The organism is Megasphaera jansseni (assembly GCF_047974155.1).
In the GTDB taxonomy this organism is placed as follows: domain Bacteria; phylum Bacillota; class Negativicutes; order Veillonellales; family Megasphaeraceae; genus Megasphaera.
The window spans coordinates 1-55,102 of the sequence record NZ_JBHYRR010000021.1 but is presented as its reverse complement, the minus strand read 5'-3'; the positions used below and the strand labels follow the sequence as shown (position 1 = coordinate 55,102).

The following is a 55,102-nucleotide window of genomic DNA, read 5'->3' as shown; positions in this document are numbered from 1 at the left end:
AGAACGACCATAAAGCTATGATATTTTTGCATACATAAAAAGAGCCTGTGCACGATTACGTGCGACAGGCCCTTTTTGTATCAAATATTAAGCCTCGAATGTATTTCCTGGTCCAAATTCTGCAGCAATACAATATATTCTTCTTTGATATGGCGGTAGATGTCTTGAGCCGTTTCTTCGTTATAGGTATGGGAAGAGAGGTTGCGTTTGACCTGCATGTCCAGCCATTTTTCCGCATCGCCGATAAGATGTTGTTTCCAAGCCTCGCGGATGCTGCTACGTGGACTGGTGGCTTCGATGCCTTCGTATTCCAGAACGGCTTTCATCAGTTTCCAGGCCAATTCAAAGGTAAATTCAAAACGCTGGATGGTCGCATCGAGATAAAGGTCGTCTTCATCCAAGGTCTTCGTCAAGGCGATTTCCAAGCGGTGCAGCGCTTGGTGATAGTCTTCCCATTTCAGCAGCAATCGTTCTTTCGTCATCATCCATTCTCCTTTGTCATCGACAGCCCAGAGCAGTTTCCCTTCCCTGTCTATGGCCTCTTTCAATTTCTGGTTTGGCTGACGCCGGTAATCGATGAGGTCAAAGGTAAAAGGCAGCTGGCTCTGTTCGAAATCGAGCTGCAACGGCGTCACCAGATTTTCGGCACTGGCAATGGCCAGGTCCACATCGGAAACGGGCTTATAATCACCGCGGGCCCGCGAACCGAATAATTTCACCCAATCGATCTGGCTGCCATAGCGGGACAAAATAGCCAAGATCTGCCGCCACTGCCTGACACTCAACCCATGCATAATACTCCTCCTTTAGACGGCTTCTGCCATTTAACCTCTCCGGCCCTGCGGGCCACCTCCCCTATGAGGGGAGGCTTGGGCGCCCCTACGATTGGCAGGCGGTCTGCGAACAGCGGCCTGCGGTCTGCGGTCTGCGGTAGGGGCCGCCCTCTGGGCGGCCCCTACCGCTGGCACTTCGGGCAGTAGTGCGTGCCGCGGCCATTGAGTTTGGTGTATTCGATGGTCGTGCCGCAGACGGTGCAGGGCGTACCTTCGCGGCCATAGACGCGGAGGTTTTCCTGGTTCTGGCCTTCTTTGCCGTTGCCGCTGATGAAGTTGCGGATCGTCGTGCCGCCGTGTTCCAGGCCCTCCTGGAGGACGGCAACGATGGCTTCATGGAGGTGGGCCGCTTCTTTTTTCGTCACCTTGTCGCTGTGGCGCATGGGCCGGATACCGGCCCGGAACAGGGCTTCGTCGACGTAGATGTTGCCCAGGCCGGCGACCTTCGTCTGGTCCAGGAGCAGGGTCTTCACCGGCCGGTGGCAGCCTTTCAGGAGCGCATAGAGCCGGTCTGTCGTGAAGTCCGGGCTGATGGCATCCGGTCCCAGGCTGTCATAGCCTTTGACCCCCGTCGGCCCGTCTGACGGCACGAGCCACAGGCAGCCCAGGGTACGGATGTCTCGGTAGAGAAGCCGCCCTTCGCTAAGGGTAAAGGCAATATGGATGGCCCGGCCGGCATACTGGCCGGGTCTTTCTTCGTAAAGCAGGCTTCCTGTCAGGCGCATGTGAGCCAGGAACGACCAGGAACCGCTGCAATGGACAAAAAGGTATTTGCCGCGGCGGCTCACGCCTTCCAGGGTCTGGCCGGTCAGGGCGGCTTCAAAACGCGCTGCCGTCGTATTCTTGATGAGCCGCGGCAGGTCCAGGTCGATGGCCGTAATGGTCTTGCCCCGGACATGCTGGTCGAGGAAGGCCCGTATCGTTTCTACTTCCGGTAATTCCGGCATAGTCTCACCTACTTCGCTTCTTCCCAGTTGGCACCGCTGTGGATGTCGACGACGAGGGGCACGGACAAGTCGACGATGTGTTCCATCGTATCCTTGAGGAGGGTTTCGATTTCTTCCTTTTCCCCGGCCGGTACTTCCAGGACCAGTTCGTCATGGACCTGGACCAGGAGCCGGCTCTTCAAATGGCGTTTTTCCAGTTCATCCTGGACGGCGTTCATGGCCAGCTTGATGATATCGGCGGCACTGCCCTGGATGGGCGTGTTCATGGCCGTCCGTTCAGCAAAGGACCGGCGCGTGAAGTTCTTGCTGTTGATTTCCGGCAGAGCCCGGCGGCGGCCAAACATGGTGACGGCCATGCCCGATTCCTTGGCCGAGGCGATGAGGCCGTTCATATAGTCGTGGACCGTGCTGTAGCGGGCGAAATAGGAATCGATGTATTCCTTGGCTTTCTGTCGCGAAATGGAAATATTCCGGGCCAGGCCGAAGTCGCTGATGCCATAGATGATGCCGAAGTTGACGGCTTTGGCATGGGACCGTTCTTCCGGCGTGACTTCGTCCAGGGGGATGCCGAAGACTTCCGACGCCGTCCGGCGGTGGATATCCTGGCCCTTCTTGAAGCCGTCGATCATGGTCGGGTCCTGGGATAGATGGGCCAGGAGGCGCAATTCAATCTGCGAATAGTCGCCGGAGACGATATAGTCATAACCTTCACCGGGGATGAAGAGGGAGCGTATCTTGCGGCCCTGTTCCGTCCGGATAGGGATGTTCTGCAAATTCGGGTCGGAACTGCTCAGGCGGCCCGTCGACGTGACCATCTGGTTGAAATGGGTATAGATGCGGCCCGTTTCCGGCACGATGAGCGGTTCCAGGCCGTCGAGATAGGTCGAAATGAGCTTTTTCAGTGCCCGGAAGCGCAGGATCTTGTCAATCATGGGATGTTTGTCTCGCAGGGCATCGAGAACGGCACTGTCCGTCGAATAGCCGGTCTTGGTCTTCTTGATGACCGGCAGCTGCAATTTCTCGAAAAGGATGACGCCGAGCTGTTTCGGCGAATTGATGTTGAACGTTTCGCCGGCGTCCTCGTAAATGGCTTCTTCCAGGGCATCGGCCTGGCGGGATAATTCGCTCTTCATAGCCATGAGGCGGTCCGTATCGACAGCGAAGCCATTCATTTCCATGACGGCCAGGGTATGGATGAGCGGTTCTTCGATGGTGTCGTAAAGCTTCATGAGCGCGGCCTTGTCCAGTTCAGCAGCCGCTTTCGGCCAGACCTGTAAGGCAAAGGCCGCATCACAGGCCAGTTTCTGCCCGTCGTCTTCCGTGCTTTCATCCAGGCTGACATCGAAGGTTTCCGAAATATACGTCAGGCCATAGGACGTCCGCGTCGGGTCGAGGAGATAAGCCGCCAGGATGATGTCCTTCAGGGGCAGGCGGCCGGCTGCGACGCGGGACACTACTTTGGTCAGGTCCTTGCCGTCATCGGTGACGACGGCCGCCGCTTCGGGCAGGACGGCCAGATAAGCGTCGTAATCGCTTTCGGCGACGACAAAGGCACCGTCTTCGACAGCCATGGCCAGGGCCGTCACAGCCGGGATGGGCTGGCTGCCGTCATAATGGGCGGCGACGGCGACGGTCTTCCCCTTCAGACTTTCCGCTCCCGGCGCGTCCATGACCTGGATGGCGGCTGCCGGTGCCGCAGCGTCTGCCAGGTGGGAGAAACGGTCGAAAGCCGCGAAGCGTTCCAGTAGATTGCGGAAGCCCAGGCTGCGGAAGAGCTGGGCCACGTCTTCCTGACGCGGCTGGGGCTGGAACATGTCCATGGTGTAATCAAGGGGCACGTCACAGCGGATGGTGGCCAGGTCTTTGGACAAGACGGCCTTGTCCTTGTTGTCGGCCAGTTTTTCCTGCAACTTCTTGCCCTTCACTTCATCCAGGTGTTCATAGACGCCGTGGACGCTGCCGAACTGGGTGATGAGCTTGAGCGCCGTCTTTTCACCGACGCCGGGGACACCGGGGATGTTGTCGGCCGTATCGCCCATGAGGGCTTTCATGTCGATGACCTGGGCCGGCGTGTAGCCGTATTCGGCTTCCATGACGGCCGGCGTGACGGCCAGCATGTTGGTGATGCCCTTCTTGGTCAGGTAGACCGTGACGTCGTCCGTGACCAGCTGCAGGGCGTCGCGGTCGCCGGTGACGACGGCGACGGCATAGCCATCTGCTGCCGTGCGGCGGGCCAGGGTGCCGATGATGTCATCCCCTTCGTAGCCTTCCTGTTCGAGGACGCAGATGCCCAGGCAGGCCAGGACTTCGCGGATCAGGGCGAACTGCGGCCGCAGGTCATCCGGCGCCGGCTTGCGCGTGGCCTTGTAGCCGTCGAACAAATCGTTGCGGAAAGTGTGCTTGCTCTTGTCGAAGGCGACGGCGACGTACTGCGGGTCCAGTTCCCCGTATAATTTCAATAACATATTCAAAAAACCATAGACGGCATTCGTCGGATGCCCCTGGGCATCGGTCAGATGCGGGATGGCATAAAATGCCCGGTAGAGCAGACTGCTGCCGTCGATGATGACGATATTCTCTTTCATGGGATACCCTTTCTGGTGATGATTGATGTCCGAAGCCGGCTGCAACAATTCTCAGCGATGCAGCAGGGAGCTGACGATGCTGTAGATGCAGTAAATGACGAAGATGCCCAAGAGGTAGGGCATGGCCATGATGATGAAACCCAGGGCGCCGATGATGACGGCGACGATGCAGAAGACGATGAAGCCCAGGGCCAGTTTGACCCGCCATGAGAGGCCGGACGTGACGATATGGATGCCGTGGTGCGCTTCCTGCTGCTGGCGCAGCCGTTCTTCATAGAGGGACTTCTGGTCGTGGACCGTCCCATCTTCATCGATGGTCTGGCCGCGGAAGCTGTCCCGTTCGTGATTGGAAAGGATTTTTGGATCTTCTGTATTCATAGACGATGCTCCTTCTATTAATAGTTACGGCTCTTCATGCGGCGTTCGATATCGCGCTTGGCTTCTTTTTCGGCCAGGGCCTGCCGCTTGTCGTAGAGCTTCTTCCCTGTTACCAGGGCAACGGTCACTTTGACCTTCCCCTTCTTGAAATAGAGATTGAGGGGGATGAGGGTATAGCCTTTTTCCTGGATCTTGCCCAAGAGCTTGATGATCTCATATTTATGGAGCAGGAGCTTGCGCGTCCGCAGGGGATCGTGGTTGAAGCGGTTGCCCTGGTCATAAGGGCTGATGTGCATGCCCAGGAGGAAGACTTCGCCGTTCTCGATGCGGCAGAAGCTGTCCTTCAGATTGACCTTGCCCTGGCGCAGGGACTTGACTTCCGTCCCCGTCAGGGCAATGCCTGCTTCATACGTTTCATGGATAAAATAATCGTGACGGGCCTTGCGGTTGTCCGAAATATATTTCACACCTTTTGTCGGTGACGTTGCCAAAGCAAATTCCTCCTATTTCTTCTTCTTTTTGCCGCGGCGGCTCTTGCTGCCCTTGCCCTTGCGCGCGGCTTTGCGGCCGGATTTCTTGTCCTTGCGGCCCTTCTTGTCCTTTTTGTCTTTCTTGCCCTTCTTGCCGATGGCGCCGGCGAACCAGTTGCGCTTGGTATCGGTATCCTTCTTGTCACTGTGCTTCCGTTTATGGCGCCGTTCGGCACTGGCTGCCATGAGCTGCTGGACGTCTGCCAGCGATTCGTAGCGGCCCGGGACGAAGTCGATTTCGCATTTTTCCACATTGACCTGTGCCAGGGTGACTTCCATGGCATCGCCTAAGCGGTAGACCTTGCCGCCGTGCTGGCCGCGCAGGGTATACGAGGCTTCATCGAATTCATAATCGTCGTCGGTGAGCAGGGAAATATGGACCAGACCTTCGATACCGTTTTCCAGGCCTACGAAGAGGCCGAAAGACGTGATGCCCGTAATGTGCGCTTCAAAAGGCTGGCCGATGAAGGGCAGCATGTACTGACACTTCTTGAGGTCGTCCGTTTCCCGTTCCGCTTCGACGGCGATGCGTTCGCGCGAGCTGGCCTGGTCGGCGGCGATGGTATGGTACGACAGGGACTGCTGGGATTCTTCTTCCGTCAGTTTCCCCCGGCGCTGGTACTGGCGGATCAGGCGGTGGACCATGAGGTCCGGGTACCGGCGGATAGGCGACGTGAAATGAGTATAACACTGCGAAGCCAGCCCGAAATGACCGGCATTGGTCGTCGAATAGCGGGCCTGCTGCATGGAGCGCAGGGCGATGGTCTGGACGACGGCAGCTTCATCGGTGCCCTTGGTCATTTCCAGGAGCTTCTGGAAATCAGCCGGCTTGACCGATTCCGTATCGGGCATGGGCAGGTTGAAACTCGACAAAACGGTGCGCATCATTTCCAGCCGTTCCGGTTCGGGCAGCTCATGGATACGGTAGACCGACGGGTTTTCGCTGTCGCGGAGATAGCAGGCCACCGTTTCGTTGGCGATGAGCATGCTTTCTTCGACGATCTGTTCGGCAATGGTCCGTTCCCGTTTTTCCAGGCGCAGCGGTACGCCGTCCGGGTCAAGGATGACCTTATATTCGGGGAAATCGAAGTCGATGGCCCCGCGGCGGAGGCGCATGTTCTTGAGGATCGTCGACAAAGCCCGCAGTTCATTGAGCATGGGCATGAAGGGCTGCAGGTCATCCGGCACGATGCCTTCCAGGAGGGCCTTGCGGATTTCGACGTAGTTGCAGCGCCGTTTCACCCGGATGACGGCCGGCCCGATGTCGGCCTTGAGGACTTTGCCTTCTTCGTCGATTTCCATGACGCAGGTCATGGAATACCGGTCTTCATTGGCGTTCAGGCTGCAGATGCCGTTAGAGAGGACCGTCGGCAGCATGGGGATGACCCGGTCGACGAGGTAGACGCTGGTACCGCGGTTATACGCTTCCTGGTCGATGGCCGAGCCCGGGCGGACGTAGTAACTGACGTCGGCGATGTAGACGCCCAGGCGGAAATGGCCGTTCGGCAGGCGGACGACGTCGATGGCGTCGTCCAGGTCCTTGGCATCTTCGCTGTCGATGGTGATGAGCTGGCGGTCGCGGTAATCGCGGCGCCCTTCTTCCATGGTGACCGTCATGTCGATCTTGGCGGCTTCCTTCTTGACGTCGTCCGGGAAATCGAAAGGCAGGCCGTGGCGGGCCATGATGACCTTGATATCCAGGTCCTTATCGCCGTCATAGCCGAGGACTTCCGTCACTTCCCCTTCGGCTTTGCGCCCTTCTTCAGGCCACTTGGTGATCTTGACCAGGACGCGGGCACTGCTGCGGGCGCCGCCGGTCTTGTCGAGGGGCACGTAGACGTCTTCACGGATCCGTTCGTCATCGGGCGTGACGAAGGCGCTGTGCTTTTCCAGCTGGAACGTGCCGACCAGGGTCTTGTTGGCCCGTTCGACGATGGATACGATTTCCCCTTCCTGTTTGTGTCGGCCATCGCCGCTGTGCAGGATGCGGACCGTAACCTTATCGTTGTTCATGGCCGTGTGGCGGTTCTGTTCGGCAATGTATACGTCTTCCGTCAGGTCTTCACTGAGGACGAACCCGAAAGTCGGCGTATAGCCTTTATAAATACCGGTGATTTCCTGGGGTTGTTTCGCCGAGATATACCGGTCTCCTGCGATTCTCATGAGCTTCTCACTCCTCACTAATTCTTCAAATGTGTCAAATACGTCAGCCAGCCGGGCGCCCGTGATGCCAAGCCGTTCGGCACAGTCTTCGACCGTCGCGCCGCCGCTGTCTTCATTACATATACTTATTATATCATGAGCCAGCTGTAAATCCATAGTCCCCTCCTCCAATCGCAGTAGTTAGAAAAAAGGAGCCGCCGCATATGCGACAGCCCCTAAGAATTCATTAAAAAGTATGCATCAGTCTGCCTAACAGCAATGTACAAATGGCAAATGCTATCGACAAGACGATAGTCAGTTTGGAAAGCAGGGCATCCATACCGCGGGCCCGGCTCCCGAACAAGTCTTCCGCACCGCCGCCAAAGCCGGCGCCCATGCCTTGGGTCTTGCTCTTCTGGGCCACGACGACACCGATGATGAGCAGTGCCAAAATGACAACGATGATTTCTAATGCTGTGATCACGTTAATCCTCCTCACACAATGACGCTAACAGTACTATTGTACACTCATTTAGCTTTTCTATCAATAGGTTCTTTGGCTTTCTCATCGGGTTCCGTTTCTTTTTCGGCATTGCGCGTTTCCAGATAATGTTCCAGCTTGCGTTTGACCCGCTGCAGGGCATTGTCGATGGACTTGACGTGCCGGTGCAGCTGGCGGGACATCTCGTTATAGGATTTGCCGTCGAGATAGGCTGTCAGGACCTGCCATTCCAGATCGCTGAGGATCTCATTCATCTTCAGTTCGATATCATTGAATTCTTCGCGGCTGATGACCAGTTCTTCAGGATCGCTGACGCGGATGCCCGACAGGATGTCCTGCAGGGTCCGGTCCGATTCTTCTTCATAGACGGGCTTGTTGAGGGACACATACGAGTTGAGGGGTATGTGTTTCTGCCGCGTCGCCGTCTTGATGGCCGTGATGATCTGCCGGGTAATGCATAACTCGGCAAAGGCCCGGAACGAGGACAGCTTGTCGCCGCGGAAATCCCGTGTCGCCTTGTAAAGACCGATCATGCCTTCCTGAATGATGTCATCCCGGTCTGCGCCGACCAGGAAGTAGGCACGGGCTTTGGATTTGACGAAGTTGCGATACTTGTTGACGATATAATCGGCCGCTTTGCCATCGTTCTCTTCCTGGGCGATGCGTACGATTTCTTCATCTGTCATGCCTGCAAAGCGGTCATGTTTTTCTTCTGCATTGGACGCTGCCTGCATAATCGTTACCTCGCTTATCTAATTTATTCGCCTGCCTGCCGCTGCCGCACGACTTCATACATGAGCAGCGCCGCTGCGACGGAGGCGTTGAGGGAATTGACGTGGCCGAACATGGGAATCTGGACCAGGACGTCGCACGTCTCTTTGACCAGGTGCGAAATGCCCCGGCCTTCACTGCCGATGACCAGGACGACGGGATCCGTCAGGGAACTGTGGAAATAATCCGTCTCGCCGTCCATATCGGCGCCGATGACCCAGAAACCGCGCTTCTTGAGCTGCTTCAGGGTCTGGGCGATGTTGCCGATTTGTACGAGAGGCATGTATTCGACAGCACCGGCCGACGTCTTGCCGACGGTCTCGTTGATAGGCGCCGTCCGCCGCTTGGGCAGGAGGACGGCGTCGACACCGGCACATTCCGCCGTGCGGATGATGGCCCCCATGTTGTGGACGTCTTCGATGCCGTCGAGAAGGACCAGGAACGGGACCTTCCCCTTTTCATCGGCAGCGATGAGGACATCCGTCAGATCCGCGTATTCCACGGGCTTGGCAAAGGCGATGACGCCCTGGTGGCGGTTGCCCGGTGCCAGGTGGTTGAGGACCTTCAGGGGCACATCTTCGACGAGGATGTCCCGCTGCCCTGCCAAATCGCGGATGCGCTGCAGCGGCTGCGATTCGTTGCCGGCTGCGACGTACAGTTTGGTGATGGACCGGCCGGCCTTCAGGGCTTCGGTGACACTGTTGCGGCCGATGATGATATTTGCCTCACTCATTCCATTCCTCCATGTTTTTCATTACAATAGGCTTTCGTTTCTTCATAGACCCGGACCATGACGGCATCCAGCCGTTCTGCCCGGCCGGCCATGACCAGGTACCCCACCAGGGCTTCCAGGGCCGTACTATCGTGGTATTCGGCGACGGTAGCGCTCTTCGGCGCCAGGGTATAGGCATTGCGGGCCCGCTGGCAGATGGCCTTTTCTTCGTCCGTCAGTTCGTCGTGGATGCGGCGGTAGACATAGGCCTGGGCCTTGGCGGAGACGAATTCCGCTGCCAGCGTGTGCAGGACCTGGACATGAGGGATGCCTGTTTCCACCAGGCGCTTGCGCAGCGTCAGGGCGTAATAGGCATCGCCGACAAAGGCCAGGTTGATCGAGTCGAGATGGGCCGCATCCTGTTCGGGCACGTCGAGGCGCCTGCCATCGGCAAAGGCCTGATAGGCCCGTTTCTTCAGTGCTTGCAGTTGTTTGAATTTCACTTTTTCCAGCGCGCTCCCTGCGGCGAATCTTCGATGGTAATCCCCAGGGCAGCCAGTTTGTCGCGGATGGCATCGGCCAAGGCGTACTGCTTCTGGGCGCGGCATTCCTGACGGATGTCGAGGATGGCCTGCATGAGGTCGTCGTAATCCTTGCTGCTGGCATCTTCCTTCTTGCCGGTCCAGCGGTCTTCGAGGATGCCGAGGATGTCCGTAAAGGTCTTGAAGACACGTTTGACTTCCGACATGGCCGCCGAATCGACGGGGACGCCATTGTTGACGACGGCGTTCTTGAAGATGTTGACGTTCTTGGCCAGGTCGAACATCGCTGCGCTGGCCAGAGCCGTATTGAAGTCGTCGCACATAGCGTTTTCAAAGTCTTCTTCGTCTTTGTGGGCCGTTTCCAGGAGCTGCTGGGCTTCCGGCGATTTAGCACCGGCCGGCATGGCCAGAAGTTCCAGGACATTGTCGATTGCCGTGCCCAAGCGTTCGAGGCTGCGCGTCATTTCTTCCAGCCGTTCGTCGCTGAAGTCCAAGGGGCTGCGGTAATGGTTGGAAATGAGGAAGAAGCGCAGGGCATCCGGGCTGTAGTGTTCCAGGACGTCCTTGACTAAGAAGAAGTTGTTCAGGGACTTGCTCATCTTTTCGGAGTTGATGGTGATGAACCCGTTGTGGAGCCAATACTTGACCATCGGTTTCTTGCCCGTAAAGGCTTCGGACTGGGCGATTTCGTTTTCATGGTGCGGGAAGATGAGGTCGCTGCCGCCGCCATGGAAGTCAAAGGTATCGCCGAGGTATTTGTTGCTCATGGCCGAGCATTCGATGTGCCAGCCCGGACGGCCTTTGCCCCAGGGGCTGTCCCACGACGGTTCGCCCGGTTTCGCGCCTTTCCAGAGGGCGAAGTCCATGGGATTATGCTTGCGGTCGTCGACTTCGATGCGGGCGCCGGCCATCATGTCGTCGAGGCTGCGGCCGCTCAATTTACCATAGTCGGCAAATTTTTCGACGCTGTAATAGACATCGTGGTCGATGACGTAGGCATAGCCTTTGTCGATGAGGGTCTGGACCATGTGGATGATTTCATCCATGTGTTCCGAGACGCGGGGATACTTGTCGGCCCGGCGGATGTGGAGCTTGTCCATGACGTCGAAGTACGACGCGATATAGCGGTTGGAAATGGTATCCCACGTGACGCCTTCCCCGTTGGCAGCATTGATGATCTTGTCGTCGACATCGGTGAAGTTCTGGATGTGCGTGACTTCATAGCCCAAGTGTTCCAGATAGCGTTTGATGACGTCCCATGTGACGAAAGGACGGGCATTGCCCATGTGGGAATGGTTGTACGGCGTGATGCCGCAGACATACATCTTGACCTGGCCCGGCGTGACGGGTACGAAGGTTTCTTTCTTGCGGGTCAATGTATTATATACTTTCAGTTCTCTCATACGGTAACCTCCCTGAAATTTGAACAAAAAGGCCACCATCCCCGATGACAGAGACGGTGGCCCGTGGTTCCACTCTGTTTTTACGGCAGTGCCGTAATCTTTACTGCGCAGTAACGGGCGCACCCGGACCGGATTACTCCTTTCACCCGGCCTGCTCACAAAGGCAGCATTGCAGTTTTATGACCTGGAAAGGCTCTCAGCCGTGACCCTTCCTCTCTGTCGGATGCCACTGCAACTCATTTTGATCATCGCAGATTCTTATTTGATACATATTATTAGTTAATATGTATGTATATAGTACCCAATAATCGGGCTCATGTCAAGCCCTTTAGGCCAACGTTTCGTCCAGGCGGGCCAGGACTTTGTCGCGGCCCATGAGGGCGACGATGACATTCAGGTCCGGGCCGTGCATGACACCGGTGATGGCGACGCGGATCGGCATGTAGACGAACTTGCCCTTGACCTTGAGGCCCTTCTGGATTTTCTTGAACAAAGGCTGTACTGTGTCGGGCGTGACGTCGTCGAGGGCAGCCAGTTCATCGCGGAACATCTGGAGGACGGACGGAGCCGTTTCTTCTTTGAGGACGGCAGCCGTTTCTTCATTTTCCGGCGCATGGTCATCGGTGAAGAAGACCTTGGCGGCATCGACGATCTGGGCACCGTACTGGACGTGTTCGCGCATGGCGGCGCAGATAGCCTTGAGCCAAGCGGCTTCCTTTTCGTCCGGGTTTTCGCTGGCATAGCCGGCCTTCTGGAGGTGCGGCAGGCAGACGGCATAGAGCTGGTCTTCATCGAGCTGTTTCATATAATGGAAGTTGATCCAGTTGAGTTTTTCGATGTCGAAGACGGCCGGATTCTTGGCGACGCGGTCGAGGGTGAACTGTTCGATGAGTTCATCGCGGCTGAAGATTTCCTGATCGCCTTCCGGCGTCCAGCCGAGGAGGGCCAGGAAGTTGACCAGGGCATCGGGGAGATAGCCCATATCGCGGTACTGCTGGACCGACGTAGCCCCATGGCGCTTGCTCATCTTCTTCTTGTCAGCGCCGAGGATGAGCGATACGTGGGCAAATTTCGGAGCTTCAAAACCCAGGGCCTTGTAGATGACCAGCTGGCGCGGCGTGTTGGACAGATGTTCTTCGGCGCGGATGACGTGGGTGATGTGCATCAGGGCATCGTCGAGGACGACGCAGTAGTTGTAAACCGGGATGCCATCGGATTTGACGATGACGAAGTCGCCGACATTGTTGGAGTCGAAGGAAACGTGGCCGCGGACGAGGTCGTCCAGTTCAATCGTTTCGTTCTTCGGCGTCTTGATGCGGATGACATGGGGACGGCCTTCCTTGAGGTACTGTTCGACCGTTTCCTTGGGCAGGTCGGCGCATTTGCCGGAGTAGACCGGCGTTTCGCCTTTAGCCAGCTGGGCCTGCTTTTCGGCTTCCAGTTCTTCCGGTGTGCAGAAGCAGTAGTAAGCCTTGCCTTCGGCTAAGAGCTTTTCCGTATATTTCTGATAAATGCCCAGGCGTTCGGTCTGGCGGTACGGGCCATCAGGACCGCCGACGTCGATGCCTTCATCCCAGGTGATGCCCAGCCATTTCAAGGCTTCCTTGATGTTTTCTTCCGATTCCGACGTCGAACGCTTGCGGTCCGTATCTTCGATGCGGACGACGAACTTACCGTGGTTGTGCTTGGCAACGAGGTAGTTGAACAGTGCCGAACGGGCACCGCCGATGTGGAACGGGCCTGTTGGGCTCGGAGCAAAACGAACGCGTACTTCCTGTGACATAAAAAATTCCTCCTAAAAACTATATATGTATTATTGATAGCTAAGGACCATGGCTGCCGCCTGGGCTGCCATGCCTTCTTCCCGGCCGACGAATCCCAGTTTCTCTGTCGTCGTCGCCTTGACGGAGACGGCGGCCTTGGGGATACGCAGGGCCTCGGCAATATTGGCAATCATCTGTGGCACATAGGGCTTGATCTTAGGCCGTTGTGCCAATAAGGTCACGTCTAGGTTGACGATGCGGCAGCATTTCTCCCGCAGCAGGTGGCGGACCTTTTCCAGGAGGACCAGGCTGGAAATATCCTTGAAGGCCTGGTCCGTATCGGGAAAATACGTCCCGATGTCGCGGAGCCCGGCGGCTCCCAGCAGGGCGTCCATGATGGCATGGATGACGACGTCGGCGTCGGAGTGTCCATCGAGGCCCCGTTCAAAGGGAATCTCGACACCGCCCAGGACCAGGCGCCGCCCTGCTTTCAGGCGATGGACGTCATAGCCCGTACCGATGCGCTGGACTTCCCGGCCCTTCATGTACAGGGACAGGATAGGGATGTCGTCGCGCGTCGTCACCTTGCGGTTCTTCTCGCTCCCTTCGAGGATGACCACCGGTACGCCCAGGGCCTCGACGAGGGATGCATCATCCGTAGCCTGGATGCCTTCAGTCCGGGCGTGCTCATGGGCTTCCATGAGCAGGTCGCGGTGAAAGATCTGCGGCGTCTGGGCAGCGACCAGGCGGCTGCGGTTCAGCGTATGCAGGCGGCCGTCGTCGCCGCGGACCTTGACCGTATCCTTGAGGGGGATGCCGTAAATGGCAGCCCTGGCCGTTTCCATCATGGCCGCCCCCTGGTCATACCAGTCCGGGCCGGCAAAAGGCCGGGCCCCGTCGTGGACCATGACCACATCCATATCGCGGCCGACGGCCATGAGGCCGTTATAGACCGAGTCTTCCCGTTCGGCGCCGCCCAGGGCATAGCGCACAGGCTGGCAGGGATGGAGATCATCGACGAGGCGGCGGATTTCCTTCTCATCGACGCGGGAATGGACGATGACCACTTCACTGACCGACCGGGCGGCAAAGATGTGGCGCAGGGTATGGGTCAGGACGGGCTCGCCGCACAAGGGATAGAAGAGCTTGTTCCGCTCGTAGCCGAAGCGGCTCCCTGTGCCGGCCGCTACGACGATGACAGATACTTTCACACATTTCACCTACTCATTTGCAATCTTGACGAATATCATGCGCCCAGCCGACGTCTGCAGGACAGACGTTACCGTAACGGGCACGGTAGAACCGATGTACTTCTGGCCATCTTCGACGACGATCATCGTGCCGTCATCGAGATAAGCGACGCCCTGGTTCTCTTCCTTGCCGGCCTTGACGATGAGGACGTTCATGTGTTCCCCAGGGATGCGGGCCGGTTTCAGGGCATTGGCCAGGTCGTTGATGTTGAGGACGGCCACGCCCTGGAGGGCGGCGACTTTATTGAGGTTATAGTCGTTGGTGACGACTTTGGCATTGATCTTGCGGCCCAGGCGGACGAGCTTGGAATCGACACCCTGGACATCGTCGAAATCGTCGTTGATGATGCGGACTTCGACGTAATTATCTTCCTGCATCTGCTTCAGGATATCCAGGCCACGGCGGCCTTTATTGCGCTTCAACAGGTCCGACGAATCGGCGATGAGCTGCAATTCTTCCAAAACAAAGACCGGCACCAGCAGCGGCCCTTCGAGGAAGCCGGTACTGCAAATCTCGGCGATACGGCCGTCGATGATGGCGCTCGTATCGAGGAGCTTGCCGGAAAATTCCATGTCCTTATGCTTGCCGCCATGGTCCTTGCCGGACCGGCCCAGGCGCAGATTGCCTGCCAGGGCGATGATTTCGCTCTTCTTACGGATAGCGATGCTCATGCCGGCGTAGCCAAAGACGATGCTGAAGACGATAGGCCCATAGGCCCCGATAATCGGCAGGCGGGCAAACGCTAGGCCAATTAAATTCGCAATGATAAGTCCAAAAAGCAACCCCAGCGTCCCGACGATGATGTCCTGGCTCTCGAAATCATTCAGACCCGATTCGATGCGGTGAATGGCCGCCCAGATGAGGCGCAGCACGAACGGTGAAATCCCATAGCCCACCAGCGCACCGACGATGATGCCGATGATATAGGCTACGATAGTGATAATCGTCGTACCAAAAATACTGCCGTGGAAAAATTCCCCTTCGATTTCGGCACTGATGAAGGGCGTCGTAATGACCTGGTCGGCAATCATGACGAAAATGACAGCCATAATCAGGACGATGACACCTTTCATAATGTTATCAGCCACATTACGGCCATTGAATTTCTTCGATTTCGGCTCCTCATGGCCCGATTCATATTTATCTTCCATAGAGTAAAAAAACACCTCCCCTTTGTATATACTTCTATAACTATACTAGTTTACCACATTTCCCGTCAATGTACCACAGGTGGCGTGTAAAGTTTTTGCGGAGACAGACTACAGTCTGTGACGCATCATCTGGTCGAACGTGACGAGATGGATATGCTCATTTCCTTCTGCTTCACGGCGGCATCGTTCAGAAAAACCACGCTTGGCAAAGAGAATGTATTCCTTGTTCACGGCCTGGAAAAGTCCGCTCCGGTAGAGCAGTAATTCCAATACATCCTGGTCCACCAGCTCATTCCGCCATTTACATTCCCCTAAAAGCAATTCGCCTTCCGCATTGCCAGCGACGATATCCACTTCAGTCTGCTTATGGGTCCGCGGGTCGCCTCCCCACCAACGCCCGGCTTCATCAAATACAATAGGAAGACGGCCACCAGCATTTTCACGCCATAACCATTGCAAGCAGATTTCCTCGAATACCTGCCCCATGAAATCCGGCAAATGCGGCTTGATCCGCTGCCAGGCTACGGCAGCCATGCCGTTCTGGATTTGGGAATAATGCGCAGGGATGAAACGATACCAAAAGCGGAACATACTGTCCTTTAGCAGATAGATGCTTTTCCGAGAATGACTTTCCCCAAAAGGATATTCTTTCTTAATGATGCCCAGGCCGATGAGGTTCTTCAAATACGCGGCACAGGCACTGACTTCCAGCCCCGTTTTTGTCGCAATCTGACTGATTTTCGTACTTCCCGTCGCGACGGCCTGGATAATGGCATTATACGTAGCAGGCTCCCGCACTTCCTGTTTCAAGAAATTAGCCGGTTCCTCGAAGAGATAAGCCATGGGATCCAGGAAATTTTCTATAATATCCTCATCAATCGTCGCGTCGCGCCGCATCTGTCCCAGATAAAGCGGGACCCCTCCAGTCAGTCCATACAGGACAGCCAGTTTTTCTGGATCCATATCAGGGAAAAATTTCTGGGCCTCGAAAATCGTGAACGGCTGCAGCTTCAGCTGAGCCGTCCGCCGCCCAAACAGAGGGCTCTGATGACCTAAGACCTGTTTTTCCATAAAACTCATGGAAGAACCGCAAAGAATCAAATATATATCCTTATCCTTCCAGACATGGTCGATCTGGACCTGGAGCAAAGAAGAAATCCCAGGATACGATTTAGCCAGATACGGGAACTCGTCGATGACCAGGACCAGTTTTTTCGTTGCAGCCAGTCCCGTAATCGCATCGAAAGCAGCCTGGAAATCCGGATATACCGGGGCCGTCCCATCCCCGCCCTGGAAATCATAAATACACTGGCTGAAACTATCCAGGTTTTCCTGGGCCGTCGTTTCCATTCCAGTGAAAAAGATAGCCGCCTTGTCCCGGATGAACTCCCGTATCAGTGCCGTCTTCCCCACACGGCGGCGCCCGTAAAGGACGATACATTCATACCCATGCCGTTCATAACGGCGCTGCATCATAGCCAACTCAGACCTGCGACCGACGAACATAGCCATTCCCCTCTTTCCTCTATTTAGTAAATCGTAATTTAGTAAATCGTATCTTACTAAAGTATAACTTATCTATATTTTTGAGTCAACGACTCACTCACACAGATACCGATAGAGCTTATCTTCAACAGGCTTGTCCAAGAGGAACTGGAAATTGACGATAGGCAGCTGCTGCCCTTTGCCATCGGCAATCGTCGTTTCGACAGGATCGCCTAATACCGTCAAATCTCCCATGTAATAGAAGTCAGAGCCTTCGGCATCGCTCTTTTTCACGAACAGCAGTTTCCGCGTGTGTTCATTGCGAATAGCTGGAATCTGTGACGACGTCAGGCGAATCCGGGCCCGCGTCATCCAGCTGAACTGCTGCGGCGAGACGAACTGGTCTTCGTACTTCGTATTGGCCGAAATGTCGTCGCGCTTCTCATAGGTAACAAAAATAGGACACGTGGCGCCGACAATCTGATAGCCATTGAGCGTGCCTTCACGGTTCGTTTCATAATTAAGGATGCGTGACACGTCTTTGCGGGAATAGCGGCCATAACGGACAAAGCCCTGAATGATTTCCGGTTCATCGTGAACGTAGAGGCTTTCAAAACGATACGTTCCATAGTCGAGGATATCACGAACATAGCGCTGAAATTCTTCATTTTCTTTCAAATCGTTCCAATAGGGAGTCGCTGTATAAGCATGGTTTTCAAAGGAAATAAGCGGCTGGCTGCCGTATTTTTTTCTGGCCGTTTTAGTGAAAAATTGCAAATCCAGCAGGCGGGCCACGCTTTCCATCGTTTCCGCAGACGGCAGGAAATGGTATGTTTCACTCATTTCCTTAGCCAGGGCCGCCGTAGGCCAGGAATCTTCTGTCAGCAAATGGCGCAAGACCAGCAATTCTTCTATGCGCTTGCCATTGGCCAGTTCCAGGCTCATCATCTTCAGCACAGCCCGATGCGATGCATTCAGCGTCGAGTCATAGGGCTCCATGTATTGAACAAACTCAAAAAAGGACTCCTTCTTAGCAACGAACAGCGCCGGGTCCTTGTCGCCAAAGCGGACAAAATCCATCATCATCGGCTGGCGGCCCAAGCGGTAAGCCATATTACGGTACGATTCTTTCAAATCCCGCAGGTCTGCCAAAGCACTTTTGGCATCAATAGCCGCGTAAATCCGTTCTTTGGCGATGTCATCAAAATGAACCGACGTCGGCCCCGGCAGAAAATTGACCTGCATGAGGCGGCGGACGAAGTCTTTATCATACGTCCTATCGCCAAACAGGGCAATGGGAAGCAAAAAGTTATTTTCATAGTTGCCGATGAAATCGAGCACTTCCAAATAGCGCTTATGCGGATATTTGCGCAGCCCCCGGCCTAACTGCTGGACAAAGACGATAGCCGACGTCGTCGGCCGCAGCATGATGACCTGATTGACCTGGGGAATGTCGACGCCTTCATTGAAAATATCACAAGTGAAAATGTAATCGAGATACTGCGGGTCTTCGGCCGCTTTCGCCTCTAAATGACGAATCGCTTCACTCCGTTCGCTTTCGCGCGACGCACCCGTCAAGGCGACGGCCCGTTTCCCATGCTGGCGAAAGGCTTCAGCCAAGGCCTGCGCTTCGTCTACATTGCGGCAAAAGACGAGGCCTTTGATGCGGTCGGCATCACTGCCATATAAGTCAGCGTAATATAATATATGTTTTACACGTTCTTCACAAGTCAAAAGGGCAAAATCACTCATGTCATCTAACACTTTGCCATCGACGGTGATTTCACTGATGCCGTGGTAGTGAAACGGAACGAGCATGTTTTCTTCCAAGGCGTCGTGCAAGCGGATTTCATAGGCAATATGATGATGGAACAAGGCATAAATATCGAAGTCGTCGGAGCGTTCCGGCGTCGCCGTCATGCCTAACAGAAATTTTGGCCGAAAATAGCCAATGACCTTTTGGTACGTCGCAGCTCCGCCATGATGTACTTCGTCGATGACAATATAGTCAAAAGCATCGGGCGCAAAGGTATGGAGAATTTCATCCTGGGCCAAGGTCTGAATGGTCGCAAAAATATAGGGCTTGTCCATTTCTTTATCGTGCCCTGTCAGCAGCCCCGTATCAGCGGGATTAATGCCAATTCGGACATAGCTGTCCCGTGCACTTTTGACGATGAGCTCCCGATGGACGACAAAGAGAAACCGCCGGGGATGCGTTTTTAAGACGTCAAAGGCCGATAAATAGGTTTTCCCCGTCCCAGTCGCTGAAATGAGCAACCCCCGGTCCTGACCGTCGTCACGCAGCTTTTGAATCCCAGCTAAAGCCGCTTTTTGCATAGCGTTCGGCTGAATTTTATGAAAAGGTACATACACGGACTGCCGTTTCGGTTTATTGTGCGTGTACACAGACTCATAGGCCTGAATCCACGCTTCGTCCACGACTTCCGCCGTATCCCACAAGGCATCAAATTCTTCCTTCGTCTGCCGGATAAGAGAGCCGTTTTCTGCCGATGTAAAGAACACATTCCATTCCTGATTGTGCGTCAAGGCATTGGCTGTCATGTTACTGCTGCCAATGACCATGGTATAATTTTCCGGCCCCGCCTGAGAGCGATGAAAGAGATAGCCTTTGGCGTGAAAAGCCCGTTCTTCCGTCACCATGCGCAATTCGACATTGGGAAACTTCAGCAATTCCCGCAATGCACCGGGTTCCGTAAAGTTCAAATACTGCGACGCTAAAATCTTCCCCGTCGCCGTCCGGTTCTGAATGAGCGCATCTTTCAGGCAGGCAATCCCGCTTTTCGTCAAAAAGGCAACGGAAAACAAGAAGGAATCGCAAACGTACAGCTGCGACAAAATCGTATCGAGCACCTTGCGCTTCTTATCTTTGTTATTGGTCAGAATTTTAGGAACATATCGTTGGTCCGCTTCCACCGTATAATCAATGAAACCTTCGCGCAAACACTGCTCCAAAGCCCCATATTCCCCCATGGCTGTCGCCTACTTTCCAGAAAGCTTTTTCATGATAGGCACATCTGCCGGTGCCCAATCCAGCGTCGGCATGTCTTCGGGAGCCATCCATTTCGCATCGACGTGTTCCTTGCGGACAAAGTCCGGCTTGTCTAAATGGCAATAGAAGGCATACATAGTGATGGAAAAATCAGGATAGTCATGATGGACGGTCATGTACAAATCCGATTCCTTGACAGCCACGTGGACATCCATTTCTTCCCGCAGTTCTCGTTCAATGGCCGTGTGCTTGGCTTCGCCCGGTTCAATCTTGCCACCGGGAAACTCGTATTTGAAACTGACATAGTCAAATTTTCCCTGGCCCCGTTCCATACAAAGAATTTTTCCATTATATTCCAAAATCGCAGCTACCACTTCTAAGTGTTTCATCCAAATTCCTCTTTTCTGCATTATTTTCTCTATTGTATCACAACGGGACTATCGCATGAAAGCTTCCGTCATCATGCGCATTCCCTCTCTCTTTAATGTTTGAAGTTTGATGTATGATGTTTAAGGCGATAGCTTTAAATTCAAAATCATCATATCAAACTTTCAAATCCAAGCTCAAAAAAGAGGCTGTCGCATTATGCGTTATTTGCTTAATGCAACAAGCCCCAACACATACGGCCACAGGCTGTATATTTTTGCGAACTGCGAACTGCAACCTGCGCCCTCTTATTTTTTTACAAACTTTAGCCTTTCCAGGCAGTATCCCAACGAAGATAAAAGAGCAAAAAAGGATCTAAAATGTAGAGTGTCTTATCTTTCCACTCAATCGTATCGAGTTGTGGCAGGGACTTTTGGAAAGACTTTTCGATATGGTTGACGATGTTGCTTATATACAGCGTAGACAGAGCAGCTCCTGGCGCATCAGCCAATAGGTCTAAAATCCGCTGCTTAATGTCTTCTACAGGAAAGGATAATTCTGGTGGATCCTTCGATATGGATAATAGCAGTAATTTATATCCGTCTACGTGCTGCCCTTTCTTCAATGCGTATTTTTTTCGCTGCTTGCGCCCTTGAGCCGGCCCTTTCAAAGCGGTCTGCAAAGGCTGCCGATAGTATTCGTAATTCATAGCAGTCATAGAAAAGGCCCTTTGTAAAAGCCCTGTTGTGACACCAGAAATGTTCTCTTCCCCAGCCTCTTCAGCCAGGCTAAGGCAATTTTCCTGCATCAGTTGAGGAGAAGCGATACTTTCTCTGGCTAAGGTTTCTATAGCCTCTGGCGTAATGGGGAAAGACAACAAGGCAAATCCTTTTTCTGCGATTTTTTTCAATTCATCTAAAGACCAGGGCGCAATATCAATGACCGTCGTCCGTCCAATCAAATCGGGGTTCAGGCGGATAGCATCGTCCGACCGGTGCGGCAAGGTCAGGATAACGGCTTTAAGACCATGAAAGAGTTCCGTTTTCAGGGTCCGGGCAATATATTGCTGGACTTCTGGCTCAATATAGTGAAAATCGTCAATGACCAGTACCTTGCCTTCCTGGATCAGACTGCGCATCATCTGCGTATTATTCCGGACGCTTTTTTGGGCAATACTATTCCCCGTCGTATGCGCTTTTTCAGCCTGCCGGCTAAGGCTGCCGGAAATACCCAAGGATACTTTTCCCTCTCCTTTGGTACTTGTTCTGGCAGATTCCCCCTGGCTTTCAATAATTTGGATTTCCGTAGGAACTTCCAATTTTTCTGCTATTTGTTCCCAAAAATCATCGGCTTCCCGAATCTGGGAACCACTGAGATCGACAATTTCACGATCTGCTACGACGCGATGGCAAAGCACTGTCTTCCCCGATTTAGAAGCCCCTGAAACGACGACCAAATTACCTGGAGTACGGATGGCCCGCTTCATTCTTTTTTCATAGGTACTGCTCCCCAAAGACCGGTCAACATACGTATAAACAGGATATGACTTGGGTTGAAAAATCATTTCAGCACTATAATTGTCAGACATAACATCACCTCTATCACTATCAAGGAATTCCCGGGAAACTGTTGACGAACTGGATGCGGATGTCCGGGAAGGAATCGACGAATTGGACCGTGAAGTCTTCGCCGTAATCGACGAACTGCCATTGGCCGATGTCATCGGGGAAATAGTCGACAGTCTGGACGCGCAGGTCCGGAAAGGCGCTGACGACCTGGACACGGATGTCCGGGAAGGAATCGACGACGCGGACTTTGCCGGCCAGGCGGATGCCGTTGAAATAGCCGTCCGGTGTCACGGCTGAAGCGGCCAGGGCAATTCCGCTGAGACAGAAGAAACAGAGAGTCATGAAGGCTAAATGAATCCATTTTCGCATGATGATATGCTCCTTTCCGGTTATAGTTATCGTTAACGGCCAGCCATCAACCTCTCAGTCAGCTTCGCTGACAGCTCCCCTATCAGGGGAGCCGGAAAACAGCCACCCCACGTAGGCGCCCCTACAGGTCAGGCGGGTCGCCCATCCTCAGCTGTCCGTTCCAGCAACCGTCTTGCGCCTTCCGTCGGTCGGCACCTGACTGGCTGGAAAGGCTTCCCGGACAGACCTCTGGCGGGCCAGAAAGGCTTCCCGAACGGACCTCTGGCGGGCCGCCCTTTGGGACGGCCCCTACGAGCCACTAGCCACTAGCCACTAACCACTAACCACTAACCACTAACCACTAACCACTAACCACTAAATTTAGCGTAACAGGTTTACTCAAAAAAGGCAAGCGAAAAGGGCTTGTCACGGCGACAAGCCCTTTTTAGTGGTTAGCAGCTAGGGATTAGCAGTTAGCGGAAGGCCTTTTCGATGGCTTCGCGCAGGGTGGCGACGCCCAGGAAACGGCAGTCCGGGAATTTGTCTGTTTCGATGTCTTCCAGGTTGCCTTTAGGCAGGATGAAGGTGTTAAAGCCCATCTTGGCCGCTTCTTTGACGCGGCGCAGGGCCTGGGGGACGCGGCGGATATCGCCGGTCAGTCCGACTTCGCCCATGACGACGGTACGGCTGTCCATGGAGATGTCCCGCAGGCTGGAATAGACTGCCAGGGCGACGGGCAGGTCCGCTGCCGTTTCGGTCAGGCGCAGGCCGCCAACGACGTTGATGTAGACGTCCTGGCTGCCCAGGGGCACGCCCAGTCGCTTTTCCAGGACGGCCAGGAGGATGATCAGGCGGTTATAGTCCATGCCCGATGCCGTCCGCCGCGGAACGGCGAAGACCGAATGAGCCGTCAAAGCCTGGATTTCCCCCAGCATGGGCCGCATGCCATCGAGGACAGCGGCTACGGCTGAGCCGGCCTGGTCGGCTGCCCGTTCGGCCAGGAGCAGCTGGGACGGGTTCTCCAGTTCCGACAGGCCGCTGCTGGTCATGGTGAACAGTCCCGATTCATTGGTCGAGCCAAAGCGGTTCTTGATGCCCCGCAGGATGCGGAACTGGTAGTTCCGTTCTCCTTCAAAGTAGAGGACGACGTCTACCATGTGTTCCATCATGCGCGGCCCGGCAATGGCGCCGTCCTTGGTGACGTGGCCGATGACGACGATGGGAATGCCTTCGCTCTTGGCAAAGGTCATGAGGCGGCTCGTGTTCTCGCGTATCTGGGCCAGACTGCCCGGCGTGCCTTCGACGGACTGGCTGTACATGGTCTGGATGGAGTCGACGACCAGCAGGGCCGGCCGCCGTTTTTTGGCTTCGTCGAGGATGTGGTCCAGGGACGTATCGGCCTGGATGATCAGGTCCGGTGTGGCGATTCCCAGGCGCTGGGCGCGCATCTTGATCTGACCGGCCGATTCTTCACCGGATCCGTAAAGGACAGTACCGTTCTTTTCACAAACGGCCGCCGCCAGCTGCAGGACCAGCGTCGACTTGCCGATGCCCGGGTCGCCGCTGAGCAGGATCAGTGCCCCGGGGACGATGCCGCCGCCGAGGACGCGGTCCAGCTCGCCAATGCCCGTTTCCATGCGGGCCATATCTTCCATGGCGATATCCGCCAGGGACGCCGCCTGCGACGCCGGGCCGCTGCGGACCATGCTCTGGGCCGCCTTCGGGGCTTCCGGTGCGACCGTTTCTTCGGTCATGGTATTCCATTCGCCGCACTGCGGGCAGCGGCCGAGCCAGCGGCTGGACACACTGCCACAGTTACTGCAGACGTAACGGGTCTTTGTTTTTGCCATAATGTCACCTTACTCCGTCGTAAAGACGAGCTTCTTCTTATCCAGGCTGTCGACGTGGATCGTATTGCCTTCCTTGACGCTGCTGCTGAGGAGCATTTCCGAAATCGGGTCTTCGACGAGCTTCTGGATAGCCCGCTTCAACGGCCGGGCACCATAGGCGAAGTCCGTCCCTTCCTGGACCAGGACATCGTCGGCAGCCGTCGTCCAATCGAGAGCGACGCCTTTTTCGCCGAGGCGCTGGGTCAAATCTTTGAGCAGGATGTCGACGATCTGGCGCAGGTCCTTCTGTTCCAGCGGCTTGAAGACGATGATTTCGTCGATACGGTTGAGGAATTCCGGCCGGAAGAAGCGTTTCACATCGGCCATGATTTCCTTCTTGGCGACTTCGAAGGACGCGGCACGGTCTTTGGCACTGTCGCCGCCCGTCGAAAAGCCCATGACCGGCCCCGACGGTTTGAGGTGCGACGCGCCGAGATTGCTGGTCATGATGATGACCGTGTTGCGGAAGTCGACGGTGCGCCCTTTGGAATCGGTCAGGCGCCCTTCGTCGAGGACCTGCAGGAGGAGGTTGAAGAAGTCGCTGCTGGCCTTTTCCACTTCGTCGAAGAGGATGACGCTGTACGGTTTTTCCCGGACGGCATCGGTCAGTTCGCCGCCTTCTTCATAGCCGACATAGCCCGGAGGGGCCCCGACCAGGCGGGAGACGCTGTATTTTTCCATGAATTCGCTCATGTCGATGCGTATCATGTTGTCGGCACTGCCGAAGAGCTGGGCTGCCAGGGTCCGGGCCAGTTCGGTCTTGCCGACACCGGACGGGCCGAGGAAGAGGAAGGACCCGATGGGACGGTTGGCATCCTTGAGGCCGGCGCGGGCCCGGCGGACAGCTTTGGCGACGGCCGTGACGGCATCGTCCTGGCTGATGACCCGTTTGTGCAGTTCTTCTTCCAGATGGAGAAGGCGCTGCGATTCCGTTTCCGTAATCTGCTGAACCGGGACGCCGGTCCACATGGATACGACGTCGGCAATATCGTTTTCCGTGACGACGAGCTTTTCATCGTCATGTTGTTTCTTTTCTTTCTGGAGGGCCGAGATTTCCGACGATACCTTCTTACCGGCATCGCGGAGGGACGCGCATTTTTCAAAGTCTTCGCCAGCCAGGGCCGCTTCTTTTTCTTTATTGATGTCGGCCAGCTTCTGTTCCAGGTCCTGCAGTTCATTCGACGGGGCATAGACCTTCATGCGGACGCGGGCTGCGGCTTCATCCATAACGTCGATGGCCTTGTCCGGCAGATAGCGGTCGGAAATGTACCGTGCCGACAGTTTGACGGCTGCCTTGACGGCTTCGTCGGTGATGCGGGCCTTGTGGAAGGCTTCGTAGCGGTCGCGCAGGCCGAAGAGGATGGCCATGGCGTCGTCTTCTGTCGGTTCGCCGACCAGGACGGGCTGGAAACGACGGGCCAGGGCGGCATCTTTTTCAAAGTGTTTCTTATATTCGTCGATAGTCGTCGCGCCGATGCATTGCAGGTCGCCGCGGGCCAGGGCCGGTTTCAGGATATTCGCCGCATCCATGGCCCCTTCGACGGCCCCAGCGCCGATGAGCTGGTGGATTTCGTCGATGAAGAGGATGATGGAATCGTCCTGTTCGATCGTATCGAGGATGCGCTTGATCCGTTCTTCGAATTCGCCGCGGTATTTGGTGCCGGCGACGATGCTGGCCAAGTCGAGGGAGAAAATGCGCTTGTCCAGCAAACTATCCGGCACATTGCCGTTGATGATGCGCTGGGCCAGGCCTTCGGCGATGGCCGTCTTGCCGACGCCAGGCGCACCGATGAGGACCGGGTTGTTCTTGGTCCGGCGGCTGAGGATCTGGATGACACGGCTGATTTCTTTTTCCCGGCCGATGACCGGGTCGATTTTGCCCTTCTTGGCCCATTCATTGAGGTCCCGTCCGAACTGGGACAGGTCGCTGCCGTTCTTGGACGGTACGGCGTCACCGCCTTCGACGGCCGGGTCGTTCATGAGCTCGCTCAAGCGCTGGGATACGAGGTCCGGGTCGATGTCCATGTCTTCCAGGATCTGGACGGCCATGCCGCTCCCTTCTTCAAGGATGCCGGCCAGCATGTGTTCCGTGCCGACATAGTTCTGTTCCAGCCGGTTGGCTTCGCGGACAGCCAGTTCCATGGCCCGCTTCGTCCGCGGTGTCAGGCGCAGCTTTGTCGGCGAGTCTTGGCCCCAGCCGACGTGCTGTTCGATGGCGCGGGTGACATTTTCCGGCGTCAGGCCCAGCTGGTTGAGGAGCAGGCCGGCGATGCCGTCTGTATTGAGAACGAGACCGAGCAGGATATGTTCGGTCCCTACGTAATCATGGTGGAATTTTTGTGCCGCTTCCTGCGCATACTGCAGGACGGCCTTGGCGTCATTGGTGAGACGATTGTTCATCATGGGAAATCACTTCCTCCGGTAATCACTGAGTACCTGCTGCACGGCTTCAGCCCGCTGGTGTTCCAACTCTTCCCCGTTCAGTTCGGTTCCGGCCTTGAGCTGCAGGTAAGCCGGTTCGACGACGGTCATGATGGCTTCATAAGCCAGGGGGCCTTCAGGGATGACGCCCATGTCGATGCCGAAGCGCAGGTCGCTGGCCAAAGTCAGCGACTCCTGGTCGGCCAGGAGCCAGGCCCGGCTGAGGGTGCCGTAAGTACGCAGCCATTTATCTTTTAATGTGTTTTCATTGTGATCCCAGACGAGGCTGCGGCAATTCTGTTCTTCCTGTACAATCTGGGTGACAATCTTGCGCAGCTGGTCGAGGATATCTGTTTCGGTCACTCCCAGGGTAATCTGATTGGTAATCTGGAAGATGTTGCCGATACATTCATTGCGTTCGCCGTACATCCCGGATACGGTGAAGCCGAATTTGGTAATGCCCTGGACGATGCGGTTGAACCGTTTCATGAGGATCAGGGCCGGGACGTGGATGGTCACGCCGACGGTCAGGCCCGTACCGGTCAGGGACGGACTGGCTGTCAGGTAGCCGAAATCATCGCGGAAGGCGAAATCCAGGTGGCTTTCCAGGGCATCGTCGACCTGGGCCGCCTGGTCCCAGACGCGCTGGAGGTCGAAGCCCGGCGCTGCCGTCTGGATGCAGAAATGGTCTTCTTCATTGATCATGATCGACACGGCCCCGTCTTCGCGGAGCAGGAGGCCCCGGTGCTTGGGCTGTTCGATATGGCTGGCCGAGGAAAAATGTTTCACTGCCAGCATTTCCCGTTCCAGCGGCGATAATTCGTCGAGGCTGACGAAGGTATAGCGTCCATGGCCCAGGGTATCGAGGGTACCGATCTGGCGTTTGCCCTCTTCGAGGACGGCGGCCAGTTCCGTATCCGAGGCCTTGTCGGGAAAGACGTATTTCTTCAAGTTCCGGTCCAGGCGGACACGGCTGTCGATGACGATATCATTGAAGTTGCCCGTCCCGTCCTGCCAGGGGCAGAGCGGCTGCTTGAGCATATCGTGGACCATGGCTTATTCCCCCTTTCCGCCATCCGGCAGCTGACGCTGGAGGGCGCGGATTTCATCGCGGACTTTCGCCGCTTCTTCATAGCGTTCTTCCTGGACCAGCTTCTGCAAGTGCTGGCGCAGGCGTTTGACGTGCGTCGCCGTCCGGAAGACGCCGGTGCCGCGGTTGGGCACCTTGCCGGCGTGCTTGCTGTGGCCGTGGATGCGGCGCAGGAGCGGCGGAATCTCTTCCTTAAAGGCTTCATAACAGTCCGGACAACCGAATTTCCCCAGGCGGTTGAATTCACTATAGGTCATGCCGCAGCTGGCACAGCGCGGTTCATCGCCGCTGCGTCCCTGGTAGTCCGGGTAAGCCATCTTGCGGAAAAAGTCGTTATCAATAATATTTAAATCTCTGAAATTCGAAAAATTAGTCTGTTTCTTCGCACAGGCTGCACACAGGTGCAAATCCGTGCGCCGCCCGTTCTCGATCTTGACGATATGGACAACAGCCTCTCTTTTCTTACAGGCATCACATAACATAGCCCTCACGTCCTTTCTATCACTCAATGGATATTGAGGTTCTTCAAAATATCGCTGATAACCAGCAGGCGCGTCCCTTCATCGTCGACATGGCGGTAGAGGGACTCAAAGGTCAAATGGAGGATGACCGCTTCATTATTGGTCAGGCTGCGCCGCTTGAGGAGCTGGTACAGCAGGGCATCCAGGTCTTCCATGGAAATGCTGACGGCCGGCAGCCGTTCGTGCAGGAGGACCGGTGTGCGGTCCTGCTTCTTCGGCGTCAGCTTGATGATGCGGACGAATCCGCCAGACCCGCGCCGCGATTCGACCAGATAGCCCTTGTCGTTGGAAAAGCGCGTACTCAGGACGTAGCTGATCTGCGACGGAGCGCATTGCAGTTCATCGGCCAGCTCGTTGCGACGCAATACAATATCTGAATTGTCTTCTTCCAGTAATTTATGTAATATGAATTGTTCAATCTTATCTGCTAATACACTCATCGTAACTCACCCCGCAAAAAATACATTTTTCTTTTTGACTTTCATACAACTCTATTATATTCGTCTTTTTGACTTTACGCAAGGGGATGTTGCCGGTTCGTAGTCTGCCGCTCACAGTTGTACGAAGACGTATAATAGTGTATGATAGAAAAACCATAATATGTGAGGTGTTACAAGAAGTGAAACCATCTGGACCGGGTTCGGTCAGTTATTATTTTTATCAGGAAAAGAAACTGCTGCTCATCGTCACTCTGAGCGGCATTCTCTACAACGTCGGCATGATTGCCGGCCCCTGGTTCGACGGGCAGCTGGCCCAGTATCTCTATGATATCTTCGGCGGCTCCCGGACGGCCGCGGATATGTACGCCCTCTGCCTGTGCTACGCCCTGGTTATCCTCGGCGTCCAGGGGGCCCGCTATTTCAAGCGGCTCTATGTCCGTAAATTTGCCAACAACATCAGCCTGGCCATGAAGGACCGTCTCTACCAGCACCTGGTACAGACGCCGAAGCGGGACATGGAACAGGCCGACACCGGTACCCTGATGACCAAGGTCATTTCCGACATCGACACCTGTGTCGAAGGGATGCGCAAGTTCACGACGGAAATCTTCGATACCGGCGTCGTCATGGCGGCCTATGTCGTCATGCTCCTCTGGTATGACTGGCGCCTGACCCTGTGCGTCCTCGTCTTCCCGCCTATCGCCTATATCCTGGCCAACCGCCTGCGCAGCCTGGTCGCCGCGACGGCAGCCCGCAGCAAGGAAAGCAGCGGGGCTTTATCCGGCATGACCCTGGACCGCATCAGCAACGCCCTGACGTACCGCGTCTACGGCGAAGAACATGTGCAGGACCAGCGTTACGAAGGCTATCTGGCCGATTATGAAAAGAAGATGATCCTGGCCAACCTCTGGGAAAACACGCTCCAGCCGATTTACAAGATCATCGCCATGATCGGCGCCATGCTGGTCATCTGGTTCGGCGGGCGCAACGTCCTGGGCCTGGGCTGGGAAGCCTGGGACATCGCCGCTTTCTCGACGTACCTGGCTTGTTTCATCAAGCTGGCCACCAAGTCCTCCCACGCTGCCAAGCTGTTCAACGCCATCCAGAAGGCCCAGGTCTCATGGCAGCGCATCCAGCCTCATCTCCAGGCGGCCACTGGCATCCCCCGGCCGGTACCGCCGGCTGCGCCGGCTCCCCTGACGGTCCGCGCCTTGTCCTTCACCTATCCCGGCAGCACTGTCCCGATTTTCCGGGACCTGACGTTTTCGGCCAGGCCCGGCGATATCATCGGCATCACCGGTCCGGTAGCCTGCGGCAAATCGACGCTGGGCCAGACCTTCCTCTGTGAAAACCCGCACGGCGGCCAGATATTCTTCGGCGATGCGGAACTGGGCAACGGCCACACGCCGCCTGACGGCATCGTCGGCTATTGCGGGCACGACGCGGAACTCTTTGCGGCGACCCTCGAAGAGAATATCCGCTTCGGCCTGCCCGGCGACATCCGCCCCGTCCTGACAGCCGTCTGCATGGACCAGGACTGCACCACCTTCCCGGCCGGTATCCGGACGCCCATCGGCGAAGGCGGCCAGCGCTTATCCGGCGGCCAGCAGGCCCGCATCGCCCTGGCCCGGACTTTGTTCCATCCCCGGCCCCTCCTGATCCTCGACGACCCCTTCGCCGCCGTCGACATGGCGACGGAACGGAGCATCTTCGAAAGCCTGCGCCGGGATTACAAAGACCGCATCATCCTCCTCTTATCGCACCGCCTGTCCCTCTTCCCCAGCCTGGACCAGGTCATCTGGCTGAACGGGGACGGCACCAGCATCGTCGCCGACCACGCTGTGCTGTACGATACCTGCCAGGCTTACCGGAAACTCTATGACCTGCAGCATGCCCGGGGAGGTGCTTCCCATGCGTAACGTCTTTTGGCAGACTCTGAAAAAGAACGGCCTGCTCCTGCTGGTCCTGGTACTGGCCATCCTCGCCTCCATCGCCGTGAGCGTCACGCCGCCGCTCATCCTCCAGTACATCGTCGACAGCCTGGTCAGCGGTTCTTTTGCCGCCTATCCCCTGCTGACGGCCGGTATCCTCTATTTCGCCCTCACGGCCGGCAGCGGTCTCGTCGACGCCCTCAAGGAAACCCTGATCACCGTCTTCGGCCAGAAAATCACGCACGGCCTGCGTTCGGCCATGTGCCAGCGCCTCGGCGAACTGCCGGCAGCGTACTTCGTCGGTCATGAGGCCGGTGCCGTCACGTCGCTCTTTGTCAACGACGTCGATACCCTGGAAAACCTCTTCGACTCCGGCGTCGTCAGCATGATTGCCGACGCCTTCACCATTTTCAGTATCCTCGCCGTCGTCTTCCACCTGAGCCTGGGCCTGGGCGTGCTGCTCTGCATCTGCCTGCCCCTGCTCTTCCTCCTGACCCGCTATTTCCAGAAGCGCATGCTCCAGGCCCAGCGGGACAACCGTATCGCCGTCGGCCGGACGAATGAACTCATCCCGGAAACGGTCCACAATATCCGCACGATCCACACGTGCCAGCAGGAACGCTATCTGCGCCAGCGCTACGGCCGGACCATCCGCGCCAGCTTCGACGCCATGGAGCGGAGCAATTTCTGCGACTCCATCTATTCACCGATCATCATCACCAGCTGTACGGTCATCATCTGCCTGATGATGATCCTGTCCGTCAGCAGTCCGTCTCTGCAGGAAATCTTTGGCATGACCGTCGGCAGCGTCGTCGCCCTCATCGCCTATGTGCGCCGCATCTTCTCGCCGCTGGAAAGCATCGGCATGGAAATCCAGAACATCCAGTCTGCCATTGCCGGCATCGGCCGCCTGAAAGACTTCTTTGCCGAACCGGTCATGGAAAAGGACCGCTGCGATGAACCCAGCCGGACGGCAGTCCCGCTGGTCCTGGAAAACGTCTCCTTCGGCTACGGCCGGGAAAAGGACGTCTTCCACCGGTTGTCGCTCACGGTAGAAGCCGGGGAAATGGTGACCATCACCGGCCGCACCGGGGCTGGCAAGAGCACCCTCTTCAAACTCATCCTCGGCCTCTACCGGCCCCGGGAAGGCCAGGTCCGCGTCTTCGGCTGCGACCCGTCCCGGCTGTCGGCTCCGCTGCGCCGTCAGGTCTTCGGCTACGTCGAGCAGCAGTTCCACCCCATCAGCGGCACCCTGGCCGACCAGATCAGCCTCAAGGACCCGCGGGTGGATGGCACGGATATCGAAAAGGCCCTGCGCCTCGTCGGCTTATGGGATACGTGCCAGGCCCTGCCCCAGGGACTGGAGACGCCTTTCCGGCCGGAACTCTTCTCCCGCGGCCAGAGCCAGCTCCTGTCCATTGCCAGGGCCGTCGTCATGAACCCGCAGATGCTCTTATTCGATGAAATCACGGCCAACCTCGACTCCCTGACGGAACGGCAGGTCCTGTCCGCCCTGCAGGCTGCGGCCCGGAACCGGACGGTCCTGTCCATCTCACACCGCCTCTACGAAGCCAGCGGCGGCCGGATGATCGTCATGAACGGACGTGGATCGTAAGGTCGTTCGTCGTAAAAAAAAGAGGCTGTCGCCTTAAGACAGCCTCTTTTTTTGAGTATTAAATGGGTAGTCTGTAGTTTTAGTGAATGGTTTTAAATGGAAAGCCATCTTCTACAAAATTCATGCTGCAAACTATAAAGTAAAAGGGATCTCGCATGACAGCAGAAACCTTCGTGCGACAACCCCCAGGAACCACTATTTTGTGGGTGCTTCGATGGGGTCGTAATCGGCCGGCTTATCCGTGATGGCCGCTTCGTCGACAGCGGACGGGACCGGGTCGAATCCCTGGCGGAACAGGGCCCGGATGGCCGCGATGTACGGCGGGACGATGGTATCCATGAGGAGATAGCGCTTGCGGAAGAGGTTGCGCTTCTGCGACTTGATTTCCCCGTATTTACGCCGTTTTTCTTCGATAGGCAGGCGGAAATACCAGGTTTCCTTATCGTCCGGCACGGCGCCTTCGCCAATCCAGAAGTCATTGAAATTGGTCTTCTTCGAGCGATTGCCGCGCAGCATATGGCTGTTGGTATAGAAGCCTTCATCAGTGATGACGTACAGGTCGTGGATGCCCAGGGTCTGAACGAAAATGCGCATCAGGTAGAGGATGAAATTCTTCGGCCGGTAGCCAAAGAGTTTCTTGGTCAGGACCTTCGTCGTTTCCAGGCCATGCTTCGAGCCCTGGATGGTGCCGATATAGATGGACGGCGTCCCGTCGGCATTATAGTCGAAGCGGAAGTTGAAATGGTAAATCATCTGGCCTTCATGGTAGAGGTACAGCGACAGAAAGCCTTCCTTACGCTGGCCCGTATCGAAGATGAGCCGGGCTTCCAGGGGCAGCGATTCATCCGGCGAGGTCCACAGAGTATAGCCGTTCCCCCAGTAGAGCTCGTGGATGACGTCGTCCGAGAAGAAGGTCCTCAGGATGGTGAAATGATGCTTCAAGGCGTCGAGGCGCTGACGCATGGTCGAATTCTTGAACAAGAAGACGCGGGTCATGACTTCCTGGAAATCCGGGTCATGCTGTTCGAAGAAGCCCTTCATCGGTTCATAATGGTCAAAGAAATCGTAAAGTTCTTCAAATAAAGCCCGGTTGGACACGGCACGGGCAAAAAAAACGACAGCCCGCTTATTTTCCTGAAAATTCCGGGGACCGTATATGAGGCGCGACAAGTGCCAGAAATAGGAAATGCTATGCATGGAATTCCTCCTATCAAGTACAATTACAATAGTACTATTATACGGGCAAGATAAGCAGGCTGTCAATGCAGAGTAAGGAGCTCCACGCCGGGCGCCTCTAAGCTGCCGTTATAATTTCCGCACGATATGGGCCGGGACGTGGGCCAGGTCGCGGACGCCGGTAATCATCATGGCATCCATGAGCTGCCGTTTGAGCGTATCCAGGAGGAGCTTGACCCCTTCTGCCCCGCCGCCGACAGCGGCGACAGCCGCCGGCCTGCCGATGAGGACGGCATCGGCGCCGAGGGCCAGCATCTTGAGGATATCTTCACCGTGACGGATACCGCCATCGACGAAAATCGTAATCCGTCCCTTGACAGCCGCTGCGATACCGGGCAGGACATCAGCCGTACCGGCCATGCCATCGAGGACGCGGCCGCCGTGGTTGCTGACGACGATGCCCTGGGCACCGGCCTGGGCACAGGCCACGGCTTCTTCAGCCGACATGACGCCCTTGACGATGAAAGGCAGCTTGACGGCCTGGACGATTTCGGCGATATCGCTGGCGCTCTTCGGCCCGACGGGCTGGCCGAAAATCCGCATGTTAATCAGGGTCGCCGCATCGATGTCGCTGGCTACGGCAAAGGCGCCGGCCGCTTCCGCCTGATGGGCCTTTTCGATAATCTGGTCGTTGCTGCGGGGCTTGATCGTCGGAATGACAATGCCCGGCCGTTTCTGGCACGAAGCGATGCCGGACGAATACATATACGGAGCCCCGCTGTCTCCGGTAAAGCACAAGGTCCCGGCTTCGAGGGCGGCCTGGGTGACGGCTTCGTCATATTCCTGTTCCACTGTTGCCGGGTCACCGTCGACCTTGGCGTTGAGGACAATGCCGCCGACCGGAGCCAGGAGGACCGGCATGCTCAGCGTCTTGCCGAGGATCGTCACCGTCGTATCCGGGTCATCGACGCCGGACATGCTGCGCATGACCAGCCCGTATTCCTGCAGGGCTTCCAGATTCCGCATAAAAGACCGTCCCGTGCGCAGGCCGCCGAAGCCGGGAATCATGCCGACGCAGGCTTTGCCGTTGCACTGGGGACAGACATGACAGCCTTTCATCTTTTCACGCGCTTTGTTCCGTACTTCCTGTAAATCCATGGTACTCACTCCTTTAAAAAATATTCATATTCATGAAGCCCGTAACTTCACGGCTCCCGCGCAGGATATCAAAAACATACTGGCCCAGAACCCGCAGGTACTAATCTGGTCCTCCGGCCATACCCATACGCCACCGACCGATGCCAGCTTCGACAATCCCATCAACCACTATGCCGGCACGCAGGTACTGGATGTATACAACCCGTCCTGGGAAAGCAGTCAACTACCCCCACCTAACGCCCTTGGCATTTGAGGCGGGAGCTTGTAAGTCGGAAAAGCATAGGTGCTAACGATACATAAGCATCTCCCTAAATCCGCCTACATCATCGGGTGGCTGACGACACCCGTTTTACCAAGGAGTTTACTCCGAGGTAGTCGTTATTCGTTCATATCGAGGATTGTTATCCCCAGAAATCCACATAGTCCCGAGAAGTTGGATGTTCATGGCTCCGATACGATCATCGTTGGATTCATATCCGCACTGGCAACTGTACAGGTGCTTATGGTGGTCGCGGTTCGCCTTGCAGATCGTGCCACATTTCGGGCAACGCTGGGATGTGTACCTTGCAGATACTTTCAGGACCTCCGAACGGTTCTCGTGAGCCTTGTATGTCAGGAACTGTTCCAACTGGTAGAAAGCCCAGCTCCGCAAATCATAGTTCTGTTTCGCGGTTCTGGAAAGGTTGCTTTCCTCGAAGCTGACGCCAGCAAGGTCCTCGAGTACGAAAAGCGTATCCTTGCCATATTTCTGTACGAGTGTCTTAGAAATCTGATGGTTCACATCAGACATCCAACGGTTCTCTCGCCCAGAAAGGGCCTTGAGCTTGCGCTTTGCTGATTTCGTTCCTTTGGACTGGAGCTGTTTCCGTATTTCTTGGAATTTATGGCGCTTGGTGGCAATCTTCCTGCCAGAGACGAACTCCGTCTTTCCTTGCTCGTCATAGCTGACTGCAAGGAAACGAAGTCCACGGTCAATGCCGACGACATGGTGGACGTTCTCCTTCTGGAAATCCTCGACCGCCTTGATGACAGGGATATGCAGATACCACGACCCTTTCAGTTCGACCAGCTTGGCAGTACCGAGTTGATAGGAAGCGTCAAGGTATCCAGCAAAATGTTTGCCATCAAAACTGCACTTGGCTCTTCTGCCGAGCGTATTAATGGACAGGACCTGTCCACCATCGGTAAAGCTGTAGTCTCGGTTGCGGACCAAGTCAGCCTGCGGCCGGCGAAAGGATACGGGCTTCCAGAGCCATTCCAAAGTCTTAGAGATGTGTTGCCAGTTGCCATTCTCGTCCTTATACTTATAAGGCTTTCGGAACAACTGTTGCTTAACTGTCTTGTATCTGGCAATAGTCGTTTTGATAGAGGACTGTGCTAACTGCGATTTCAAGCCGAACAAGCTGCGGAGGTCGCCATACAGTTTCTTGTTGAGGCTTTGATACGTCAAATTGAATTGGTTGTCGAAGATGTACTGGGACACCCGATTGCAAGCCTGACGATACTGTTCGGTCATCTGACGGAATAAGATGTCCTGTTCGGGAGTAACATATAGGCGAAGTTTTATTGTTTTAGTTAGGTCGGACATTTTCTCACCTGCCTTTCTGAAATGTATATTACTTCATCAAAAATATTATAGCGTAGTTTTTTGCTGAAATTCCAGCTAATAAGAAAGTGAGGTGAGGCGGGCATTCCTCCCCGACCTAAGAGGTCGGAGTATCCTGCCCGCATTTTGATGAAATCTGGACCAATTCCTTCTACCTCTACCCGGATAGAATCGTCATCCGGACATACAGCCACAAGACCCATCAGTGGCTTCCGCAGTTCGACCGCACCATCCAGCTGCCGGCAGGGCTGATTGCCGCCAGACCGGCAGCCTGAAGGGCTCAAATAAAGACTTTATTCTCGGCACGGCCGGAATAGGTCGTCTCTAACATGGTAACGTGGGATAAAAAGGCCGGGTCGTCGAAATACTTGGCTCCTTGCGGACAGCGGCGCACGCAGCGCTGGCACTTGATGCAGATGCCGCTGACGACGGACGGCTGGTCCGGGACGATGGACCCCATCGGACACTGGCGGGCGCAGAGGCCGCAGGACGTACACTTGGTCAGGTCCGTCTTGGGCTTGGCCTTGAGGAACTTGGCCGGCTGGCCATCGACGCCTTTGGGGACATAATAGGGGGCACTGGCATCGCCATCGACGACGAGATGCGGTACCATGCCGTCAGTCTGGCGTATCTTGGACACGGCCATATCCGTCAGCCGGACGACGAGGTCCAGATCCTCTTCATCCGGGCGGTTCGGAGCCAGAGCATCGGAAAAAGCATGGGTCCCGACGAAAGCCCCGGCAGCGACGGTACGGAATCCGTTGCCGTCGAGGACGGCACAGAGCTCGGCCAGGGAATTATCGAAAGACCGGTTGCCGTAGGTCACGAATGCCATGGCCAGGGCGCCCTGGCCGACGAGTTTTTCCTGATAAGCCGGCAGGATTTTATTGGGCAGTTTCCCGGCATACGTCGGGCCGCCGGCGATGACCAGGTCCCCGGCCGTAAAAGTATGCACCGCTTCCCTTTCCTTGGGCAGATCCAGCGAAATGGCCCGGCACGGTACCTGGAACAGCCGTGCCGCTTCGGAAGCCGCCTGACAGACAATGCGTTTCGTATTTCCTGTCGGGCTGAAATACACAGCGTAAACTTGTTGAATATGCATAAAAAACACCTCGATTGCAAAAACTCCCGGCACCCTTGATTTCTTTTATTATATACCAAACAGGCGCGAAAGTCATAGTTCGCGCCTGTTTTCTTTTCCTCATTTGTGGTAAAATACAGTATGATTTTTTCCATAAAACGAGGTGTCTTATGCAAAAGAAAATATATGCCGTGCGGCGCGGCCGCACGACCGGTCTGTTCCTGTCCTGGGCAGACTGCCAGAAACAAGTGAACGGCTTCCCCGGTGCCCGCTTCAAGAGCTTCACCGATGCGACGGAAGCCTGGAAATGGCTCAACGGGGCAGAAACGGCGCCGGCTGCCAAAAAAGCAGCAACCCCGCGGAAATCCCGCCAGCCTGCCCAGGCAGTTCCGGACCGGCCCCTGCGGCCCGATGAGGAACAGGATTACGTCATCTATACTGATGGCTCCTGCCTGCGCAATCCGGACGGTCCCGGCGGCTGGGCGGCCGTCGCCTGCCAGGTCGCCACAGGCGAAGTGACGGAACTGTCCGACGGGTCCCCGTCGACGACGAATAACCGCATGGAACTCCTGGCGGCCATCATGGCCCTGCGCTTCGCTCCGGAAGGCACGAAAGTCGCCTTGTACACGGACAGCCAGTACCTCAAGAACGGCATCACGAAATGGGTCGCCGGCTGGAAACGCCGGGGCTGGAAAAAGGCCGATGGCCAGCCGGTCCTCAACCAGGCCTACTGGGTGGAACTGGACAAGCTCTATGCCACGCATGACGTCACTTTCCACTGGGTCAAGGGCCACGTCGGCGTCGAGCTCAACGAACGCTGCGACCAGCTGGCCAAGGCCCAGGCCATGAAATACAGATAAGAAGCGGTCACAGGATGGCCAGAACCTTCATACGACAATCCTTCTACAGGGCCAGGATATCGGCTACGAGCTGGTCGACTTCTTCGGCTTTCGTACTCCACGACGTGCAGACGCGGACGCAGACGTGGTCGTCATCGACAGGCCCCATCGCTTCAAAGACGTATTTGGCTTCCAGAGCCTGTGCCTGTGCTTTCGTGAGGATGATGAACTGCTGGTTCGTCGGGCTGACAACGAGTTCGGGGATTCCCTTCCGGCGGAAAGCTTCGCGGATACGGATAGCGTATTCATCGGCCCGCCGGGTAATCGCAAAATACGTCCCGTCGTGGAGCAACGTATAGAATTGGAGCCCCAAGATCCAGCCCTTGGCCAGGACGGCCCCGAACTGCTTCATATGGGCCTTGAAGCGGCGGCCTATATCGGCATGCGTCAGCACGACGGCTTCACCAAAGAAGGCGCCGCATTTGGTACCGCCAATATAAAAGATGTCGGTCAGGCGGCCAAAATCGGCCAGGGTCAGGTCATTCCCGTCTGCGCCCAGGCCATAGCCCATGCGGGCCCCGTCGACGAAGAGGTACATATGGTACTTGCGGCAGACGTCGGAAATAGCCGTCAGTTCTTCTTTCGTGTAGAGCGTCCCGTATTCCGTCGTAAACGAAATATAGACCAGCGACGGCCGCGTCAGGTATTCGGCTTCGCCCGAATTATAATAGGCCTGTACTTCCCCTTCAATCTGTCCGGCCGTAATCTTGCCATCGTGATGAGGCAGGGCGACGATCTTATGGCCGGCATTTTCGATGGACGCGCATTCATGGCAGTTAATGTGGCCCGTATCGGCACAGATGACGCTGTCGCAGGAGCCGAGCAGGGCCGAAATGGTGACGAAATTCGCCTGCGTCGCCCCGGGGAAAAAGAAGACCTTCCCCTGCGGGCAGTGGGACAATTCCAGAATCAGCTTTTCAGCCTTATCGCACCAGTCATCGACACCATAACCGCCGTACTGTGTATCGTTCGTCTGGCTCAGGGCTTGTAAGACGCTGGCATGAGCCCCATGATTATAGTCATTGTTAAAACGTATCATTTTATCCTGTCTCCTTATACTTACCTTATTTTTTTCAGTTTCTGCTACATCTATTCTAACAAAATCAGATACGTTGTACAACAAAAAGGCGCTATCGCATTGCGACAGCGCCTTTGCTTTACAGGTTCCGGAACACGTCCAGGTCGTCCGGGATGTACAGGTTCCCCGCGTAATACCGGCTGCCTTCGTCATGATAGCGTTCACGGCGATGGGCCAGGTCCTTGTCTTCGGTATGGTAGAGGATCAAGTTTTGTACGCCCAGACGGGCTGCGGTTTCACAGGCGTCTTTGACGGTAGAATGACTTTTTTCGTACGGATGGAAGATATCCGCTTCGGCACAGAGGCAGAAGGCTTCGTGAAGGAGCCATTTACTGTCCCGGACATAGGCTTCTTCCCAGGGCTGATACGGTTCGTCGCCGCAGCAGGTCAGCCGGCCATCGGCCAGCTGCAGGGAAAAGCCGAACTGCCTGGCTTTGGTCGAGCGGATATCGAAAAAGGTCACGTCATGGCCGATGAGCCGGCGCGTCTCCCCATCGGCCACCGTTACCAGATGCAGGCGGTCGTCGAGGAAAGCGCTGTCCTTGGCGGACAGCAGGGCCCGGCCCATGGTGCGCAGCAGGGAAATGACTTCCTCATGGCCGTAGATAACGGCTTCCCCGTCATAAGTCCCGCGCCGCCAGGACTGGCACATCATGCGCATGAGCCATAGGATACCCAGCAGATGGTCCATGTGTTTATGAGTGACGAAAACAGTCCGCATATCCTGCCAGCGCAGCCGGGCCTTTTCCAGCTGCTGCAGGAGGCCGTTCCCGCCGCCGCCATCGACGAGCAGGTACTGGCCGCCTTCCTCGAGGACAAAACAAGTATTATAGCAATGGGTTACAGTAGCATTCCCCGTCCCTAATATCGTCAGATTCATCGAAATCACATTCCTCTATCAGTATTTTTTCTCCTGCGCCCTTCTCAGCCCACGGCACGGATGAGGTTGAAGACCTGCTGGGCCGTATTGGTCATATTGCGCAGGGCTGTTTCTTTATTCATGGCATCCTGGAGCGGCATGGCCTTGTCGATAATGGAAAAGAAGGCATCGATACCCTGGCGGTTGCATTCGGCAGCATCTGCCGTCGTGCAGCCTGCCAGCGCGATGACTTTGGCACCGTACTGCTTGGCCAGTTTCGCTACGCCGATAGGAGCCTTGCCCATGGCCGTCTGGGCATCGAGACGGCCTTCGCCGGTGACGACATAATCGGCATCTTTGACAGCTTCCGCCAGGCGTATCGAATCGAGGACGATCTGGATGCCCGAACGCAGGCGGCCGTGCAGGTAAGCCAGGAAGGCAAAACCCATGCCGCCAGCGGCACCAGCACCGGCTGTCTGACTGCGGTCATGGCCGGTATACTGCTGGGTGACGGCTGCAAAAGACCGGCTGGCTTCATCGAGGACCTGGACATCCTGCGGCGATGCCCCTTTCTGGGGCCCGAAAATATAGGCAGCGCCCCAATTCCCGAACAGTGGATTGGTCACGTCGCAGGCGACGTCGAAAGTGCAGTCCTTCAGGGCCGGCAATACCTGAGAATCGTCGACCGACGCGATGCGCCCGACTTCCTGGCCGCCTGTGCCCACCGGCTGTCCCTGGGCATCGCGGAAAATATAGCCGAGCGCCTGGAGCATGCCGACGCCGCAGTCACTGGTCGCACTGCCGCCGAGGCCGATGATGAAATGGCGGATGCCCGTTTCCATGGCATGAGCGATGACCTGGCCGACGCCATACGTCGTCGTATGCAGGGGATTGCGCTGTCCGTCCGGCACCAGCCCCAGGCCGGCGGCACCGGCCATCTCGATGACGGCGGCCCCCATATCCGGCAGATAACCATAAGGGCAGGAAACGGCTTCTCCTAAAGGCCCCTGGACGCCGACATAGCGAAGCTGTCCGCCCAGCCCGTCGACGAGGGCTTCGACCGTCCCTTCCCCGCCATCAGCCAAGGGTTTGACAACGACCTGGACCGGCTGGCTGCCATAGGCCCGGCGGACACCGGCTTCGATGGCCCGGCCCGCTTCTACGGAAGTCAGACTATTTTTCAACGAATCAATGGCTACCACGACTTTCATGATGATCTCTCCTCTATCTGCGAACTCGAAAGGTTGTGTTTCTCTATGCCTACAGTGTAGCAAAAAGAGGAGTCCCTTTCCATGTTACCTATAACAAGAAACGAGCTGTATTTTTGTTTTCAGAACCATGGCAGGGTCGCAATGTAGAGCGTCACGGCATCGCGGAATACCCTCGGGTCCAGGCCCGTCGCCTCGCCGATCCGTTTCAGCCGGTATTGCAGGGTATTCTTGTGGATGCAGAGAATCCGCGCCGTTTCCTGGATGGACAGGTTCTGCTGGTAATAGACCTGGAGCAGGTGGATCTCGCTGTCCGTCAAATGCTGGCAGATATCCCGGCGATAGCGGTGGCGCACCGGTCCATCCAGGCTCTGCAGCAAGAAAGCCAATTTCATCTCATCGGCATGGACGCAGAAGACCTGCCGGTCCACCGCGGCCTGCAAGGCCATTTTGGCAAAGCGGTACGATTCGTGGATGCGGTGAAACGGTTCTTCCGTCCCGATTCCCGCAGAGATGCCCGGATAGAACCATTCTTTCCAGCGGGGCAGCTTCCGGGCCCAGTCCGGATAGACCCGGCTTGGGACGAGGACGACGACTGTATTAGGGTAGATATACGTATATAAGGTCATCCCCAGTTCCTGACAGGCCCTAGCCATCTGCTGGCGGAAATCCCCGGCCCGGCGCTCGCCTCCGTGCCAGCGGAAAACGGCGGCGAAGTACGTACCGCCTGCCAGTTCCGGCTGGTCCTCTGCCAGCTGCTGTATGGTATCCTCGTCGTGATAAATCAGGGCCATGACCTGACGGCTGCGATGCGAGGCGTCGCTGAAGGCTTCCTGGCTCAGGCGGTATTCCTGGAGGAAGACTTCGCAGATTTTCGTCAGCAGGAACCCGTACTGGCCGACGACAGTCGGGTCCCCTGTAATGCCGATGACCCCCAGGACCTGATGGGCCATGACGATGGGATAATTGACGCCCCTGCTGACGCCTTCTTCAGGCCGGTCTGCCTGTACCGTCTGAACCTGCCCCGTCCGGGCCGCGACATGGCCGGCCTTGTGGTAAGTGCCGATGCGGCGGCTGTCCGTACTGGCCATGATGCGTCCATGGCGGTCGATGAAATTGACATTCCAGCCGACGACGGCTTTGGCCGAATCGACGATCTGCTGGGCCAGTTCATCGGTAATGCGTACTTTCACCCAAATCACCTCATTCCTAAAAAATCAAAGGCCTGGTAATCCCCCAGCCATCGTTCATGCCTAAAAAGTATTAACTCTCAAAAATAAGGCATTTCACAAATATATGCGGAGAGACTATCCTTAAAACAGAGATTACGAAAGGAGCCTATGCGATGATAGAAAAAGAAATCCTCACCGGGGCCATCGACATGCATGTCCATGCCGCCCCCGATGTACAGGCACGAAAATATAATGACTGGCAGTTACAGCACTGCTACGGCCAGGCCGGCATGGCCGGCTATGTCAGCAAGTGTCATGCCGGCGATACGGCCGGACGGGCAGCCCTGATAATGGCCCAGGACCCGGCCGTCACGGTCTACGGGGGCATCGTTCTCAACCGTCCCGTCGGCGGCCTCAACCCGGCGGCCGTAGAAGCTAGTGCCCGTATGGGCGGCCGCATCGTCTGGTTTCCGACGGTCGACCGGATACCCATTCGCAACGAAGCGGGGAAACTGCTCCCTACCGTCTACGATATCCTCGACTGCATCAAGGAGTACCGGCTCATATTGGCTACAGGCCATCTCCCGCCGGATCAGGCCTGCCAGCTGTTGCAGGCCGGTGCCGCCCGCGGTCTGGACCGGATGATAGCGACGCACGTCTCCCTGACCCTGACAGCGGCCGATTTGGATATGCAGAAAAAGTACCTGGCCTGCGGCGCTGTCCTGGAACATTGTTACTATACACCGTACCATCATCTCTGTTCCATCGAAGCCATTGCCGCCAGTATCCGTCAGGCCGAGCCGGAACGGGTCCTGTTGTCCTCGGATATGGGGCAGCTGGACGGGCCGCCGCCGACGACAGCCCTGCTGGATTTCGCCAGCCAGCTCCAGGATGCCGGCCTTTCGCCCTCAGATTTGCGTACCATGCTGGTCCAGACCCCGAAGGAGCTGTTATCATGACGCACCAAAAAACGGGACGGGCTCTCGTCTATATGCTCATTGCCGCCTTTTTCTTCTGCTTCACTGAAATCTGCCTGAAAGAGCTGAACCATGCCCTGCACCCGGTAGAGCTCAATTTCAGCCGCTACCTCCTGGCCGGCCTCCTGTTATGGCCCGCCAGCCGCCATGAAATCCGCCGGCGCCAGGGCTATATCAACCGGCACCAGTGGCTCTGCTTCCAGCTCCTGGGCTTCGTCGGCATCACCATCGTCGGCCCACTGTATCAGCTGGCCGCCGTCCGCCTGAACGCCGGCCTGACCAGCGTCCTCTTCTCGACGACACCGGTCTTCATCGCCGTCTTATCCGCCGTCATCCTCCATGACCGGCTGAATCGGTGGCAGCTGGGGTCCCTGCTGGTAGAACTGGCAGCCATCGTCATCCTCGTCCACCCGTCGTCGCTGACACTGGATACACTGGGACTGCTGTTTCTGGCCGTGACCGTGTTCTGTTACAGCCTCTATGCCGTCTGGGGTAAAGAAGATATGAACCAGCTGGGAAGCGTAACCGTGACGGCCTGCAGCTTCCTCTGTGGCGGCCTGCAGCTGTTCCTGCTGGCCCTCGCCTCCCATCTGCCCTTCATCCGGGACAGCCTCATAGCCGGTGGCTGGGAAGCCTATGCCGCCATCCCGCTCTTCAGCGGTTACACTCCGGCTAACGCCGGCTGGGTCCTGCTGCTCTATTTAGGCGTCACGCTGGGAGCCTACCTGTGCTGGTTCAAGGCGATGGAATACGGCTCGACGTCCCTGGGAAGCCTGACGTATTTCATTAAACCCGCTGTCAGCCCGGTGTTCGCCTGGCTCATCCTGGGAGAAATCATCGACCTGCCGATGGCTGCCGGCATGATGGTCATGCTCCTGGGGGCCGCCCTGGGAATCATCGGCACGACCCGTCACAATGACAGGAAATTAGTCGCTATTGTCAAATCAGAAAGGATGTAATATCATGAAAGTATATTTGAGTGAATACATTGCCCCGGCCGCCCGTCAGCGCCTGGCCAGCCATTGCGATATCGTCGACAACTTCGATCATCCCGAAGAACTGGACGCCATCATCGTCCGCCGGGTCCAGGTCAGCAAGGATATCATCGACAAGGCGACGAAACTGAAATGTATTTCCATGCACGGCGTCGGCCTGGACACCATCGACGTCGCCGAAGCCAGAGCCAAGGGAATCCCCGTCGTCAATGTCCCCGGTGCCAGCGCAGAATCGGTAGCAGAGCTGACCGTGACGTTACTGCTGGCCGTGAGCCGGAAAATAAAATACCTGGATTCGGGCTTACAGCACGGCATCTTCCACCAGTTCGGCCAGCAGGACACGGTCGGCCACGAAGTCTTCGGCAAAACCCTGGGGCTCGTCGGCAGCGGCCACATCGCCTGCAAAGTCGCCGCCATCATGAAAGCCGCCTTCCAGTCACAGATTCGCTGCTATAATCCGTTCGAAACGCCGGAATCCCTGAAAGCCAAGGGCTTTACCCCGGTTTCCTCATTGAAAGACCTCTTCGCCGCCTGCCACTTCGTCAGCATCCACGTCCCCCTGACGACAGAGACAAAAGGGATGATTGACGCCGGCGTCCTCCAGGCCTCCCGGCCGGGCCTCGTCCTGGTCAATACGGCCCGCGGCGGCATCGTCGACGAAAAAGCGCTGTATGAGGCATTGAAGGCACACCGCCTGGGAGGCGCCGGTTTTGACGTCTTTGCCGACGAAATCCCATCCCCCCAGCATCCCCTGCTCCACTTAGACAACTTCATCGGCACCCTGCACGTCGGCGGCAGCACGACGGAAGCCCTGGAACGAGTCAGCCAGGCGGCTGTCGACCACGTCCTGACAGCGCTCGGTGCCTGAAAGGACCTGTTATGGAATTAAAGACACTATGGTATTTCTTATCGATTGCCGAACACGAAAATATCTGCCAGGCCGCCCATGACCTGCATATCACCCAGCCCCATCTGACGCGCCAGCTCCAGGCTCTCGAAGCCGAGCTGGGCGTCCCTTTGTTTATACGGGAAAAGAAGCGCCTCTATATCACCGAAGAAGGGCGTTACTTCAAACAACAAGTCCGCCAGCTGTTCGCCCTCCTCGATAAGACCAAAGAACAGGTACGGACCCTCCATGCCGGGCTCATGGGAAAACTCTGTATCGGGGCCATCGAAACCTTGAGTCCCCTCTATGTCCCCAACTGGATCCGCCATTTCCAGCAGGCCTATCCCCAGGTAACCTACCAGATCTGGACGGCCAATTCCCAGGACGTCCTGGAGCGGCTGGACAATGGCCTGCTGGATGTCGCCCTAGTCCGCGGCGCCTTCCATGATGACAGCCGTTATGGCGTCCTGCCCCTGCTCAGGGAAGGCTGGATCTGCCTCTTTCCCAGCCAGGGACCGATACCGTCTGCCCTTCCGGACCAGACCCTGCCGTTATCAGCCCTGGAAAATCAGGACCTCATCGTACCGATCCAGCGGTCCCGGCAAATCCGGCGCCTCTTTCATAAGGCCCGGATAGAAGCGCACATCCTCTGCGAATTTTCGCCACTCATCAACGGCATCGCCCTGGCAGAACAGGGATTGGGCGTCGCCATCCTGCCGACATCTGCCGAAGCCTCCCTGCAGGGTCACCGCGTCTGCGTCCGCCATCTGGCTATCGGCGAACCCTCACAGGGATGCCTGGTCTGGCGCAGCGACATCAGACAGACAAAAATAGCCCGGAAATTCATCGAAATGGTACAGGCCATGCAGGACGCCAACGGCTAAAGCTCATTTTTCGTCGGACGGCAGGATATGGTCGGCCAGGTGGGTTTCGCCCCATTCGCACATGGCCTTCATGATGGGCGCCAGGGTCTGGCCGTATTCGGTCAGGCTGTACTCCGTCTTGGGCGGTACGACGGGATAGACCTTCCGGTGGATGATGCCGGCAGCTTCCAGTTCGCGCAGCTGCTGGGTCAGCATCTTCGGCGTCGCCTGCGGGATGAGGCGGCGCAATTCGGAAAAGCGCAGGGTGCCATCGGCCAGATGGTAGAGGATGATACATTTATATTTGCCACCGATGAGGCTCAACGTCGCTTCTACGGGACAGTGGAACATTTTTACTTTTTCGTCATTCATGGATAAAACCTCCTGATACTATCTTTTAGGAACTAGTTTACTTAAAAGTACATACTTATCTTTTTCTCCCAATTATTTTATAATACTTCTCAGAAAAAACAAAGGGAGGAAATAAAAATGAAAATGAAAAAACTCGTACTCGCCATGCTTTGTATGTTCACCCTGGGCGGAGCCGCTTCGGCCCAATCGCCGGAAACCGCTGCGGCTTCGACGGCCCCGAAAGGGACGATTCTCGTCGTCGCTTCCAGTCAGGCCAAAATGGAAATGAAAGACAAATCGCAGCGCGATGTCGGTTTTTACCTCAACGAACTGGCCGTACCGTCGGAATATCTGGCAGACCATAACTACCGCATCGTCCTGGCCACGCCGAGCGGGAAGAAACCGCTCATGGATGCCAGCTCGAATGACAAGAAATTCTTCAATAACGACGATGCCGCCCGTGCCAAGGCCGTCCAGTTCGTCGACAACCTGCCGGTCATTTCCCTGAAAGAAGCCGTAAAACATCTGGACAACTACCAGGCCCTCTTCGTTCCCGGCGGCCACGCCCCCATGACGGACCTCATGCAGGACCCGCAGCTCGGCACAGCCCTGCGCGATTTCCACGCCAAGAACAAGCCGACGGCCTTCATCTGCCACGGCCCGGTTGCCGCACTGGCCGCCCTGCCGGACGCTGCTGCGTACCGCAAAGCCTTAGTCGGCGACGATTTCCCGGCAGCCCAGAAAGCCGCTTCCGACTGGATCTATAAGGGCTATCGCATGACGGCCTTCTCCGATGCCGAAGAATGGCCCGGTGAAGTCCACGGAGGAGCTATGCCGTTCCATGTCGAACAGGCCCTGCAAATCGCCGGTGCCCACATGGATGAAGGAAACCTCTTCCAGAGCAACGTCGTCCGCGACCGCGAAGTCGTCACCGGCCAGAACCCGGCCAGCGACATCGCGTTAGCCCAGACCCTCATTACGATGCTGGAAAAATAAGGACAAATCAGCCCGTCCTGACGGGCAGCGATAAAAAAGGGACTGGCGCACGAAGTTAAACTCTTCCTGCGCCAGTCCCTTTTTATCACCTTCACATAAACAATCTGCTACCATGCCGGAGCTGCCGGATAGTCCCCATTTTCTGAATAGGTATGCAATACGCCTCCCATGGCAGGCGCTTTCTGGACATACGGAACGACGGCAGCCGGATAATCCCTGTTTTCCGAATAGGTATGCGATGCCGGTCCCATGGCGGGTGCTTTCTGGACATAGGAAACGACCGCTGCCGGATAGTCCCCGTTTTCCGAATACATCGGGGAGGCCGGGGCTGCCGCCAAAGACATCCCGGCAGCACTCATGACAGATATAGCTAAGGCAATAACAATTTTTTTCATCTTCATCATTTCATTCTCCTTCAATAACTTATAATCCTTACTGTTTACGGGCCTGTACCGTAGCAACCAGCCCCTTGAGCCAGTCCTGGTGGCCGATGTTCATCGGGTCCGGATTGGCTTCATGCAGTTCCTGGGCCGGCTTGCCGATCTGCGATTCCTGGGTCAGGATACGGACGCGGTTTTCCGGCAGGTCTTCAATCAGCCAGGCATGGACGACGTCGAGGCGGTGGTCTGCATCGCCTTCAGCCCAGCCATGCCAGGCCAGACGGCCCGGACGGCCATCGGCCGGGGCTTCGAATTCAATGATTTGCGCTTCAATGGGAAAGCCGAAGGTCTTGAAGCGGAAGCGCGTATCGGCAGCCAGGATAAAACCCGGTGTGTTATCAAATTCGACATCGGAGGAATTCTTGTAATATGTTTCCCAAAGGCTGGCGTCAATCAGAGTGTCAAACACTTCTTTAGCCGTCAAATCGCGGACGATGACTTCATTGGAGGCAAAATTATCTGTATAACCCGGTAAATATTCGTGAGGCCAGTTGATTTCGTGTAACATGGTATATATTCTCCTTTGCTGTGCGTTTTCGATTTATAGATACATGACGATTTCATCATCATTACGGAAACTATCGTGCTGCGGCGAAATGGTATACGACGGGTCCGTATAGCCGACCGGCAGGAGCAGGACGGGTTTGATGTGGTCCGGCAGCCCCAGGGTCCGGGCCGTCTTCGCCGGCGGGAAATGGCCGACCCAGCAGGAACCCAATCCCAGTTCGGTCGCTTCCAGCATCATGTGGGTGCCTACGATACTGGCATCGACCATGCCGTCGTGGACTCCGGCTTCCATGGGATTCTTCCAGTCCAGGTTTTCATCATACGCGACCATGAAAACCGTGCCTGCGCCATAAATGCAGGGCGTCAGCTGATTCATGACCTGAATCATTTTCGGGCTGCGGATGACATAGATTTTTTGAGGCTGGCGGTTGGCTGCCGTCGGCGCGATGAGGCCGGCCTTAATGATTTTATCCACTTTTTCGGGTTCTACCGGCTGTGAAGTGAATTTACGAGTCGAAAAACGACTTCTGGCGAATTCGAGAAATGTCATTCCCATTCCTTCCTTTCTTTGACTTGTAAGACGAGGTCCCGTCCTAATTCTTCAGCTTGCTGTAAATCCTGCGGGAACTGCCGCAGATGGTACTGTTTCTTCTCTGTTTCGGAAAACATCGACGCGTCATAACGGGAATAATCGTCGAATTGTAAGGTATTGCAGGCGTAAAGCCGTTTCGGATGGCATCCGAAGGTATTGGCAGCGGCCTTTTCGTAAGGTGCCAGACTTTCCTGCAGATGCGCATAGCGGAGCTGTTCGGCTTTCAGGTTCATCGTATAGACAAAGGCCGATGGCATCGTCCGGCCAAAGACAGAGGGCATGCCCGGACGATATATCATCTGCGAATAAAAGAGCCGTTCCAGGAACGCCTGCATCCCGGACGTCAGGTTGAGGATATAAATAGGCGAGCCGAACAGGATGGCATCGGCTTCCTGGACTTTCTTCAAAACCGGCGTCAGATCGTCGTGCAGGGCGCAGACGCCGTGGACTTTATTCCTGCGCTTGCAATAAAAACAGCTCAGGCAGCCCGTATAGCGGAGCGAATACAGGTGAATCAGTTCCGTATCCGCACCGGAACCGGCAGCCCCCTTCATAGCCCGTCTCAAGAGCGCCGCCGTATTCCCCTGGCGGCGGGGACTGCCATTGATAGCGATAACTTTCATAACACATCACGCTTTAATGGATGACATAGGCATTGACGATTTCCCCAAAAATCGTATAATGCGGTTCTTTATTGAACATCGTCGCCGTCCCCGGGATATCCTGGGGATAGAACTTCTTAAAAATATCTGGTGGATACAATTTCAAGTCCTGCAGCTGGCGGTAAATGACTTTGCATTCCAATGTCAGCGGCAGTTCCTTGAATCCCGGCGGCGCAACGATATCCGAAGGTACCGGGGTCAGGCCGGCCTTCTTGATTTTATCGACTTCATTGCCATGGGCTGAACCGCAGATGCCGAGGATTTTCTTATCGAACGGCCCCAATGGCAGGTTGACAGTGAATTCGGGATTTTCTTCGAGCATGGCTGCCGTATATCTCATCTTGCAGACATAGGCGGCAAAAACGGGGCGGGCCCAATTGATGCCCAGCGTTCCCCAGCCGATTGTCATGGTATTGGTCAGGCTGGGTGTCTTCGTCGTCAACAAGGCTCCTGTATGGATGCCTCGTACAATTTCGCCGGCATAGGCGAACACATCGACTTTCTCTTTCAGCATACGTACTTCCCCCTTGCAGATCATCTATATCGTGCTACTCATCATCACGGGGCCCTTCGTGATGATTACAGTATAGCCACTTTAATATCTTTTAGCAAGTATGCACTTTAAAGTCATATAGTATACTTTTAGATACTATTAAAAGGGAATCACGACAAGGCTACGTCCATGGCCATCATCAGGGTGAATCCCAGGGCAAAGGACAGGACGCCGACATCGGAGTGTTCCCCGGCAGACATTTCCGGGATGAGTTCTTCAACGACTACGTAGCACATGGCCCCGGCAGCCAGACTGAGGAGATAAGGCAGGACGGGCACGATGAGGGCCGTCAGGGCAATGGTCAGGCCGGCCCCGATTGGTTCGACGATGCCCGACAGGACGCCGCCGATAAAGGCCTTGTGCTTACCGACGCCGGCAGCCTTGAGCGGCATGGAGATGATGGCCCCTTCAGGCAGGTTCTGCAGGGCGATGCCCAGGGACAAGGCCATGGCGCCGGCTGCGCTGATGCCCGTCTGCCCGGCTAAAAACCCGGCATAGACGACGCCGACGGCCATGCCTTCCGGGATGTTGTGCAGCGTCACGGCCAGGACGAGCATCGTCGTCCGCTGTAAGTGGCTGTGCGGCCCTTCGGCTTTTTCACTGTACATGTGCAGATGCGGCACCAGCCGGTCCAGGGCCAGGAGCAGGAAGATTCCCAGCCAGAAACCGATAAACGCCGGGACGAAAGCGAATTTCCCCAACTGGGCCGATTCCTCCATGGCCGGAATCAAGAGGCTCCAAATGGAGGCGGCAATCATGACGCCCGATGCGAAGCCCGTCAGCCCCCGCTGGACTTGACGGTCCAATTCTTTCTTCATGGCATAGACGCAGGCCGCTCCCAGGGACGTACCGGCAAAGGGGATCAGGATCCCAATGATAGCATTTTCCATAATAACTTTCCTTTCTTCGATTCATTTTTATTATAATTGATACTTAGTATCATTATGCTTTAATTATACACAAAAAAGGCCTGTCCTACAATGACAGGCCCTTCAGGGAATGTAAATTTATGACAAACTTTCTTCTAATGCACTTTCGCCGCTGATTTTCCCCGGCAGGACCAGGGACAGGACCAAGCAGATAGCGACCGGGACGAGCCAGCCCAGGCCGCTGTCCCCCAGGGGCAGGCCCTGGATGAGGGCATCGGCCCAGCCGAGGTGGAAGAACTGGGCGCCGATATCGACGGCCGATACCATCCCGGCGGCGGCCACAGTACAGCGCATCCCCAGCTGCGACAGGCCGACGAATTTATTGACGATGGTCAGGATGACGACGGCGATGGCAATGGGATAGACGAACAGCAGAAGCGGCAGCGTGACCTGGATGATCTGGTTCAGGCCGAGATTGGCCAGGAACAGGCTGACCAGACTGATCAAAGTGACGTATTTCTTATACGACAGGACCGGAAATTCTTCGGCAAAGAACGTCGAAACGGCGGCGATGAGGCCGACTGTCGTCGTGAAGCAGGTCAGCGTGACCATGATGGCCAGGAAGGCCATGCCGACGGTACCGAAAATCTGGAACGAAGTCTGGGCCAGGACATAGGCGCCGAGGTTGATGCTGGCATCTTCATAGACCGACTGGGGAATGGGAAAATGGTTCCCCAGCAGGGCCAGCCCCAGATACAGGGCGCCCATGAGGACGGCTACCGCTGCGCCGGCCATCCAGACGCTGGCGACATGTTCCCGTTCCGATGCGAAGTGGATGCGCTTCATTGCTCCCAGGGCGATGATACAGAAGGCAAAGGAAGCCAGCGTATCGACGGTGTTATAGCCTTCGACGAAGCCATTGCCGAAGGCCGAAGCGGCATATTTTCCCATAGGCGCTGCCGTAGACGACGTCGTATAAGCAATCATGCCGACGATGATGAGCAGGACGATCATGATAGCAAAAACAGGCGTCAACACCTTGCCGACGCGGTCCAACAATTTCGACGGCGTAATCGACAGCCACCAGGCGCAGACGAAATAAAGTGTCGTGAAGATGGCCAGCGGCAGCATGCCGTCACCGGTAATCGGCAGGATGCCGATGGAAAAGGACGTCGCCGCCGTCCTGGGGATGGCCATGAGGGGCCCGATGGCCAAATACATGAGCGTCAGGATGACCAGCGAAAAGAGCGGCGAAATCTTATGGTTCATTTCTGCCCGGAAGCCGCCGGGATTAAAAGTCCCCATGATGACGGCAATGACAGGCATACCGATGCCGGACAGGAGGAACCCCAGGACGGCCGGCGTGAACGACGAACCGGCCTGAAAACCTAAAGAGGGCGGGAAAATAAGGTTCCCCGCCCCGAAAAACATGCCGAATAACAGCAATCCAACTTGTGCACCATTTTTTAACATGAGCAGATAACACATCCTTTACAATTTTAATTTGTCCCTGTAAATCTTTATTGTTTCATTGTAAAGTTTTAAGTGCTTTCTGTCAATATCAGCTATTATAAAAAGTTAAACGATTTATTTTACGATGACCTTGGCCACGGCCTGAGCCGCCAATCGTTCCCCATCCGGTTCGGCCTGGAGCATGTTGAGGTACAGGCAGGATAACTGGGATTCTGCATAGTTCTTGAAGTAGTTGAACTTAGCTCCCTGGCTGTCGCTGTCGCTCATGCCGTACTGCTGGACGGCGATTTTCTTGAGCAGGGCCGACGTCTTCTGGCCGGCCGGCGAGCTGAGGACCCAGTCATGGTCGCCGAGGTGGACGATATAACCTTCCTGGTGATGCGGCGACGGCAGGCCGTTGCCCATCTTGTTGAGGACGCCATAGGCGACGGGGTCCTTCTGGGCGATGATGGCCGCCGCTTTCAGCCAGGCCACGACGTCTGCCTCCCCTTTGGCATCGTTCGGCGCCCCGTGGGCACAGGCCTGAGCGACGACTTCTTCAGCTGGCAGGCTGCGGCACATCGATTCGGCAATGGACAGGACATGGTGTGCCCCCTGCCCGGCGATGGTATATTCCTTCAAGGACGAGCCGTCAGGCTGCCACTGGAAGACGAAGGGTTTCATGATATCGTGGAGCAGCTGACCAGCCAGGGCGATATCCGTGTGGACGTCATAGCAGAAGACATCTTCATACGTATGGATAATGCCCTGCGTGATGTGGACATTGGCGCTGACGTGCGTAGCCAGGCCGCCGGGATAAGGATGATGGCTGCCGTAGCCGCTGCCCGGTGCCGTCAGGAAGGGCTGGACCTTGCCGGTGTACGGCGGCAGGAGATGGTCCTTGTCGATCTTGGACGTATCGATGAGACCGGCAGCGGACAGTTTTGCGTATAATAAAGAAATCGATGCAGCCGACGTATATGCCTGCATGAACGTCGGCGTCGGATGCTGGATCATAGTGCAGACTGTATCCCGCAGCCAGCCGTCCTGGAGCTGGCGGGCCTGATCTAAAATATACGTATAATTCCGGGAAATCAGTTTCGATGCCTTGGCACAGGCCTGGGCATCGGACGGAATCTGGCCGTACGGAACAGGCGTCAAGTCCTGTTTCGATAAAGTCTTCCCTTCCCCTTTAGCCAATGACAAGGCTGGCATCGAAAACAAAGCCGCGCCTACGGCCGTACCGGCAGCCATCTTTAAGAATGTACGTCGCGAAAATGCATGATTTTCCATGAAAATCCCTCCTCGAATCAAAACTAGGCTCAGTATAGGCTGTTTTTGTATAGGAATAGTATGTTTTTAGCAAAAGAAAGGAAAAACATGCAAAAAAATGATGATTTTACAGAAAATAGCATCTTTCTTTACAAAAAGCGGACACAGCCTTTCTATACTGGTAAAAAAAGCAAGGAGGTCTTTCACATGTTTGGTTTAGGTGTTCCCGAATTAGTCCTTATCTTAGTCATCGGCCTGGTCGTCTTCGGTCCGGGCAAGCTGCCTGGCGTCGGCAAGGCCTTGGGCAAGAGCCTGCGCGAATTCAAAGAGGCCGTCCACGAACCGGCAGAAGCCAAAGCCGAAATCCAGGAAGCAGCAGCCGAAGTCGTAAAACCGGCAGAAAATCATGGAAAGTAAAGAAGCCGTCATGCCCCTGTCCGGGCATCTGTCGGAACTGCGCCGGCGCCTGCTCATCTCCCTGGCTATGCTGGCCATCGGCATGGTCGTCAGCAACATATGGCTCGACGAAATCATGGCTTTTTTGACGGCGCCGGCTGGCAAACTCTACTTCATGAAACCGGCCGAAGCCTTTTTCATCTATTTCAAGGTCATGCTGACAGCCGGTGCTATCCTGACAGCACCGGTCCTTTTTTACGAATTCTGGGCCTTCCTGGTTCCGGCTTTCACAGCCCGCGAAAAAACGACCCTCATGGTGCTGGTTCCATCGTCACTAGTCCTGTTCCTGACGGGCATCGCCTTTTCCTGGTTCATCGTCCTGCCCCAGGGGCTCCGGTTCTTCCTCACCTTTTCGTCGGACTTCGTCCAGCCCATGCTGTCTATGGAAAGCTATCTGAATTTCGTCTTCATGCTGGTCCTGCCCTTCGGGGCCCTGTTCAATCTGCCCCTGGTCCTCATCGTCCTGGCCAAATTGGATTTCATCACCTCTGCCATGCTGGCGAAAAAGCGGAAATATATCATTCTCCTGGCCTTCATCGCAGCTGCCGTCATCACGCCGACGACGGACATCCTGTCCCAGTGTCTCCTGGCCCTGCCGATGATCGCCCTCCTGGAAATCAGCCGCCTCATCATCCGCTACGGACTGCATCGGTAGTGGTTCGCGGCTAGTCGGGAAATCGTACATATCCCAGAGCGGGCGCCCCACGTGGGCGCCCCTACAAGAAAAAGGGCCTGTCGCACGTAATCGTGCACAGGCTCTTTTTATGTATGCAAAAATATCATAGCTTTATGGTCGTTCT

The 55,102-nt window shown here is 56.0% G+C and carries 51 protein-coding genes; 10 read left to right on the top strand and 41 right to left on the bottom strand.

Annotated features, from left to right (window positions below; all coding sequences use genetic code 11):
* Positions 1-80: 80 nt before the first annotated feature.
* From ACE418_RS09000 to ACE418_RS08885, 24 genes are all read right to left on the bottom strand, one after another.
* Entirely contained in the window at positions 81-794 is a 714-nt protein-coding gene (locus ACE418_RS09000; protein ID WP_416450297.1) for an HI0074 family nucleotidyltransferase substrate-binding subunit, read from the bottom strand.
* 161 nt (positions 795-955) lie between these two features.
* Complete coding sequence (gene mutM / locus ACE418_RS08995; RefSeq protein ID WP_416450296.1) at positions 956-1,780, bottom strand: bifunctional DNA-formamidopyrimidine glycosylase/DNA-(apurinic or apyrimidinic site) lyase; 825 nt, start codon at positions 1,778-1,780, stop codon at positions 956-958.
* Between the two features lie 8 nt (positions 1,781-1,788).
* Positions 1,789-4,365 carry a DNA polymerase I gene (gene polA, locus ACE418_RS08990; protein WP_416450295.1) on the bottom strand — a complete coding sequence of 859 codons (2,577 nt, stop codon included), beginning with the start codon at positions 4,363-4,365 and terminating at the stop codon, positions 1,789-1,791.
* Between the two features lie 51 nt (positions 4,366-4,416).
* The gene (locus tag ACE418_RS08985; RefSeq protein WP_416450294.1) at positions 4,417-4,743 is read right to left on the bottom strand and encodes a hypothetical protein; all 327 of its coding nucleotides are present in this window, start codon (positions 4,741-4,743) and stop codon (positions 4,417-4,419) included.
* Between the two features lie 17 nt (positions 4,744-4,760).
* Positions 4,761-5,234: an SsrA-binding protein SmpB gene (gene smpB, locus ACE418_RS08980; protein ID WP_014016334.1), complete on the bottom strand. Its 474-nt coding sequence runs from the start codon at positions 5,232-5,234 to the stop codon at positions 4,761-4,763.
* 12 nt (positions 5,235-5,246) lie between these two features.
* Entirely contained in the window at positions 5,247-7,592 is a 2,346-nt protein-coding gene (gene rnr / locus ACE418_RS08975) for a ribonuclease R (protein WP_416450293.1), read from the bottom strand.
* 70 nt (positions 7,593-7,662) lie between these two features.
* Positions 7,663-7,899 (bottom strand): preprotein translocase subunit SecG, encoded by a 237-nt coding sequence (secG, locus tag ACE418_RS08970; protein ID WP_014016332.1) that lies wholly within the window; start codon positions 7,897-7,899, stop codon positions 7,663-7,665.
* Positions 7,900-7,943: 44 nt separating this feature from the next.
* The gene (gene sigH, locus ACE418_RS08965) at positions 7,944-8,651 is read right to left on the bottom strand and encodes an RNA polymerase sporulation sigma factor SigH (protein ID WP_416450292.1); all 708 of its coding nucleotides are present in this window, start codon (positions 8,649-8,651) and stop codon (positions 7,944-7,946) included.
* 23 nt (positions 8,652-8,674) lie between these two features.
* The gene (gene rlmB, locus ACE418_RS08960; RefSeq protein WP_416450291.1) at positions 8,675-9,421 is read right to left on the bottom strand and encodes a 23S rRNA (guanosine(2251)-2'-O)-methyltransferase RlmB; all 747 of its coding nucleotides are present in this window, start codon (positions 9,419-9,421) and stop codon (positions 8,675-8,677) included.
* Positions 9,418-9,903 (bottom strand): Mini-ribonuclease 3, encoded by a 486-nt coding sequence (locus ACE418_RS08955; RefSeq protein ID WP_416450290.1) that lies wholly within the window; start codon positions 9,901-9,903, stop codon positions 9,418-9,420. Before ACE418_RS08955 ends, rlmB begins: the two co-directional genes overlap by 4 nt.
* Positions 9,900-11,345, bottom strand: a complete 1,446-nt coding sequence (gene cysS, locus ACE418_RS08950; RefSeq protein ID WP_416450289.1) for a cysteine--tRNA ligase — start codon at positions 11,343-11,345, stop codon at positions 9,900-9,902. The genes ACE418_RS08955 and cysS overlap by 4 nt, the downstream gene beginning before the upstream one ends.
* Positions 11,346-11,673: 328 nt before the next feature.
* Positions 11,674-13,128: a glutamate--tRNA ligase gene (gene gltX / locus ACE418_RS08945; RefSeq protein ID WP_416450288.1), complete on the bottom strand. Its 1,455-nt coding sequence runs from the start codon at positions 13,126-13,128 to the stop codon at positions 11,674-11,676.
* A 30-nt stretch (positions 13,129-13,158) separates the two neighbouring features.
* Entirely contained in the window at positions 13,159-14,319 is a 1,161-nt protein-coding gene (gene ispD, locus ACE418_RS08940; protein WP_416450287.1) for a 2-C-methyl-D-erythritol 4-phosphate cytidylyltransferase, read from the bottom strand.
* 9 nt (positions 14,320-14,328) lie between these two features.
* The gene (locus ACE418_RS08935; protein WP_416450286.1) at positions 14,329-15,510 is read right to left on the bottom strand and encodes a PIN/TRAM domain-containing protein; all 1,182 of its coding nucleotides are present in this window, start codon (positions 15,508-15,510) and stop codon (positions 14,329-14,331) included.
* A gap of 108 nt (positions 15,511-15,618) precedes the next feature.
* The gene (locus ACE418_RS08930) at positions 15,619-17,016 is read right to left on the bottom strand and encodes an ATP-binding protein (RefSeq protein WP_416450285.1); all 1,398 of its coding nucleotides are present in this window, start codon (positions 17,014-17,016) and stop codon (positions 15,619-15,621) included.
* 93 nt (positions 17,017-17,109) lie between these two features.
* A complete protein-coding gene (locus ACE418_RS08925) occupies positions 17,110-19,986 on the bottom strand; it encodes a DUF3427 domain-containing protein (RefSeq protein ID WP_416450284.1) in 2,877 nt (958 codons plus the stop codon).
* Between the two features lie 9 nt (positions 19,987-19,995).
* Positions 19,996-20,394 carry a (deoxy)nucleoside triphosphate pyrophosphohydrolase gene (locus tag ACE418_RS08920; RefSeq protein WP_416450283.1) on the bottom strand — a complete coding sequence of 133 codons (399 nt, stop codon included), beginning with the start codon at positions 20,392-20,394 and terminating at the stop codon, positions 19,996-19,998.
* A 302-nt stretch (positions 20,395-20,696) separates the two neighbouring features.
* Positions 20,697-21,959, bottom strand: coding sequence for an AAA family ATPase (locus tag ACE418_RS08915; protein ID WP_416450282.1), 1,263 nt, complete (start codon positions 21,957-21,959; stop codon positions 20,697-20,699).
* Between the two features lie 19 nt (positions 21,960-21,978).
* Positions 21,979-22,308, bottom strand: coding sequence for a hypothetical protein (locus ACE418_RS08910; protein ID WP_416450281.1), 330 nt, complete (start codon positions 22,306-22,308; stop codon positions 21,979-21,981).
* A gap of 452 nt (positions 22,309-22,760) precedes the next feature.
* Entirely contained in the window at positions 22,761-24,137 is a 1,377-nt protein-coding gene (gene radA / locus ACE418_RS08905) for a DNA repair protein RadA (RefSeq protein WP_416450280.1), read from the bottom strand.
* Positions 24,138-24,146: 9 nt separating this feature from the next.
* The gene (locus tag ACE418_RS08900; protein WP_416450298.1) at positions 24,147-26,576 is read right to left on the bottom strand and encodes an ATP-dependent Clp protease ATP-binding subunit; all 2,430 of its coding nucleotides are present in this window, start codon (positions 26,574-26,576) and stop codon (positions 24,147-24,149) included.
* A 9-nt stretch (positions 26,577-26,585) separates the two neighbouring features.
* A complete protein-coding gene (locus tag ACE418_RS08895; protein ID WP_416450279.1) occupies positions 26,586-27,650 on the bottom strand; it encodes an ATP--guanido phosphotransferase in 1,065 nt (354 codons plus the stop codon).
* Positions 27,651-27,653: 3 nt separating this feature from the next.
* Entirely contained in the window at positions 27,654-28,169 is a 516-nt protein-coding gene (locus tag ACE418_RS08890) for a UvrB/UvrC motif-containing protein (protein ID WP_416450278.1), read from the bottom strand.
* 23 nt (positions 28,170-28,192) lie between these two features.
* Positions 28,193-28,648: a CtsR family transcriptional regulator gene (locus ACE418_RS08885; protein ID WP_416450277.1), complete on the bottom strand. Its 456-nt coding sequence runs from the start codon at positions 28,646-28,648 to the stop codon at positions 28,193-28,195.
* A 179-nt stretch (positions 28,649-28,827) separates the two neighbouring features.
* Here ACE418_RS08885 and ACE418_RS08880 point away from each other — a divergent pair, with 179 nt between their 5' ends.
* Positions 28,828-30,567: an ABC transporter ATP-binding protein gene (locus ACE418_RS08880; protein ID WP_416450276.1), complete on the top strand. Its 1,740-nt coding sequence runs from the start codon at positions 28,828-28,830 to the stop codon at positions 30,565-30,567.
* The gene (locus ACE418_RS08875) at positions 30,560-32,194 is read left to right on the top strand and encodes an ABC transporter ATP-binding protein (RefSeq protein WP_416450275.1); all 1,635 of its coding nucleotides are present in this window, start codon (positions 30,560-30,562) and stop codon (positions 32,192-32,194) included. The genes ACE418_RS08880 and ACE418_RS08875 overlap by 8 nt, the downstream gene beginning before the upstream one ends.
* A 195-nt stretch (positions 32,195-32,389) precedes the next feature.
* Here the strand turns inward: ACE418_RS08875 and ACE418_RS08870 are convergent, their stop codons facing one another.
* The 4 genes from ACE418_RS08870 to ACE418_RS08855 all read right to left on the bottom strand — a co-directional run bounded on the left by ACE418_RS08870 (position 32,390) and on the right by ACE418_RS08855 (position 37,236).
* Positions 32,390-33,391: a VirK/YbjX family protein gene (locus ACE418_RS08870; protein WP_416450274.1), complete on the bottom strand. Its 1,002-nt coding sequence runs from the start codon at positions 33,389-33,391 to the stop codon at positions 32,390-32,392.
* A gap of 108 nt (positions 33,392-33,499) precedes the next feature.
* On the bottom strand, positions 33,500-34,528 hold the full coding sequence (locus ACE418_RS08865) for an alpha-hydroxy-acid oxidizing protein (protein ID WP_416450273.1): 1,029 nt from the start codon (positions 34,526-34,528) through the stop codon (positions 33,500-33,502).
* A gap of 361 nt (positions 34,529-34,889) precedes the next feature.
* Positions 34,890-36,116, bottom strand: coding sequence for an RNA-guided endonuclease TnpB family protein (locus ACE418_RS08860; protein ID WP_416450272.1), 1,227 nt, complete (start codon positions 36,114-36,116; stop codon positions 34,890-34,892).
* A gap of 298 nt (positions 36,117-36,414) precedes the next feature.
* Complete coding sequence (locus ACE418_RS08855) at positions 36,415-37,236, bottom strand: 4Fe-4S binding protein (protein ID WP_416450271.1); 822 nt, start codon at positions 37,234-37,236, stop codon at positions 36,415-36,417.
* Between the two features lie 149 nt (positions 37,237-37,385).
* On the opposite strand from ACE418_RS08855, the gene rnhA reads away from it, so the two are divergent.
* The gene (rnhA, locus tag ACE418_RS08850) at positions 37,386-38,075 is read left to right on the top strand and encodes a ribonuclease HI (RefSeq protein ID WP_416450270.1); all 690 of its coding nucleotides are present in this window, start codon (positions 37,386-37,388) and stop codon (positions 38,073-38,075) included.
* 43 nt (positions 38,076-38,118) lie between these two features.
* On the opposite strand, the gene ACE418_RS08845 is transcribed toward rnhA, so the two are convergent.
* The 4 genes from ACE418_RS08845 to ACE418_RS08830 form a co-directional block, all read right to left on the bottom strand.
* Positions 38,119-39,153: a threonine aldolase family protein gene (locus tag ACE418_RS08845; protein ID WP_416450269.1), complete on the bottom strand. Its 1,035-nt coding sequence runs from the start codon at positions 39,151-39,153 to the stop codon at positions 38,119-38,121.
* 118 nt (positions 39,154-39,271) lie between these two features.
* A complete protein-coding gene (locus ACE418_RS08840; protein WP_416450268.1) occupies positions 39,272-40,072 on the bottom strand; it encodes an MBL fold metallo-hydrolase in 801 nt (266 codons plus the stop codon).
* 44 nt (positions 40,073-40,116) lie between these two features.
* Positions 40,117-41,262 carry a glycerate kinase family protein gene (locus ACE418_RS08835; protein WP_416450267.1) on the bottom strand — a complete coding sequence of 382 codons (1,146 nt, stop codon included), beginning with the start codon at positions 41,260-41,262 and terminating at the stop codon, positions 40,117-40,119.
* Between the two features lie 119 nt (positions 41,263-41,381).
* Positions 41,382-42,452, bottom strand: a complete 1,071-nt coding sequence (locus tag ACE418_RS08830) for a CdaR family transcriptional regulator (RefSeq protein WP_416450266.1) — start codon at positions 42,450-42,452, stop codon at positions 41,382-41,384.
* A gap of 152 nt (positions 42,453-42,604) precedes the next feature.
* Between ACE418_RS08830 and ACE418_RS08825 the strand changes: the two genes are divergently transcribed.
* The 4 genes from ACE418_RS08825 to ACE418_RS08810 are packed head-to-tail and all read left to right on the top strand — an operon-like array spanning position 42,605 to position 46,173.
* On the top strand, positions 42,605-43,390 hold the full coding sequence (locus ACE418_RS08825) for a DUF6282 family protein (RefSeq protein ID WP_416450265.1): 786 nt from the start codon (positions 42,605-42,607) through the stop codon (positions 43,388-43,390).
* Positions 43,387-44,367, top strand: coding sequence for a DMT family transporter (locus ACE418_RS08820; protein ID WP_416450264.1), 981 nt, complete (start codon positions 43,387-43,389; stop codon positions 44,365-44,367). Before ACE418_RS08825 ends, ACE418_RS08820 begins: the two co-directional genes overlap by 4 nt.
* A gap of 4 nt (positions 44,368-44,371) precedes the next feature.
* Positions 44,372-45,271 (top strand): hydroxyacid dehydrogenase, encoded by a 900-nt coding sequence (locus tag ACE418_RS08815; protein WP_416450263.1) that lies wholly within the window; start codon positions 44,372-44,374, stop codon positions 45,269-45,271.
* 11 nt (positions 45,272-45,282) lie between these two features.
* On the top strand, positions 45,283-46,173 hold the full coding sequence (locus ACE418_RS08810; RefSeq protein ID WP_416450262.1) for a LysR family transcriptional regulator: 891 nt from the start codon (positions 45,283-45,285) through the stop codon (positions 46,171-46,173).
* A 3-nt stretch (positions 46,174-46,176) separates the two neighbouring features.
* Here ACE418_RS08810 and ACE418_RS08805 read toward each other — a convergent pair whose 3' ends face one another.
* On the bottom strand, positions 46,177-46,524 hold the full coding sequence (locus tag ACE418_RS08805; protein ID WP_416450261.1) for a winged helix-turn-helix transcriptional regulator: 348 nt from the start codon (positions 46,522-46,524) through the stop codon (positions 46,177-46,179).
* A gap of 117 nt (positions 46,525-46,641) precedes the next feature.
* Here ACE418_RS08805 and ACE418_RS08800 point away from each other — a divergent pair, with 117 nt between their 5' ends.
* Positions 46,642-47,499 carry a type 1 glutamine amidotransferase domain-containing protein gene (locus ACE418_RS08800; RefSeq protein WP_416450260.1) on the top strand — a complete coding sequence of 286 codons (858 nt, stop codon included), beginning with the start codon at positions 46,642-46,644 and terminating at the stop codon, positions 47,497-47,499.
* 107 nt (positions 47,500-47,606) lie between these two features.
* Here ACE418_RS08800 and ACE418_RS08795 read toward each other — a convergent pair whose 3' ends face one another.
* The 8 genes from ACE418_RS08795 to ACE418_RS08760 all read right to left on the bottom strand — a co-directional run bounded on the left by ACE418_RS08795 (position 47,607) and on the right by ACE418_RS08760 (position 53,867).
* The gene (locus ACE418_RS08795; protein ID WP_416450259.1) at positions 47,607-47,903 is read right to left on the bottom strand and encodes a hypothetical protein; all 297 of its coding nucleotides are present in this window, start codon (positions 47,901-47,903) and stop codon (positions 47,607-47,609) included.
* 28 nt (positions 47,904-47,931) lie between these two features.
* The gene (locus tag ACE418_RS08790; RefSeq protein ID WP_416450258.1) at positions 47,932-48,447 is read right to left on the bottom strand and encodes an SRPBCC family protein; all 516 of its coding nucleotides are present in this window, start codon (positions 48,445-48,447) and stop codon (positions 47,932-47,934) included.
* A gap of 33 nt (positions 48,448-48,480) precedes the next feature.
* Positions 48,481-48,996 carry a nitroreductase family protein gene (locus tag ACE418_RS08785; protein ID WP_416450257.1) on the bottom strand — a complete coding sequence of 172 codons (516 nt, stop codon included), beginning with the start codon at positions 48,994-48,996 and terminating at the stop codon, positions 48,481-48,483.
* Positions 48,993-49,661 (bottom strand): flavodoxin family protein, encoded by a 669-nt coding sequence (locus ACE418_RS08780; protein ID WP_416450256.1) that lies wholly within the window; start codon positions 49,659-49,661, stop codon positions 48,993-48,995. The genes ACE418_RS08785 and ACE418_RS08780 overlap by 4 nt, the downstream gene beginning before the upstream one ends.
* A gap of 13 nt (positions 49,662-49,674) precedes the next feature.
* Positions 49,675-50,214, bottom strand: a complete 540-nt coding sequence (locus ACE418_RS08775; RefSeq protein ID WP_416450255.1) for a flavin reductase family protein — start codon at positions 50,212-50,214, stop codon at positions 49,675-49,677.
* Positions 50,215-50,363: 149 nt separating this feature from the next.
* Positions 50,364-51,143, bottom strand: coding sequence for a ZIP family metal transporter (locus ACE418_RS08770; RefSeq protein WP_416450254.1), 780 nt, complete (start codon positions 51,141-51,143; stop codon positions 50,364-50,366).
* Between the two features lie 117 nt (positions 51,144-51,260).
* Positions 51,261-52,595, bottom strand: coding sequence for a branched-chain amino acid transport system II carrier protein (gene brnQ, locus ACE418_RS08765; RefSeq protein WP_416450253.1), 1,335 nt, complete (start codon positions 52,593-52,595; stop codon positions 51,261-51,263).
* Between the two features lie 114 nt (positions 52,596-52,709).
* Positions 52,710-53,867 (bottom strand): twin-arginine translocation signal domain-containing protein, encoded by a 1,158-nt coding sequence (locus ACE418_RS08760; RefSeq protein ID WP_416450252.1) that lies wholly within the window; start codon positions 53,865-53,867, stop codon positions 52,710-52,712.
* 186 nt (positions 53,868-54,053) lie between these two features.
* On the opposite strand from ACE418_RS08760, the gene ACE418_RS08755 reads away from it, so the two are divergent.
* Both ACE418_RS08755 and tatC read left to right on the top strand, forming a co-directional pair.
* A complete protein-coding gene (locus tag ACE418_RS08755; RefSeq protein WP_416450251.1) occupies positions 54,054-54,263 on the top strand; it encodes a twin-arginine translocase TatA/TatE family subunit in 210 nt (69 codons plus the stop codon).
* Positions 54,253-54,957, top strand: coding sequence for a twin-arginine translocase subunit TatC (gene tatC, locus ACE418_RS08750; RefSeq protein WP_416450250.1), 705 nt, complete (start codon positions 54,253-54,255; stop codon positions 54,955-54,957). Before ACE418_RS08755 ends, tatC begins: the two co-directional genes overlap by 11 nt.
* Positions 54,958-55,102: the final 145 nt, after the last annotated feature.

Excerpts from the sequence above, each read along its gene's own strand:
- rlmB (WP_416450291.1), bottom strand. The coding sequence starts at position 9,421 with ATGAGTGAGGCAAATATCATCATCGGCCGCAACAGTGTCACCGAAGCC.
- rnr (WP_416450293.1), bottom strand. The coding sequence starts at position 7,592 with ATGGATTTACAGCTGGCTCATGATATAATAAGTATATGTAATGAAGAC.
- ACE418_RS08930 (WP_416450285.1), bottom strand. The coding sequence starts at position 17,016 with ATGTTCGTCGGTCGCAGGTCTGAGTTGGCTATGATGCAGCGCCGTTAT.
- ACE418_RS08865 (WP_416450273.1), bottom strand. The coding sequence starts at position 34,528 with ATGGATTTACAGGAAGTACGGAACAAAGCGCGTGAAAAGATGAAAGGC.
- ACE418_RS08795 (WP_416450259.1), bottom strand. The coding sequence starts at position 47,903 with ATGATGAAGATGAAAAAAATTGTTATTGCCTTAGCTATATCTGTCATG.
- ACE418_RS08890 (WP_416450278.1), bottom strand. The coding sequence starts at position 28,169 with ATGTTATGTGATGCCTGTAAGAAAAGAGAGGCTGTTGTCCATATCGTC.
- ACE418_RS08810 (WP_416450262.1), top strand. The coding sequence starts at position 45,283 with ATGGAATTAAAGACACTATGGTATTTCTTATCGATTGCCGAACACGAA.
- ACE418_RS08935 (WP_416450286.1), bottom strand. The coding sequence starts at position 15,510 with ATGGAAGATAAATATGAATCGGGCCATGAGGAGCCGAAATCGAAGAAA.
- tatC (WP_416450250.1), top strand. The coding sequence starts at position 54,253 with ATGGAAAGTAAAGAAGCCGTCATGCCCCTGTCCGGGCATCTGTCGGAA.
- ACE418_RS08870 (WP_416450274.1), bottom strand. The coding sequence starts at position 33,391 with ATGCATAGCATTTCCTATTTCTGGCACTTGTCGCGCCTCATATACGGT.
- ACE418_RS08860 (WP_416450272.1), bottom strand. The coding sequence starts at position 36,116 with ATGTCCGACCTAACTAAAACAATAAAACTTCGCCTATATGTTACTCCC.
- radA (WP_416450280.1), bottom strand. The coding sequence starts at position 24,137 with ATGGCAAAAACAAAGACCCGTTACGTCTGCAGTAACTGTGGCAGTGTG.
- ACE418_RS08920 (WP_416450283.1), bottom strand. The coding sequence starts at position 20,394 with ATGAAACACTTAGAAGTGGTAGCTGCGATTTTGGAATATAATGGAAAA.
- mutM (WP_416450296.1), bottom strand. The coding sequence starts at position 1,780 with ATGCCGGAATTACCGGAAGTAGAAACGATACGGGCCTTCCTCGACCAG.
- rnhA (WP_416450270.1), top strand. The coding sequence starts at position 37,386 with ATGCAAAAGAAAATATATGCCGTGCGGCGCGGCCGCACGACCGGTCTG.
- brnQ (WP_416450253.1), bottom strand. The coding sequence starts at position 52,595 with ATGTTAAAAAATGGTGCACAAGTTGGATTGCTGTTATTCGGCATGTTT.
- ACE418_RS09000 (WP_416450297.1), bottom strand. The coding sequence starts at position 794 with ATGCATGGGTTGAGTGTCAGGCAGTGGCGGCAGATCTTGGCTATTTTG.
- ACE418_RS08900 (WP_416450298.1), bottom strand. The coding sequence starts at position 26,576 with ATGAACAATCGTCTCACCAATGACGCCAAGGCCGTCCTGCAGTATGCG.
- ACE418_RS08840 (WP_416450268.1), bottom strand. The coding sequence starts at position 40,072 with ATGAATCTGACGATATTAGGGACGGGGAATGCTACTGTAACCCATTGC.
- ACE418_RS08780 (WP_416450256.1), bottom strand. The coding sequence starts at position 49,661 with ATGAAAGTTATCGCTATCAATGGCAGTCCCCGCCGCCAGGGGAATACG.
- ACE418_RS08915 (WP_416450282.1), bottom strand. The coding sequence starts at position 21,959 with ATGTCTGACAATTATAGTGCTGAAATGATTTTTCAACCCAAGTCATAT.
- ACE418_RS08770 (WP_416450254.1), bottom strand. The coding sequence starts at position 51,143 with ATGGAAAATGCTATCATTGGGATCCTGATCCCCTTTGCCGGTACGTCC.
- ACE418_RS08785 (WP_416450257.1), bottom strand. The coding sequence starts at position 48,996 with ATGACATTTCTCGAATTCGCCAGAAGTCGTTTTTCGACTCGTAAATTC.
- ACE418_RS08910 (WP_416450281.1), bottom strand. The coding sequence starts at position 22,308 with ATGCGAAAATGGATTCATTTAGCCTTCATGACTCTCTGTTTCTTCTGT.
- ACE418_RS08875 (WP_416450275.1), top strand. The coding sequence starts at position 30,560 with ATGCGTAACGTCTTTTGGCAGACTCTGAAAAAGAACGGCCTGCTCCTG.
- ACE418_RS08800 (WP_416450260.1), top strand. The coding sequence starts at position 46,642 with ATGAAAATGAAAAAACTCGTACTCGCCATGCTTTGTATGTTCACCCTG.
- ACE418_RS08805 (WP_416450261.1), bottom strand. The coding sequence starts at position 46,524 with ATGAATGACGAAAAAGTAAAAATGTTCCACTGTCCCGTAGAAGCGACG.
- ACE418_RS08985 (WP_416450294.1), bottom strand. The coding sequence starts at position 4,743 with ATGAATACAGAAGATCCAAAAATCCTTTCCAATCACGAACGGGACAGC.
- ACE418_RS08925 (WP_416450284.1), bottom strand. The coding sequence starts at position 19,986 with ATGGGGGAATATGGGGCTTTGGAGCAGTGTTTGCGCGAAGGTTTCATT.
- sigH (WP_416450292.1), bottom strand. The coding sequence starts at position 8,651 with ATGCAGGCAGCGTCCAATGCAGAAGAAAAACATGACCGCTTTGCAGGC.
- ACE418_RS08895 (WP_416450279.1), bottom strand. The coding sequence starts at position 27,650 with ATGGTCCACGATATGCTCAAGCAGCCGCTCTGCCCCTGGCAGGACGGG.
- ACE418_RS08885 (WP_416450277.1), bottom strand. The coding sequence starts at position 28,648 with ATGAGTGTATTAGCAGATAAGATTGAACAATTCATATTACATAAATTA.
- ACE418_RS08815 (WP_416450263.1), top strand. The coding sequence starts at position 44,372 with ATGAAAGTATATTTGAGTGAATACATTGCCCCGGCCGCCCGTCAGCGC.
- ACE418_RS08855 (WP_416450271.1), bottom strand. The coding sequence starts at position 37,236 with ATGCATATTCAACAAGTTTACGCTGTGTATTTCAGCCCGACAGGAAAT.
- ACE418_RS08825 (WP_416450265.1), top strand. The coding sequence starts at position 42,605 with ATGATAGAAAAAGAAATCCTCACCGGGGCCATCGACATGCATGTCCAT.
- ACE418_RS08845 (WP_416450269.1), bottom strand. The coding sequence starts at position 39,153 with ATGATACGTTTTAACAATGACTATAATCATGGGGCTCATGCCAGCGTC.
- ACE418_RS08775 (WP_416450255.1), bottom strand. The coding sequence starts at position 50,214 with ATGCTGAAAGAGAAAGTCGATGTGTTCGCCTATGCCGGCGAAATTGTA.
- ACE418_RS08760 (WP_416450252.1), bottom strand. The coding sequence starts at position 53,867 with ATGGAAAATCATGCATTTTCGCGACGTACATTCTTAAAGATGGCTGCC.
- ACE418_RS08790 (WP_416450258.1), bottom strand. The coding sequence starts at position 48,447 with ATGTTACACGAAATCAACTGGCCTCACGAATATTTACCGGGTTATACA.
- gltX (WP_416450288.1), bottom strand. The coding sequence starts at position 13,128 with ATGTCACAGGAAGTACGCGTTCGTTTTGCTCCGAGCCCAACAGGCCCG.
- cysS (WP_416450289.1), bottom strand. The coding sequence starts at position 11,345 with ATGAGAGAACTGAAAGTATATAATACATTGACCCGCAAGAAAGAAACC.
- ACE418_RS08835 (WP_416450267.1), bottom strand. The coding sequence starts at position 41,262 with ATGAAAGTCGTGGTAGCCATTGATTCGTTGAAAAATAGTCTGACTTCC.
- polA (WP_416450295.1), bottom strand. The coding sequence starts at position 4,365 with ATGAAAGAGAATATCGTCATCATCGACGGCAGCAGTCTGCTCTACCGG.
- ACE418_RS08755 (WP_416450251.1), top strand. The coding sequence starts at position 54,054 with ATGTTTGGTTTAGGTGTTCCCGAATTAGTCCTTATCTTAGTCATCGGC.
- ACE418_RS08820 (WP_416450264.1), top strand. The coding sequence starts at position 43,387 with ATGACGCACCAAAAAACGGGACGGGCTCTCGTCTATATGCTCATTGCC.